A 57,671-nucleotide genomic window follows, 5' to 3' on the forward strand; every position below is an offset into this window, starting at 1 on the left:
TTCATCCTGATTCATTCCTGTACTTGCCGGCAGCGGACTACACTTGTGAGTCAACCCGACGCCGGAAAGGCCGAAAGGTGAATGTCCAGTGACTTTAAAAGAATAAAGGAAGAAACCATGAAACCATTTCTATTGAATGCGGTACTTGCCGGTTTGTTGGGGTCTGCCGTTGCAGCGCAAGCTGCCGACGTCTGGCAAAAAGTCGAAGTAACTCCGGGCCAATATCCGGTGAAAATCGGCGATACGCAAAAACTGGTGACGCCCAGTTGCGCATTCGGCCAACCTTATTCGTTTTACGTAAAACCGGGTAAGGCCGACAAAGTCTTGTTGTACATGAATGGCGGCGGTGCTTGCTGGAATTACCAGACTTGCAAGATCGTGCCGGGCCAACAGGCGAGTTACGTACCGTCGGCCGATGTGGCGAATGATCCGAATCAAATGGCCGGTTTGTTGGACGCCGAAGATCCGGAGAACCCTTATAAAAACTGGACCATGGTGTTTGTGTCTTATTGTACTGGCGACGTATTTTTAGGTTCCAAGGATACGGTTTACCAAAATCCGTTTAACCCCGACCCGACCGATGCGGTAGTCATTAAACACCGCGGCTTCGATAACTTTCTTTACGTGGTGGATTACTTTAAACGCCAGCGGAAAAATAAATTCAGCCCGTTGAACGCCGGCGGAGAAGAAATCGACAAGATCTTGGTCGCCGGCTCCAGCGCAGGTTCCTACGGTGCCGCGTTGAATTATCCTTGGGTCCAAAAATTGTTGGGCAAGGACGCTAAAGTCTCATTGCTCAGCGACGGCGGCATGGGTGTGATTACCGACGGCTTTTTGGCTTCCGGCGTATTCGGCCCCAGTTCGGGTTGGAACATCGATACCAACCTGCATCCGATATTCAAAACCTTGCCGGCTGCTCCGGCTACCGATTTCCTGCCGAAAGTCTACAGAACCCTGGCAGCGCAATATCCGAAGGAACGATTTGCTCAATACACTACGGCTTACGATGTGGTGCAAAAATTATTCTTGAACATCATGGAACAAAGCGACGGTGTGCCGGCCGACCAAGTCTCCGGTTTCGGGAGTTGGAGTTTTAGAATGAACACAATTGCCGCCGGTTTAAAAACGGCCTTGCCGAAAAACTACCGGGCTTACATCGATCCGGGGTGCAATCACACGATATTCCGGTTCGACGAATTTTATACATCGGCCTTGAACGGCATCCGGTTCGTGGATTGGGCCAAGGCGATAGTCACCAACGATGCCGCCGACTGGCAAAATCTGAGTTGCACGCCCGGTGTCGATTGCGGCGAGCAGAATTTAACCCAGGCCGGGGTGTTGACTTGCTTGGCTAGAAGTTTCGGCACCCCTTAATGGACAATTCATTGACTCTCTAGCCGATCCGACCTGAACTTGCGGCGACGACGGTCTGCAAACGACTGGTCGCTCGCCACTTAAACCGGGTGCCTGAATCGGTGGCGCATTCTCATGATGCCACCGATGAAAACCGCCTGGTGTAACTTTTTTTACGTTCTTTCGAGTAAAGTAATCCGGAAAACTAAGAACGAACTGAAGATGCGACTCCGGTTGCGTTCGCAGTTTAGTGACAGCGGCCGGCATTTATCTTTCCAATCCGATCAGAGCGTAACGATGAACATACTGCAAACTCGAGGTGGACGCAGTTTTATTGCTTCGCCGAAAACAACGCTGCGTTGGACGCTAGCGCCGACTATTAACCCGGCCCTGTTTATCTCTGGTTTTCGGTTTGGGCCGAGGCTGTCGAAACCCGCAGCGGAATACTCTTCGATCAACTCGAAGCGAATGGTATTTAATGGCCGATCTAATAAGGGCGGCGGCTCGTTAACGGCTACCAGATCTGCGATTTTCGGCCTGGTTTGCCTCGCCGCTGCCTTTCCGCTTGCTGGCCGCGCCGAATTTATCACTCACCCGCTCGACCAGGCACCGCCAGCGGAGCCGGCCGAAACCTCGGCAACGCCATCGTCTCAAACCCCGCCGCCGGTTCAACCCAGCCAGACCGATATTCAGGCGCAGTTCGGCGCAAAGAAATTGGGCACTTGCAGCATGACCTACAAATTGGAGGGATTTTCTCTGGCGTATAAGCAATACGACGGCAGTGGCGAAATAAGCTGCCGTAACGGCGAAAAGGCAAAAGTCTTGCTGTCGTCGAAAAGCATCGGTTTTACCATCGGCTATTCCAAGATCGAAGGCGAAGGCTATTTCACCGACGTCAAATACCTCAGCGAAATATACGGCGACTACATTTCTTTGGGTAATCACTTCGGTTTTAAGAACTCGATCGATCGGCAAGTGCTAACCCGTGGCGAGATATCGTTGGTGTTGATCGGTAAAGGTCAAGGTTTCGATATCGGTTTTACCATTGGCGATTTGTCGATCAAACCGAAATAAATTGCAAATTTACTTAAGAGACTCTCGTTGATGGAAACAGGGAATGGGTTAGTGTTGGCCGCGTCGCTGCTGGGGGCGTTGGTGGGTTACGCGCTGTGCGCGTGGCGAGCCGGCAAACGGCAGCGGAATTGGTTTAACCAAATTGAGCAGCAGCAACAGCAGATACAGCAGCAAGCAGTAAAACTGGCGGTGGCCGAAGAACGCCTGGTCTTATTGGCTCAACGCGAGTCGGATGTGCAAGAGTTGCAGCAACAATTATTGGTTCTGAAAACCGAAAACGCCGAGCTAAATACCCGCCAGCAGGAACAGCACAAACATAACGAAGAAAAAATCCGCTTGCTGCAGGACGCGGAAAATCAACTTAAAACCCAGTTCGAAAATCTGGCGCATCGAATCTTCGAGGAACGCGGCAAGCAATTCGTCGAGCATAACAAGACCAGTATCGAAACCCTGGTGGCGCCGCTAAAGCAGCAGCTCGGCGAGTTCAAACAGCGGGTGGAAAGCGTTTACGACAACGAAACCAAGGACCGCATCAGCCTGCGCGAGGAAATCGTTTCATTGCGCCGCGATACCCAGAAAATGAACCAGGAAGCGCTGAATCTGACCCGCGCTTTGAAAGGCGACCACAAGGCCCAAGGCAATTGGGGCGAGATGATTCTGGAAAAAGTGCTGGAGCAATCCGGCCTGCGCAAGGGCATCGAATACGAAACTCAAGGCGCGTTCCGCGACGAGGACAACCGGTTGTTCAAACCCGACGTGATCGTGCGCCTGCCGGATAACAAGGACGTGGTGATCGATTCCAAGGTGTCGTTAAATGCTTACGAGCGCTACTGCTCCAGCGACGACGATGCCGAACGCACCGAAGCCCTGAAGCAACACGTCGAAGCGGTGCGCGCCCATATCAAAGGTCTCAGCGGTAAGGACTACTCCAGCCTGAAAGGCCTGCGCTCGCTGGACTTCGTGCTGCTGTTCATGCCGATCGAAGCCGCCTTCATGGCCGCCTTTCAAGGCGACGAAAAACTGTTCAACGACGCCTTCGAACATAAAATCGTCGTCGTTACCCCAACCACGCTGTTGGCAACTTTGCGCACGATTCAAAACATCTGGCGCTACGAACAACAAAACGAGAACGCCCGGCTGATCGCCGACAAGGCCGGCGCCCTGTACGACAAAATCCGCGGCTTCGTCGAAGACATCGAAAAACTCGGCAACCAACTCAGCACCGTGCAAAAAACTTACGACGGCATCGTCAACAAACTCAGCAGCGGCCAGGGCAATCTGTTGCGCCAAGCCGGCGCGCTCGAAGAACTGGGCGTGAAGGTCAAAAAGAAACTGCCCAAGAGCCTGACCGAACAAATGGACGCCGGTGACGACGCATGAGTTTGGACTACGCCACGCTGGAGCTGCTGAAACAAAACCATCCGGCCTGGCGCTTGCTGCGCTCCGACCATGCCCCGCTGATCGCCGGTTTTCTAAACCGGGCCTTTGTCGTCCCCAACCAGCGTCTGATCGGTCAGGCCGATCTGGCCGAAGCGCTGGAAGACGAGCTGTTTGCCTTACGCGAACGGCTGGGTAACGATGCTTTTCCCAAGCCTGCACTGGACTACCTGAACGATTGGGCCGGCAACGACAAGGCTTGGTTGCGCAAGTTTTACCGGCAAGGTTCCGACGAGCCGTTTTTCGACCTGACGCCGGCCACCGAAAAAGCCATCGCCTGGCTGGGCAGCCTGACTGAACGCGCCTTCGTCGGCACCGAATCGCGTTTGTTGACTTTATTCGAATTGCTCAAACAAATCAGCGAAGGCAGCGAAACCGACCCGGAAACCCGCATCGCCGAACTGGAAAAACGCCGCGCCGAACTGGACGCCGAAATCGCCCGTATTCGCGCCGGCGATCTGACCCTGCTGGACGACACCGCGTTGAAGGACCGCTTCCAGCAATTCACCGCACTGGCCAGGGAACTGCTCGGCGACTTTCGCGAAGTCGAACATAATTTTCGCGGCCTGGACCGGCGGGTGCGCGAGCGCATTGCCTTATGGGAAGGCGGCAAGGGCGAATTACTGCAAGACATCATGGGCGAGCGCGACGCCATCGCCGACTCCGACCAAGGTCGGAGTTTCCGCGCCTTCTGGGATTTTCTGATGTCCAGCCGCCGCCAGGAGGAACTGTCGAGCCTGCTGGAAAAAGTTCTGGCCCTGCAACCGGTCGCCGAACTAAGGCCCGACGCCCGCTTGCGCCGGGTGCATTACGACTGGCTGGAAGCCGGCGAACACACCCAGCGCACCGTCGCCGAACTCAGCCGGCAACTGCGCCGTTTTCTCGACGACCAGGCCTGGTTGGAAAATCGCCGCATCATGGAAATCCTGCACGGCATCGAAGTCAAGGCCCTGGCCTTGCGCGACAACCAGCCGCCCGGCGAACTGTTGGTCATCGCCGAAGCCGCCGCCGACATCGAGCTGCCGATGGAGCGCCCGCTGCATACGCCCGCCGTCAAACCGCGCATCGAAAGCATCGTCCCGCAAACCGGCGACGAAGAGCTGGACGCCGCCGCGCTGTTCTCGCAAATCGTCATCGACAAAACCCAACTGGCCCGCCACATCCGCCACGCCCTGCAAGACAAAGCGCAAATCACCTTGGCCGAACTCTGCCGCACCCGCCCGCTGCAACACGGCCTGGCGGAACTGGTGGCCTACCTGCAACTCGGCGGCGACAGCTTCAAAACCACGGTCGATGAAGCCGCCGAAGACGTGATCGTCTGGCAAACGCTGGACGGCGAAGGGCGGGAATTGAGCCGGCAGGCGCGGTTGCCGAGGGTGATTTTCGTTAGGTGATGATTGGCGGTCGTCACTTTTTTGTTGCTGGCCCGGAATGTAAATAGACTAATAAATTTCAATATGTTACGTTAATGAGTAAATTTACTCAGTAACGTAACATGAAATATTCCCGTCCCCAGGAAGCCCTACTCAAAACCCGTCTCAGCGATTCTGTTCACTTCATCAATCTACTCGCAGGCCCAAGGCAGGTTGGCAAAACCACCATTATCCGCGACATCGTTTTTGCCGAGCCGACGCAAGGCTATTACGTGTCCGTGGACGACGAACCGAACCTATCTCTCTATGAAATGGCTGGTGCGGTTGCAGCTATCTCGCCACCTCAAAGAAAGGATAAAGCCTGGTTGGCATTTCATTGGCAGGAAGCCAGAAATCGCGCCGCTGCCTGGCTTAAAACCGCGCAAAGCGATGAAGCCTTTGTGTTTGCGATAGACGAAATCCAAAAAATCGAGGATTGGTCCAACATCGTTAAGGGCCTATGGGATGCCGACCGCGCAAACGGCGTACCCATGCATGTGGTATTACTGGGTTCCGCACCGTTGCTGATGCAAAAAGGCTTATCCGAAAGTCTGGCCGGGCGCTACGAAACCTTGCCCGTTAGCCATTGGGGCTTTGCTGAAATGCAGGAAGCCTTTGGGCTGACGCTGGAACAATACGTCTACTTTGGCGGCTATCCAGGTAGCGCCTGGCTGATTAAAGACGAAACCCGCTGGCGCCGTTACGTACGCGACAGTTTGATTCAGCCCAATATCGAAAAAGACATCCTGCAAATGGTGCGCATCAAAAATCCGATGCTGCTGAAACAGTTATTCGAACTGGGTTGCCATTATTCAGGGCAGGAACTGTCATTGACCAAGATGATAGAAGCCATCATCGAAGCCAAGCATACAGAAACGCTGGCCGATTACTTACATCTATTGACCGAAACCAAGTTATTGGCCGGCCTGCATAAATATGCCGGACAGGAGGTGCGCAAGCGTAATTCGGCCCCCAAACTGAATGTGTTCAATACCGCCTTGATGTCGGCCTTGCAGGATTACAGTTTCGCCGAAGCTCAGGCCGATAGAAGTTATTGGGGGCGCTTGGTGGAAAGCAGCGTAGGTGCACACCTACTCAATACTATCGACGAAGATACAAAACTTTACTACTGGCGCGAAGGCAACCAAGAGGTCGATTTCGTGTTGGCCAAAGGCAAAAAATTGACGGCGATAGAGGTCAAAAGCGCACCCAAGCCGGTGGTATCGGCAGGATTGAACGTGTTTGGAGAAAAGTACCCGCATGCCAAAAAAATATTGGTTGGCGCTGGCGGAGTGACGTTGGCGGAATTCCTGTCTCAACCCGCCGAAGATTGGCTGGAATAATTCATGCTGTATCGCGTCTCCCGAACCGTTACCGAAAAAGCTGCGGACGACAGTCCCGCAGAAAGCCGTACTATCGCCGATTACAGAGACCGGCCGGCCTATGTATTGCTCGGTGAGCCCGGTGCAGGCAAATCCACGCTGTTCGAGCACGAAGCGAAGCTTACCGGCGGCTATTACATTTCAGCCAGAGACTTTATCGATTTGGATAGTGAGGAATGGCGGGAGACAACCTTGTTCATCGACGGCCTGGACGAGGCCCGAGCCGGCAATGACCACGCGAGAACGCCCTTGGGTGCTATTAGAGGCAAACTCAATAAATTGGCTTGCAAACGGTTCCGCATCTCCTGCCGCGAAGCCGATTGGCTGGGAGGACTGGATAACAAGGATTTAGCGAAAGTCAGCCCGTCCCAAGAAATCACCCATTTATACTTAAATCCATTAAGTATCGGCGACGTGACTGCGATACTCGCCAACGATGACCGTGTCGGCGATGCGGATGGTTTTATCGACAAAACTCAACGCTTCGGCCTATCCGGTTTGCTGGACAACCCGCAAACCTTGGATATGTTGATCGATGCCGTCAAGGGTGGACGGGAATGGCCTAAGACCAAGCAAGAGATTTATCGGCTGGCGGTCGAACAATTAGCTGTGGAATTTAACGATGAACATCGGGTTGCCGAAAAATCCCCCGTTCTTATTCCAGCCTTGCTCGATATGGCGGGCACGCTGTGCGCGATTCAATTGCTCGCCAACCTATCGGGCTTCAGCGAAGGTTATCCACAACGGGGCCGCGTCAGCCTTGTTTCTCTCGATCTTCCCCCGGCGACCCAAGCTGCCTTAAAGACCCGTTTGTTCAGAAAGGTGGGAGACGAATACAGCTATGTGCATCGTAGCATCGCTGAATATCTGGCGGCTTATTTCATCGCCGGCAAGATCAAGCAAGGTTTGTTGGTCAATCGAGTATTGGCATTAACGACCGGTGTAGACGGCGGCATTGTTGCCGCGTTGCGCGGCTTGATGGCTTGGTTGGCGGTATTGTCGGAGCCGGCGCGCGACCGCTTGATCGAAATCGATCCCTTGGGAGTGGTGTTGTATGGGGATGTGCAGTTATTTTCTACGGCAAGCAAAGTAAAACTGTTGAATGCTTTGAAAGTAGAAGTCACAAAAACGAGCTATTCGCGCTACGAATGGGACGAGCGATCTTTCGCTGCCATCACGACTAGAGACATGGCCCCATATTTATTTGAATTATTCAATAACCCTTCGCGGGAACAACCGGAGCAAAGTGTCTTAGATTGTGTGTTAGATGGTTTATACCACGGTGAAGTGATCGAAGAACTGAAGCCCTCGTTGTTAGCTGCAATTAGAGATAGTTCTTACTGGGAAGGGATTCGAGTTCGTGCATTACAGGCGTTTATGCACCAATACCCGCAAGACTCGAGTAATTTGTTGGCCCTCGCCGAGGAGATTCGTCAAAACAAAATTGAAGACAACAAGCGGCTTCTGGGTTTATTGCTTTATAAATTATTTCCAGATTTTATTCCTGCCAGGGATATATTGCAATATCTAAAGCCAATTCGAAATCACAATTTAGTGTCGCACTATGATATTTTTTGGCGAAGTGAATTTAGCAAGCGCGTGGCCGATGAAGATTTGCCAATTGTTCTTGATAAATTAGCTGGGCTTGGTGTCAATTTACTTAAAATCTCACCCGTGCAAGACCTATTTTCAATGGCTGGTGAATTGCTGGTTAGGGGGGTAAACACACACGGGGTATTTATTCCAACAGAAAGATTATATAGCTGGCTATGTATTGGACAGCATGATTACCACTCTAAATTACGGAGTGAACATAAGAAGAAAATACGTGAATGGCTTGAAAAACAACCGACTATTTATTTGTCTCTTTTCGAGTTTGGTATTTTACAAATAGAAAAAGGTACTAACAATATATCCAGCGAGTGGTATAAAAAAATCCGATCTCGGTTTTACGACGCCACCCCGCCGAACACCTTTGGAGTCTGGTCTTTGGCAAAGGCTGAAAATTGCGACGATTTTAAAATCGGTTGCGAACTCGTTCGCCAGGCTTTTACAGCTTTGATAGACGAGAGAAGCTATCATGGTTTGTCACTGGAATATTTTCAAGGTTGGATAAGCCAGCACGATCAATTTTGTAATTTTTACGAATCGTTAATTCTTAATCCTATCGAAGATTGGCAATATGAGCATGCACAGTCTGAAAATCACTGGGAAAATGAGCAAAAAAAACAATTAAAAGAAAGACTAGATTTTTTTAAGAAGCATAAAACTGAAATAACGGAAGGCGGAGCCCATCCTCATGTTTTTCATAATCTTGCATCAGCTTACTTTGACCATTTTAGCGGTATCAATGGAAGCACCGGAGAACAACGTTTATCGGACTTTTTAAACAACGATACCGAACTCATACAGGCTGCAAAAATCGGTTTAAGAAAAATATTAGATAGAAGAGATTTGCCTGAGCTCGATGAGATATTTGCGCTCGCCTTGGAGGGCTGTGAACATTATATTCGTTTGCCTTTCTTGGTATGCATGGAAAAAATCTATCAAGAAACCCCTTCTATATTATTTAACTTAACACCTGATTTGATCAGTAAGGCTCTAGCCTTTTGGTATACCTACGGATGCGGAGATGAGCCGGCATGGGTTAAACCATTAAGTTTATTGAATGAAGAATTAACCGCTAAAGTTTTAATTGCCTATGTTGGTGCCATGTTGGCCGGAAAAAAACAACATATCCATGGACTCTATCAGTTGGCACATGACGAAGCCTATAAGGAAATTGTCAAACTGTCGGTAATTCCTGTATTCAATAAGTATCCGATCAGGGCTACGGCGCAGCAAAGTAGTCATTTAGAATGCTTGCTCAAAGCAGCTATTAATTGGTTAGATAAAAATGAGTTAATGGTACTAATCGATAAAAAACTGGCTTGTAAGGGTATGGATGTAGCCCAGCGCGTCTATTGGCTGATTACTGGGTTGATTATTCGACCGGAAAAATATCAGGATTTATTCAAAAAGGAGTTGTTCGGTAAGGCAACACGCATCAATCATTTATCCGCTTTTTTATGCCCAAGTTGGAAGATAAGAAACGAAACTTACGCATTACCCGCTTCGGCCGTCGGTTTATTGATTGAAATGTTTGGACCTCGTTGCTCGCCGCGTATGGAAACTGGTGCTCATTTTGTTGGTAGAGCCGAAAATGAACGAGATTATGTTCGGTATTCTTTAAATTTGCTTGCGAGCGATCCAAGCGAAAGCAGTACTGAGGTTCTCTACTCTTTATCGACGCAATCAAAATTGGCCGCTTGGCACTCACTAATCCGCGACGCCCACCAAACTCAACAAATCAGCCGCCGCGAAGCCTTATTCAAACATCCCGACGCTTCCCAAGTCATCGAAACGTTGAACAATCAAAAACCGGCTAATGTCGCCGATTTGGCCGTGCTGGTGTTGGATTGTTTGCAGCAATTGGCGGAAGAAATGCATGGAGGCAGTACTAACCGCTACCAAAATTTTTGGAATTTAAAGGGCAAGGAAGTGTTAAGCCCTAAAAAACCTTACTCCGAGGAAGACCCTAGGTACGAAGAGGTTGGTCGCAATTATTTGGTTGATCTCCTGAAACCGATGCTCACGAAATACGCTGTCGCCGTCGAACCGGAAGCATTGCAAGCTAATGAAAAACGCGCCGACATTAAATTGACCTTCATCCACGAGGGCCGATCGTATTTCCTACCCATCGAAATCAAGCTCGATTACCACCGCGAACTGTGGAAAACCATTCATCAACAATTAATACCGCGCTACACCATCTCCCCGGAAACCGAAGGACGGGGCCTGTATCTGGTGCTTTGGTTTAATTTCAAAAAGCTGCCAACGCATCCCCAAGGCCTGCCGCCGCCCAAGTCCGCCTCCGAACTGGAAGAAATGCTGGAGGCCACATTGACGCCGGCGGAACGAAAATTAATTGATGTCTTTGTTTTAGACGTTTCGGCGTATACCGGGCCAAGCCGGTAAAATGTCGGCAAAATTCGCAATTGAGAATTTCTTAAGGCAATCATGACTGATACGGACGACGAAACTTCACCCCAATACGACCTCTCGGCAGTCGTAATCCCGCTATTCAAAGGCGTGATCTATCAGGAATCTGACAGGGTCGTAGGATGATGGCATGGACTCCTCCCCTCCCCACGCGGTGTCATACTGCGCCAGAGAATTTAAACGGAGCGACGAGGAGTCCGAAATGAATAGTAACGTGGTGGGTCTGGATACGGCAAAAAGCATTTTTCATCTGTACAGCCAGGCGGCGAACGACAGGCCGGTGAAAAAGAAACTGAGACGGGCAGAGATGCTGAGCTATTTCGCCAACTTGCCGGTTAGTCTGATTGGCCTAGAAGCTTGTGGCGGCGCTCACTACTGGGCGCGGGAGCTGACCAAACTCGGTCATGAAGTCGTGCTGCTGAATGCCAAGTTTGTGAAGGCTTTTGTAGTCGGCAACAAGAACGACTTTAACGATGCCGAAGCCATTTTCACGGCGGTCACCCGGCCCAATAAACGTAAGGTAGCGGTGAAAGACGATGCTCAACAAGATATGCAGATGCTTCACCGCTTGCGCCAAGAACGGGTAGCCGAGCGCACCGCGCCGGCGAACCAGATGCGCGGTTTTCTGGCCGAGCGCGGCATCGTGCTGGCAACAGGCCTTAACAGCGTGCGCAAAGCCTTACCGCTGATTCTGGAAGACGCCGACAATGCACTGACGTCCACGGGCCGCGAATTGTTTGCCGAACAGTATCAGCGTCTGGTAGCCATCGACGCTGACATTAAGGCCCACGAGCAACGTATCAGCCGCTTATGCGAGCAAAATGCGCTGAGTAAACGATTTCGGGACGTGTGCCGGGTGTTGGGCCGATCACCGCCACCATCCTGGCTTCGGACATTGGCGACGGCAAGGGCTATTGAAATGGTCTAATAACCCCGGACACTTCTAAAGGCAGAATTTATACTGCTAGCAGAGGTGACCATGAGTAACGACAAAAAACACAATCGACCCAAATATAGCCTTGAGTTCAAGCAAGATGCTACGAAGCTGGTTTTGGAAAAAGGCTACAGTCAGCAGCAAGCGGCCGATCATCTGGGCATATCGCAAAGCGCCCTAGGACGCTGGGTACGAGCGGAACGCAAGCCTTCGGCGAACGAATCTACGCTAAAAAAATCTTGCCTGAATCTGGGGGATCATGACGAATTGATCCGATTGCGCCAGGAAAACGAACAACTGCGGATGGAGCGCGAGATATTAAAAAAGGCCGCCGTCTTCTTTGCGAAAGAAGCCGAATACCCACAGGGCACAAGTAAAGTACGGATTTATTCAGGCGCAACAGAAGACGTATCCCGTGACCGTGCTGTGTCGAGTGATGCAGGTGAGCACCAGTGCTTATTATGCTTGGTGTAACAGTCCGACAGACGAAGACAAAAAACATCAAGATCAACAGCTTGCCGATAGCGTGCGGCAGCTTTTTACCGACAACAAGCAGTGCTTTGGTTCGCGTCGTGTAGCGGATCGATTGCAGAAACAAGGTTTTGCCGTCGGCCGCTTCAAAACGGGGCGGATCATGCGCGATTTAAAATTACAGGTCCGCTATCCCAAACGATTTAAAGTGACCACGGACAGTAAACACAATGAGGCCATATCCCCGAATCGGCTGGATCGGCAATTCAAGGTCGCTCAGCCAAATCAAGTGTGGACCACGGATATTACCTATGTCTGGACGTTACAGGGCTGGCTTTATGTCGCGGTCGTTATCGATCTGTTCTCCCGGCAAGTGGTGGGCTGGGCGATTGACGACCACATACCCACAGGGCACAAGTGCGGACCTCGCTCTGTGTCAACGCATTACAAATGGCCTCCTGGCGCCGCAAACCGCCGCCGGGTCTGCTGCATCATTCGGATCGTGGCAGCCAGTATGCCAGTCGGGAATATCGCCAGCATTTAGCAGTGATGAAGATGGAACAGGGCATGAGCCGAAAAGGCAATTGCTGGGATAATTCGCCGACAGAACGCTTTTTCCGTAGCTTGAAACATGAACAGCTCAACTACGAAAAATTCAAAACCCAGGAAGCGGCGAAACTGAGCGTGATCGACTATTTGGCTTTTTACAACGGTCGTCGATCGCACTCAACATTGGGCTATCAATCCCCGATCGAATTCGAGCGGGACTTTTCGAAAAACGCTGCCTAAACAGGTGTCCGGTTTTTGTTGACCATTACATTTTGATGTGTCAACACCTTACCGGACACACGGTTAAGCAGCTTTTTGCTGCAATTCGTAGTCAGCGGGTGACAAATAGCCATTGGCTGAATGTAGTCGCTCGCGGTTATAAAACACTTCAATATATTCAAACACTGCCTGCCTAGCCTCAACCCGATTACGAAAGGTTTGATGATGAATCAGCTCTGTTTTCAAGGTATGAAAGAAGCTTTCCGATACGGCATTGTCCCAACAGTTGCCTTTTCGGCTCATACTCTGGCAAATGCCGTGTTGCTTCAATAGCGCCCGGTGGCTTTCCGAAGCATATTGGCTCCCTCGGTCGGTATGCCAGAGTAAGCCTTGTGCCGGTTTACGCTTCCAAATGGCCATCAATAGCGCATCATTCACCAGCTTGGTCCGCATATGTTCGGCCATTGACCAGCCAACGATTTGCCGGGAACACAAATCGATGACCACGGCTAAATACAACCAACCTTCCTGGGTATGGATGTAAGTGATGTCGCCCGCATAGACCTGATTCGGTCGCTGCACTGCAAATTGCCGATCCAAGTGGTTATCGGCCACCGGAAGATGATGCTTGGAGTTTGTCGTCGCTTTAAATTTCCGCTTTGTTTTATTTATGCCCTTGGGTACAAGCTAATTTGGCATCACGCATCAAGCGACCGATCCGGCGGCGACTGACCATTCGATCTTGTCGAAAAAGCACCTTTTTAAGTCGTCTAGTTCCGTAAGTCTCCCGACTCTTCTTAAAGGCTTCCACAATGATTTTCGTTAGGCTCTGGTCATCTTTTACTGTAGCGCTCGGCCGACGGTGCAGCCAAGCGTAATAGCTGCTTCTTGAAACGTTCATCAGTCGACAGAGCCTGTTGACGGCAAAATCGGCGGCATGTTGGCTAATCCAGGCGTACTTCACCGCTGCTCCTTGGCAAAGTACGCCGCGGCTTTTTTTAATAAATCGCGCTCCTCGGTCAAGCGGGCTACTTCTTTACGCAAGCGTTTTAATTCATCGTAAAGATGCTCGTCAGTGCGTTCAGGTTTATCAGTCGTTTTGGCTTTGCTGTATTTGGCAATCCAGGTGTGGAGCGTATTGACGTTGATTCCAAGCTCTTTGGCTACCTGAGCCACCGATTGATCGGATTCATTAGCTAATTTGACTGCCGACTCTCTAAATTCTGCCGTATAGGTATTGGGTTTTTCTCTGCTCATTTTGGATCACAATTTTTTTCGGATATTTTAAAAATTGTGTCCGGTTTAGTGTAGCCCCATCAGTAATTCCATGTAAACAGCAAGCGGACAGCGTACCCCAAGACCTTTTCGGGGTCGAGTGTTGATTTGATCGGCAATCGCATCGAGTTGTTGTTGGGTGTAGCCCGATAGATCGGTGCCCTTGGGCAAATACTGGCGTACCAAGCCATTCATGTTTTCGTTGGAGCCGCGTTGCCAAGGACTATGGGGATCGCAGAAGTAGACGGCAATGCCGGTATTGGCGGTCAATTGTTGATGTAACGCCATTTCACGGCCTTGGTCATAAGTCATGCTCAACCGCATCGGCTGGGCGATGCTGTTGAGCTTGTCGGTAAACGCTTGAAGAACGTTTGCCGCACTGGCGGGTTGCGGATGGGGTAGTTTAACCAGCATCAGCAAGCGACTGGTTCGTTCCACCAAGGTGCCGACGGCGCTCGCGTTACCTGAACCTTTGATGAGGTCGCCTTCCCAATGCCCTGGAAATTGGCGGTCTTCGATGCTGGGTGGGCGCAGGTGGATGCTGAGCCTATCGGGTATCTGGCCGCGACGGTCTTGGCCCTTGCTGCGGGGAACTCGTTTGTTTTTAGCCTGGCGTAGACAAGCGATCAGCTCGCGCTTTAACTCGCCGACCGGTTGCGCATAGATGCAGTTGTAAATGGTTTCGTGTGACACGCGATACTCATACCCAAAGGGCACAAGTGACCTTTGGGATAGAGCGCGGCCTGGGCCAGCGCAATTTGCTCGGGGGACCAGCGTTGTTTCAGGAAATGCCGAACAACGCCAAACAACACGCTATCGACATGCAGTTTCTGTTGAGGTCGTGATTGTCGCCGTCGCCGCAGACAGGCTTGCTGGGCTTCGCGGCTCGCGTAATGCTCGTTCGTACTGTTACGCCCAAGCTCTCGACTGATGGTGCTGGTGGGGCGTTGCAGAACCCGTGCTATCGCTCGGATACTGTAGTTTTGTTGCTTCAGACTGCTGATCGTCACTCGCTCTTCAGGCTGAAGCTGTTGATAGTGTTTTGAAGTGCTTCCCATGTGCATACCTTACTGGCTTTTTGGGTGTTGCACTTCACTTTTGAATCCGCCGAATATGGGGAGTGGGATTGTGCGGGAGTTGTTGGAGCTGAAAGGGATGGTTGGATGAGAACTGCTCAGATAAAGCAACTATTCCGGATCATTGGTGGAAAGCCCGCCCCAAAAGGCGACAACGCATTCTCAGATGAGGGTACGCCTTTTATTAAGATGAAGGATCTTGGAAGAGCCCACTTTTCTAATAATCTCATTGAGATCGAGCAACGAGTGACTGATGACGTAGCAAAGAAGGAAGGGCTGAATCTTATTCGTAGGGGAGCTATTTTATTGCCGCGTAGCGGCTCGGTTGCGCTCAACCATCGTGCGGTACTTGGTATTGACGCCTATATGGTTAGCCACATCTGCGCGTTAGAAGTGATCGATCAAAAGGAAGTTAGTAATCTCTATGCTTACTACTACTTGCGCTCAATCAAAATGGATCGCATCAGTAAGAAGACAACAGGACTTGATGCGATCACTTTTGAAGACCTGGGTAAGCTATCAATACCACTTCCGCATCTAGACGATCAAATCCGCATTGCCCATCTGCTCGGCAAAGTGGAAGGGCTGATCGCCCAGCGCAAACAACACCTACAACAACTCGACGACCTGCTCAAAAGTGTTTTTCTCGAGATGTTTGGTAAATACCTAAAGGATGAGCACAGTTACCAGCCAATTACAGACGCTTGCGATTTTATTGATTGTAGGGGGAAGACACCTCCAAGAATCGAAGTCGGGGTACCCTTGATTAGTGCTAAGTGTGTGCGACGGGGTTACTTTGATGTTGAACGGCTAGATTTTATATCGGAAGAAACTTATAAAAGCTGGATGACAAGGGGGTTCCCAAAAGCAAATGATGTTCTCTTTACTACTGAGGGAGCGACCTTCGGTTATACGTGCAGAATTCCTAGGGACTTCAAAAAATTTGCTGTTGGGCAAAGGATTATAACGTTGGTGTGCAAAAAAGGATTTCAGCCAGAAGTCTTGGAGTTTATTCTGAATGATTTCCACATCCAGAAAAAATTGAGTAGTCGGCTATCTGGTAGTGCGGCCTTAGGTATTCGTTCTGCCGAACTTGCAAAAGTTTTAATTCCGTTTCCTCCTTATGGGCTTCATGATCAGTTTGCGTCAATTGTCGAAAAAGTCGAAAGCCTAAAATCCCGCTACCAACAAAGCCTGACCGACCTGGAAAACCTTTACGGCGGATTGAGCCAGCAAGCCTTCAAGGGTGAATTGGATTTATCGCAGGTGCCGTTGCCACTGGATAACGAAGCAGAACGGTAAAAACCCTTTCGCGATTTTCGTGTCTTTCGTGGTTAAAAATCCTGTTTTCGTGGTCAACCATCGCAACTTCAACCGGCCGTATTGATATCAAACCCTATCGCCTGCCGGTGTTGTTCCCAGGTGTTATCCAGCAACAGGAAATAACCGAATAACTGATATTGGTATTCCGCCGGGTCGGTGGCCGAGTGAAACGGCACCAGCAAGGCGGTGGAGTAAATCAATTGGCCCAGGAACAAGCCCTCGGCAATTTCCACCAGCTCGTCCAGGCAAGTGCCGATCGGGGCCGGTCCGCCGATCAGCGGGTAGCGGTAATGGAACTGGAATACTTGCTTCGGCTTATCCGGGCCGTTGTTCATCGGCAAGATCGACGGCCTGTCGTCCACCCCCAAAAAGCTGTAGCCCTGCCTGACGAACGGCGAGGGGCCGGCATCGGCCAATTGCTGGATGGAGGGGAGCGGCGGGTGGTAGTTCATATCCAAGACCCGGAACAGGGCGTCGGTGGGCAGGATGCGCGAGTCCTGGATGTTATTGCCGAATACCCAATGCTCGGCGGCTTCCCGTTCCCAGAACGCCTTGTCGGTTTTCGACATACCCCGGTCCCAACTGCCGCTGCGCAGATGTTCGGCGTAAACGCCCGGCTGTTGCCAATAATGTTCGCGGTTTTTCTCAACCAGCGCATAATGCGGAAAGCTGGCCGGATGGGCTTTCAGCTCTGCGACCCGCTCCGGATAGCGCTGGGCCAGATCGTCGCTTTCGTCCAGCAGCATGCTCAATTTGCGACCGCCGATGCGTTCGAAAGACTTGCCGGCCCACGGGAAAATAAAGCGGCCGATATTGGCCCACACCGCATTCAGCAAATTCGGCGCGCGCGGATCGGTTTGCAGCTTGTCGGCCAGCGCGGCCGGAATCATGCTGTGTTCCTGCAAAGAGCGGGCGATGTTGGCGATAAAACTGTCGCCAAAACCCCAATGCAAATTCAGCGTGGCGCCGTGGTAGTAATCGAAGCCGCGGCATGGATCGTCAGCGCCATACCAACTGCGTGCTTCCGGCGCGTCGAAGCGGGTGTTGTAACCTTTACCCTGGCCCTGGAATACGCCGTCGACAATGCCGGGCGCAACGCCGGCGCGAAACAGCCGATTCAACACCTCAAAATGCCGCAGATGGTCGTCGAAACCGCTGGCCGCGGAAATTTTGCCCTGCTGGCGTTGCAACATCTGCAAAATGGATTCGCCCGGCTGTAGAAATTCGCGCACATCGCCATCGTCACTTTTTGGCGATGCTTCCAGGCAAAACGTAGTGAATTTAAGCTGCAACTCGGGATCGTCGCGCCAACCGGTCGCCCAATCCACACCATCGGCTACGGCGCCCGGTTGGGCCGGCCTGGGTTTATCGTAGCCCAGCTCCTTCCAGCCGCACTCGCCGGGCCGCGGCCGCAAATTGGGGAAGGCGGCGTCGGCGAAGGCTTCCCTGGCGCGAGCGGTATCTATCATCAAAAAGAAGCCGTTATTCTGGTAGCCGTAATCGACCGAGTCGTCGCCGGTGTACGCTTCGCCCAGTTCCCATTCCGGCGGATGGTCGCCGAATAGAGGCATCTGCAACGTACCCAAGCTGTAATGATGCGTGGCCATGACCAATTGGCCCAGATAGACGCCGTCCTCGATCTGCACCAGCTCGTCGATTAAGCGGGTCATCGGGAAGGCCGGATGCAAAGCGTGCCAACGGTAATTAAGCTGATAAACGGCTTTGCCGTTCATCTCTCCAACTACGGACTTGCCAGGCAGGGACAGGAAAATCCCGCCGGTTTTTACATACGGAATGGCTTTTTCCTTGGCCAGATTTTGCCCAAGCAATTGACTATCGAAGCCCTGCGCTTTGGTATCCAAAGGCCGATCCCGCAAATTCCAGAACTGGGTCAGCACCGGCATGCCCAAGCTTTGAATGAAATTGGGATCGTCCGGTTCGCGGAAAAAATTCCGGCCGATGCGCGTCGTTTCCGGGTCGTAATTGGATAGCGCCACCGGATCGTGGCCGCATTTGGCGGCAAACACGTCTTTGGATACCGGTTCGAAGGTCTTGCCCATCCATAAGCCGGTACTTGCGTAAGTTACATTCCACAACGTTGCCATCCATTCCAGATGCGCCAGCATCGAACGGTTTTCGCCGTGTTGCTTGGCGGCTTCCTTGAAATAATCGCTATCGCGGATGGACATCGACACGCCGATCATCGGCCCGTCCAGCGGCGTGCTGGTGCCGCACTTGAACAGGGTCAGCAGTTTGTCGTGGATAGCGTCCCATTCTTCGCGGCGCAGGTTGTCGCCCAAAATCTTGCGATAGCTGCCGAGCATAGGCAGCGCGCCGTTTTTCAGATCGGTGGCGACTATGGCGTCGAGCGCGGCAGCCAGCGCTTGCCGTTCGGGCTCGGACGCGGTTGGGAAATTGGCGACACTGAGATAGTTGTTCATGGTCCTTCCCCTGTGCTTGTTATCTTTTTGGCTTGGGCCGGAGCTAACAGCTCCGTTTAAAAGCCTTGTTGTTTTAAGTCTTTGACGATTTCCAGATACACGGCCGGGATATTGAAATGTGTCAATAGCAGGCCGCGGTAGTCCACCAAGTCGCCGTGCGACAGGCCGCGGTCGGGATTGCTGTCGCCAATCAAGCCGCGAAACCGGCCCCATTGGCAGGATCGCGTGGAGACCATGCCGTCGTTATCGCCTTCTATCCGTTTCAGCAACGCATGGGTGGCGGCAAACACCGGGTCGTCTATAGGCCGGCGCATTAAGGTGCCGTAGCTTTGGTAGTAAACGCCGGGCATATCCGGCACTTGCCGATTGAATTCCGCCAGATAATGACGCGTCAGTTGCCTGATGGCCATGCCGGCTTGCGGGCTTTTGTCGCCGGTGATTCTGGCCAGGATGTCCATCGCCCCGAATCCCAAGCGCTGCGCCAGGCGTTTGAAGAAATTGACGCTCAACAGGTTTTCGGTATCGGGAATGTCGCCGGCCACCAAATCCGCCACGGCCGAGCCGCGATGCGGCGTGCAAACCGTGGTCAGGCTGGCGACCTTATCGGCCATATCCAGTTTGGAAATCAGATAGCGCGCTTCCAGTCCGCCCTTGGAGTGGGCGATGAGATTGGCCTTGGCCGAACCGGTTTGGCTGAGTATCTGCTCGATATTCGGTTGCAACGCCATTGCACTGTTTTCGTGGCTGTTCCAGGCATCCAGTCCGCCTTGAAACACCCTGGCGCCGGCGGCTTCCAATGTTTTCGGAATCCGGCCCCAGGAATTCAGCATCAACATGTCGTCGCGGTAACCGATACCGTGCAACAGCACGATGGGGTATAAAGTCCGGCAGGGTAGATCGGCTGCGGTGTTGGGGTTCATGGCGACTCTCCCGCTTGCCGGCTTAGCCGGCGCAAATGCCGTACTTGGGCAAAATGTCGTGCAGCACGGTCAAGCGATGCAGTTGCAACGCGTCGTGAAACAGCTTCCAGTGACTACTCAAAAATGCCGGCGTGTATTTATGTACCCGCATGTCCCAACTGCTGCCCAGCGCTTTTTCCTTCCAGGAATTGGCGCCTTCGGCGGCATAACTAATCTCCGCCGTACCGAAGCTGAATTTCTCGCCTTTGAAGCCGTTCTTGACGATCTCCAGCCATTGCCGATGGCGGGCTTTGTCGTCCTTGACCTTTAACTCCAGAAAGATTTTTTCCAGCAACGTTTTGTCGGCGGCCGGCAATCCGTTCTGGGCTTTGCCCAGATACTGCTGCATCACTTTGCACATCGCGTCCGCAGCCGTGCAAAAATCCGTGGGATTATCGCGAACGATCCAAACACCGCGACCGTTCCGATACTGCCAATGCAAGAACGGCAGGTCCGGAAAATCCTTGGCCCGGCCATGGCCCAGCGGCGGAATCACATCGTCCAGGATATCCTCCAATACATGCTGCAGCTGTTTGCTGTACATGCCGGAGCTTTTCAACTCCCGTGCGTGTTCCACTTCGTTGATTTCGTGTATCACCCCGGCAAAACCCTGGTGCGACCAGGTGTCGGCATACACATGCAAGGCAATTCCTAAACGATGCAGACTGTACGGCTTGCCTTTATCGTCGACCGCCGCTTGCACCATGTCCTTGGCCGGCGGGCTGTCGGGCAGACAGACGATTTTTTGGATAAACGTACCACCCGGATCTTCGCCCGGACCCTTGCCGCCGTTGCCCGGCAGAAAATGGAATGGTAACCAGATCAGGTGGTTGTAATCGTTGTTCAAATTGCCGACGTCGGTGCTTTTATGCGACGAATGAATCCTGGCATAAAAGGCGTTGTTATCGAAATGCACGACGCCTTCGCTGACGGCGTCGTCCACGTATTGCGCCGAATAAGCAACGATGTCGGCGTCCTGGTGAGTGAAGCCGGCGGTGCGGGCGGCGACATAAGTCACGGCATGATGGAAATCGGTTTGCATGACGACTCTCCTTGAAATCAACAGGCCTGCAAGCTATCGACGCAGCGTTCGATCTCGGCATCGCTCATGAAGGCGGCGTACCGATAGTCGGTATCGATCCCAAAGCGCTGCAGCTTGTCCAGCCATAAGGGGTTATAAGGCAGGGCGCTGACCTGTTCGATCCGGTGCTCCCGCAAGAACCGGGCGATGCCGCGCAGATTCTCGTCGGTGGCGGTAATGTTGGGGATTAATGGAATACGGACTTTGACCGGAATCTCGGCGCACTCGGTCAGGCGCAACAAATTGTCCAGAATCGGCCGGTTGGAATGGCCGGTGTGGCGGATGCTGGCCGCTTCGTCGATCAGTTTTAAGTCGAAATAGACCAAATCCAGCCATGGCAGCAGCAGGCGGGTAAAACGGCCGAAATTGAACATGCCGTTGGTTTCGATGGCGGTATGAATACCGGCGGCTTTCAGTTTTTTAAAAAAATGGTGCAGAAAATTCATGTGCGTGGTGCATTCGCCGCCGGACGCCGTGACGCCGCCGCCGGTAGCGTCGAAAAACGGTTTATCGATGGCGACTCGATAAAACAGCTCGTCCACACTCAGCCATTGGCCCACCCGCTCCAAGGCATGCTGCGAACATACCGCCGCGCAACGTCCACATTGGTCGCAACGTTCTCGATCGAGCCGCAGTTGTTGGTCTTGCAGCGTTAAGGCTTTTAATCGGCAAGCTTTAAGACAAGGTCGCTCGCACTGGTCCGGCCGGCATAACTCGGCACGAAAGGACAGGGACGGCCCCGGCGATATGCCCTCGGGGTTTTGACACCAACTGCAACTCAGCGGACAGCCTTTGAAAAACACCGTGGTCCGGATACCCGGCCCGTCCTCACTGCTGTTGCGTTTGATATCGAAGATGAAAGCTTTGTGGTCCATCTCCGCTCTCCAATGCTAGGCTGCTTTGGGAATATCCAGGGATAACTGGATGTCCGTGGCGATTGCGCCCAATTTAAACAGATGGCCGACGTGGCCGGTCAGTTGCACCAGGTTTTCCAGCAGCAAGCCGACGATGTCGACCCCGCCACGGCCCAGCAGGCCGATGATGGATTGCACGTCTTTAAATTTCACTACCAGATCGACTTTACTGGGATCGTTCTCGATCCGGTCGGCCTGGTTTTCGTCCAGCACTTCGGTATCCACCAGCGCCAGCGAATTCAATGCCCGGCCGAAGGGTGTGTCGATGTACAGGGCATCGGGATTGGGACAGAATTTGAGCAACACGTTCATGTCATCACCGCGCCGGCTGGTGCGGATCAGAAACTTGCCCTGATAGTAGCGTTGGCCGCCAGGCGCCAGGGGATCAATGATGATGAAGTTTTCCTCGAAAAAGGCATTGGCCTTGGCCGCTTGCTCGGCATCCAGCTGGCAATCGCGCAACAAATAGCCAAACCCCAAACGCAGCGCGACAGCCATGCCGCCGGCCAACAAGCGGCCTTGGGCTTTATCCAAAACAGCCGGCAGTTCGCCGGCATCAATCGCGGCATTGGCACCCAACTTCAAGGTTTTTTGTAAATTCGGTAATAAACAGGGAAATCCGGCATGCATGACAGTTCTCCTATTAAAGCGCGGCGAGCGTATGCTGCTCGGCGCCGGTGTCCAGCCCGAAATTGGCGCGTTGAATAATCTCTTTGCGCATCTGCGGACTCAGCGTGACGAAATACGCCGAGTAGCCGGCCACGCGTATCATCAGATCCTTGAACGGCTCCAGGGCTTTATGCTCGGCCTCGCCGGCGCCGGATTCCCCGGCGGCGGTGGCGGCGCGGTCGGCGGCGACCAAGTCGTTGATCGACGACACGCACATTTGCACTAGCACGCCGTTTTGGTCGGCAAAGGCCTTCATGTAGCGCGAGAACAATTCGGTGTCCTCTTCGAAATGGCCGCGATCGCGAGTGGTCAAGCTCAGGTTGTAGGTGTAGCCGTTCTGTACCGTGTTGGCGTTGACCGACGTGACCGACAGCATATGATCCAGCAGATTGACCGGCTCGCCGTTGGCTTTGACCACGCCCGGACACGGCGTGATGCCGCTGGCAAACGACTCGCCACTACGCCGGCCGTTCGGTGTGGCCTTGGTCAACATCCCAAAACCGGCATGGTTGGTCATGCTCCAGTAACCGGGCAGATAGCGTCCGCCGCGATGGGTGCGGTATTGGGCAAATACCTCTTGCAACATTTCGGTCAGCAGGTGGGTGTATTTGACGGCGGTAGCGTTGTTGTAAATGCCGCCCGGGGTTTGATCGATGCCGGCGCCATACTTGGGTGATAGCCGTATCATCTGTTTGATTTGATTGAGACGGTCGGCGCTTAATGTCGGTAATGGCAAGGGCGCGTCTTCTGGGTGCAGCCAGTTTTGCACCCGCTCCCGCAATGACGCCCAGAAACTTTTGGGCTGCAAGCTGCCGGCGTCGAAATCGGCCTGCATCGCCGCCAACAATTCGCCGGCCGTGACTTTGCCGCCGAATACCAGGGTGTCCAGCACGCAAAACGAATCGATCACGTCGGCCAGCCCGATCACGGCAATCCCCGCCGAATTGTATTTAGCACCGCCGGCGGAGACATCGCGAAAACTGGCGCCGTCACTGTCAGGGGTATTGGTCGGGCCGGTAAACAAGCCGGACAAAAACGGCGACTGCCGGGATTGTTCGTAGAAACGCCCGAAGTAATTGTTGCATTGCACGACGTGGCGGGCCATTTCGTTTAATTGAAACCTAAAGGCCTCGATAAAGGCTGGCATGCTATCGATTTGGAGCAGCGGCTGCGTGGTGTAACGGGCGTCGCCGTAAAACAGGTTGGGCGATTTTGGCGCCACGCCGTCGCTGCGATGTTTGCCGCCGTATAAGGCCAGCTCCAACACCGCCGGCAACACCATCAAAGTCGAGCCGGTGTTGCCGTAATGTTTGTGCGCGGCGTTTTCTTCGATGCATCCGATGGAGGTGTAATCGTAGGCATCGGCCAAGGCTTCTTCCGCGCTGATTCCGGCGTGCGCCGCATAGTAACTGGCCATGGCCGGCACCACAGCGGCGTCGCCATGCAGCGCCGGCGTGGCTCGGGTCAGAATATTGACCTGGCAAATCCGTTTCAGATACGGGTCCATTACTTCAACGGGCAGCGAATTGCCTTGGGCGTCGCGGTGGTGCACATCGCGGTGGTAGCGGGCATGCACGTTCGGGTCGCGGATAGCCAGGATCTCGGTGGCCTTGAGGATGATGTAAGTCATGTCGTTGACCGCATCGACGACCTGGCCGTTTTCGTAGCGGGTGCCGCCCACGGTCAACGCCTGATTGGAGCCGCTGCCGGCAAACAGCGTTTCCGAGCCGGAGGTGGAGAGCGGTACATGATCGGAGCAATGCAGGAAAAAATGGCTGACCAGTTCCACCGCCCGCCGGGTGTAGGCGTCCTGCGCTTGAGGGTTATCCAGTTTTTGCCAATCGGCCAGATAGAATGGGTTGAGGATTTGGTCCAGGCGGCCGATGGAAAAACCGAAATTGGTGTTTTCCTGCAACAGCAGGTGGTAGCAAATCCAGACCGCGGCCAGCGCTTCGTGCAAGGTTTCGGCGGGCTGCGCCGGAATCTTCCGGCAGATTGTCGCCAGCACTTGATTGCCGGCTTGCTCGGCAGCCTCGGCCAAGTGCTGGGCGTAAAGTTTGGCGCCTGCGTACACCTCAATCACGCCCTGCAGAAACTCGACTTGCTGCGGCGTAGCGGCCGCGCCGCTGGCGATATCCTGTTTGGCGCGTTCGATCAAGCCATCGAAACCGTACTTCAACACCCGTTCGAAATCCGGCACGGTATGGGACACGCAGGTGGCCTTATCGGACAGGAAGAACGCCACCCGCTCCATCAATTCCTGGGCTTTCGGGGTTTCTCCGGCTTTTTTACGCAAGGGCGGATCAATCGACTCCGGATAATTGCCGCCGATCCGGTCGCGGTTCTCATAGGCGGCGCTATCGTAATCGCTGTAACGAGCCAGTTCCTGGATTGGCTTTTGTTCCAGCCAGAATGGGAATATTTCCCGGTTTAGTCGCTCGGCCACTTCCGGGCGAATCTCGAATGGATTTTGGGCGCGGGTGGTGACGGTTTTCAGTTCCGGCCAAATGCAATAGCCTATGGTATCGGCGTAAACCACCGGGCCGACGAAGCTGGTGGTAGTTTGGCCGGGCAGCAAGTCGTCGGCATGCACGATTGCGGTTTTGTTGACGAAGATGTGGCGTAGCGCTTGGGCGCGCCGGGTGTAAGGCGGCAAGGTTTGGCTTTCGGGCCGGCGCAGAAATTCGGTTAATAGGCGCGGCAATTCATCGCAGATTTCCGGCGTACCTGCCGGCGAAAACAGCTTTTCGCGCCAGGCGCTGACGACCGGGAATTGGGCCAGCGTGATGCTGCGGAGCGCCAAGTCCTTCAGGGTTTTAATTTTCCGGAAGTCTGGATTGGCGATGGGAAATAAATCGACTTTGCCGGACTCGGATGCCGGTCCTGCGGAACTCTTGCCGAGCTCTACCGAAATACCGCCGTCGGCTGCTGGATATGGAACAGACATGTTCACCCCCCTTTACCGCAGAGCGATCCCTCGAAAGCGTGTACCGGCAGCTTGCGGCGCGATTGCCAGCTCCCTGCCCCGGCTTTTTGTGATCTATGTCTAAATTATAGCCCAATCCTCACCAAACGTAAGGAAATATGTAGGGCGATCCCTTCAATTCCGCTGCATGAAAAACGCCTGGCGGGACCGCAATCGGCCCACGGCACAGCCACTACAGCCGGGCCGGTGCAAAAGCGTTTCATTTCTCCAATTAGCGGCTATGCTACTGCGAAATTAATGCCGGTTCGGGCGCGCTGCGCCGGGATTGGCAATCGATAATCGTCGGCCGGGAGGCGTTGAAATGTACCGATTTCTGAATGCAGTGTTGCGCGACCGGCTAGCGGGTTTTGCCGTGGCAATTGGGCTTGCGGTAGTTCTCGCACCGCTTGCCGCCGTCGCCGGCAGCCCGTTCTACCTGACCGCCGAACGCAGTTTCAGTAACAGCGAATCGCCCAGCATCCGCCTGGATTACACCGTCACCGACCAGCCGATGCTGATCCGGGTATTGAAAGCCGACAATCTGGAAAATTTTCTCGACGGCCAATTCAACGTCAGCCGCAGTTACGAGCAGCCGGTTAGCGAGCTCAATCCCGGCCATTATTTTGCAAAAGGATTGAACAACGCCGAATCGCCGCTGAAATTGCTGCGCGGCATGTTGGATGTGGAATTTCGCAAGTCCTTGAAAGACACGCCGTTCAGCGGTTCGGTACTGACCGTGACCGACAAGCCGTTGGCGGCCGTGCCGCAGCAAATCCTGGTCGCCCCGCCCAAGGGCTTTAAGGTGGTGAAAGAAACCTATCTGGACCTGTTGCGCAACGGCCAGCAAACCCACGACTTGGGCTGGTGGTTTAACGAGGACACCTGGAGCGAGCACCGCTACAAAGTTCGGCAGATCTCACTCGAGCCGTTGCCGGACGGCCTGTATCTGTTGCAGGCGGTGCAGGGCAAGACCGAGGCGCAGTGTCTGATTCAAGTCAGCAGCCTGGCGGTGCAGGTCAAGCAATCCAGCGAGCAATTGCTGGTGCGGGCGATGAACCGCGATTTGCAACCGCTGGCCAATGCCAAAGTCAGCGTCCGCGACGGCCGCGGCCGTTGGCAGAACTTGCCGGGGGTGACCGATGCCGCCGGCGAACTGCGCTTCAACAATCCCGACGGGGTGCTGGACGGCAAACTACTGGTGCGGGTCGACGCGCCGGCCGCCAACGCTAACGCAGCAGCGCGCACGGCGTTGACCGCGACCGATTTTCTGCCGACTCAGGCCAAGGACCATGCGGTATTCGTGATGACCGACCGGCCGATCTTCAAGCCCGGCGAAACCTTTTTCTACAAAGGCATCGTCCGCAATTTGCAGGACGGCCAGTTGCGGATTCCGGCCTTTCAATCCAAACAAACCGACGTGTCATTAGTCCGCGCCGACGGCAACGCCACCGGCTTGCAAGGCCACAGCCAATTGACCGACTTCGGCTCGTTTTCCGGCAGCTTCGATCTGGATCCCGGCCAGACACCCGGCCTTTACCGTTTGCTGGCCGAGATCGACCATAAAGCCTACGGCGGCGAATTTCGGGTGCGCGATTACATCAAACCGACCTTTTACCTGGAATGGCTGGAACGCAGCCCGACTGTGCAGGCCGGGCAACCGTTCAATCTGAAATTCCGCGCCAAGCGTTACAGCGGCGGTATCCCGCAGAACGTCAAATTCGAAGTGTTTTTGTACCGCAAAAAATTCGAGGCGCCGCAATTCGTGACGGAGGCCGGCGCCGGCTTGTCGGCCGGCAACGATTATTTCGGCCAGATTAAATCCGCCGCGCCGCTAACCCAGCCGCAGCGCCTGTTCAGTTCGATCGAAGCCCGCCAAGCCGCCGAAGCCAGCAATCCGTGGGAAACCGCCGCCAAATTGGCCGACAACGGCGACGGCAGTTTCGAATTTACCGTACCGGCCGAAGCCCAAACCGACGCCAAGTCGCCGAAACCGGAACAGGAATGGATTTATACATTAATGGTGCGCGCCCAGGATGCCGCCGGCGGCAGTGCGATTTTGACCGACAGCATTTACGCCACGCTGGCCGAAGCCCAGCCGGCGCTGAGGTTTAACAAAACCGTCGCGGCGGTCGGCGACCAGGATTTGCAGATTTTGCTGCAATCCAGTTACGCCGACGGCAAACCGGCAGCCAAAGCCGGCGGCGTGGTCGACGTGATGCTGGAACAGCCCGGCAGCGGCAAGCGCAGTCTGGTGAAACTGGATATTGCCACCGACGCCAACGGCCAGCAAAAACTCAGCATACCGGCGTTGAAAGAGTTCGGCCGCTTGACTGCCGTGGCCCGTCTGGAGACGTTGGACGGTCGCAGCATGAGCCATAGTTCCACTTCGCAACCGGCTACATTGATCGTCGCCGGCAACGGCGGCGAGGCGGTGGCCGACAATCCGGAACTGGAGCTGTACACGCCAACCACGATCCTCAGTCCCGGCGAGCAAGCCAAAGTGTTTGCCTTGCTGCCAAAAGCCTGGGGCAATAACGAGGCCGGCGCGATTTGGGAAACCGTGGCCGGCGCCAAATTGTTCGATAGCCGCAGCGCCCAGGCCCAAGGCCGCAGCCGCTGGTTCGAAGTGACTGCCAAACCCGAATACGGCACCGGCTTTTACCACACCGTCACGGTCCCGGTAGCCGGCGGCAAGTACAAGGAGCAGACGCTGGGTTTCCGCATCGTGCCCTGGGATAAGCGGCTGCAAATCGCCATCGAGCCGGCTCAAGCCGAAGCCGAACCGCTCAAACCCACCCAAATCAAATTGCAGGTCAAACGCGCCGACGGCAGCCCGGCGGCGAATACCGAGCTGGCGGTATCGATTGTTGATCGCGCCGTTTACGCGGTGCAAGCCGAATTCCGCCCCGGCATTTTCGACTTTTTCTATCCGCTGCAACGCAGCAATCTGTCGACCTACTATTCCGACGACTTGCAAGGCTACGGCTACGCCGACTTGCTGCGCAAACCCAATTTCGCGCTGAGTGCCTTGAAAAGCCAAAGCAAGCTGGCGAAAAAAGCCATGCGCGATACCGCCGGCTGGTTCCCGCACGTGGTCACCGACGCCAACGGCGCGGCGACGATCGACGTCGATATGCCGGCCAACGTCACCGAATGGCTGGTCACCGCCGTGGCCAGCGATAAGGACGGCCGCCTCGGCGAAACCACCGGCCAGTTCCGCACCAAAACCGACATCGCCGTGGATATGGTCGGCCCGCAATTTTTACGTAGCGGCGACGAGGTGGAATTGGCGGTTAAATTGACCAGCCATTGGCCCGGTCCGGTCAAAGTCTCCGGCAATTTGAGTTTGACCGACAATCTGCAAGGCCAGGATATCAACCTGACGCCGAGCGCCGACTTGGCCGCCAAAGCCGAGCAACTATGGCCGCTGCGTCTGACCGCCGGCCCGCAAGCCGGCAATGCCACCTTAAAAGCGGCGTTGACCGCGCCGAACACGGTCAAGGTCGGCGGTGCCGAGGAATTCGATTTGCCGATTCAGCCGGCGGCGATGGCGCAAGTCTATGCCGCCGAACGCCGCGACGGTCATTTGCATTTCGATATTCCGGAACAGGCCCAAGCCGCGCAACTGACGGTGCGGGTCAACTCCGGCCTGCTCGGCGCGGCCTTGCAGGCGGCGGCGATGCTGGTGCAATACCCGTACGGCTGCACCGAACAACTGGCGCACAGCACGGTGCCGAATCTGGTGTTGCTGGACCTGATCGAACGGGCCGGACTCAAGCCCGAGCAACTGGGGCCGCTGGAAAAACCCTTGCAGCGCGCCAAGCAGAATGCGGCGTTGGGCATCCGCAAACTGATCCAAAACCAAAAAGCCGACGGCGGCTTTGCGTTGTGGGCCAACGATCCGGAGCCCAGCGTGCCGGTGACGATGATCGCGATGCAGGCTTTGAAATACGCCGAGGAACTGAAGCTGGAAGGCACCACGTCGGCCTACAACAAGGGCGCGGAGTGGTTGGCCCAACAAGCCAATACCGAGCAAGTGCTGGACGGCTTTACGCTGGCCGCTTATTCGGCGGTGGGTTATATCTACCAGGCGCCGTGGGAGCGGCAAGCCGAGTTCGTCGAAAAAGTCGGCGCCGACCCGCAAGCCGGCGCCGAAGATTTGATTGCGGCGCTGCGCATCTTGGCGGCCTACAAAAACCAAAGCTGGCATGCCTTCAACCAGCAGCTGAAAAGCCAGCCCGATCTGGCCAAGCGCTTGGGCAAACGCCTGCAGCAGGCGCTGGAGGCGATCGATCTGGCCGCTTATCAGAGCCAACCCGGTCCATCCTACGACCGGCTCGGCTTCCGCTTCGGCTTGCCCAGCATAATATCCGCCGGGCTAGGCGCATTGCAGGCCGCCGGCGACTTGCCGCCGGCATTGGAAAGCAGACTGAAGCGGCTGTTGTTGCAGAGCCAGCAACACGGCTACTGGACTTCGACTTACGATACCGCCCAAGTCATCTTCAACACCCGCGAGTTATTGAGCAAGGAAGCCGCCGCCGCGCAAAGTCAAAAAGCCCGGACCTTGAAAGTCGCCAATGCATCCGCCGCGTTGGGCAGCTTGCAACCCATTCCCGGCGGCTATCTGGGCCGGTTCGACAAATTGCCGGCAGCCGCCGAACTGGCCGATCTGCATATCGCCGATCTCAGCGAAACCGATATCGCATCCGCCACCTTGCAAGTCGAACTGCCGTACCCGGCCGTCGTCGCCCGCGACAACGGCCTCAGCATCCAACGCAATTTCCGCCGGATTACCGCCGGCGGCAGCGAACCGGTCGATCTGAGCCAGACGCTGCACATCGGCGACGTCGTGGTCAGCGAAGTCAAAATCAAACGCAGCGCCGAACCCAGCCGCTTGCCGGCCGGCAGCGACTTCGTCGTGATCGAGGACGGCATCCCGTCGCTGGCGGAGGGCCAGGAAAACGACCAGACCTACCTGGCCGACGCCAAACTGCAAGCCGGCGACGACAGCTACTGGGCCGGCATCAAGGAAACCCAACGCTACCCGGACCGCATCGTCCGCGTCGCTAAATTGCAACCCAGCGCCGAATTGAAGCTATACCAAGTCTGGAAAGTCATGCGCCCAGGCAATGCCTCGATCCCGCCGGCCAGCGGGTTTGATATGTATAACGAGGCGGTCAGGGGAAATGGGGTGGCGGGGATGATGAGTGTTAAGTAGGGTGGGTACGCTAGTGCCCACGCGGTGAAGTTCCCAAAAAAATGGCGGACAACGCTTTTTTGCCTGCCATTAGGGGACATAGCCTCAATTAGGCGTGGGCACAAAAACCGTGCCCACCCTGACTATTTACCGATCTCCCAATATCCGATGAATTTCCGTTCGTTGCTCTCGCATTGATGAGGCGGCTTAGCAATTCTTATGTCCTTGACATTAAATGATTAACAAATATAGTGATGTGCAAGCTGATTATAGAGGCAAATGTGCCCGAATTTATGGCAAATATCCGGTTATCAAGGCAGATGTGCCCGGTTTGGCGGTTATCAGGGCAAAAGTGCCCGAAATGGCCGGCAATATCAACTTGTCGGGCAGATTTGCCTGATAATCAATAGTTAAATGCGGGCCAATCTCAAAAGGCTTAGAAAACAATAAAAGATGATTGCGAAGAAACGGCAAATAATAGCTGAAGAAATCATGAAAATATGCTATTACCTGGAGGGAAAAACCTTGCAGGTTAACATGCGTTCAACCAGACAAGGTTTTTCCCTCCAGGTTAAGCCATGATTTTCAGCGTCAGTCGAGTTTCTTTGCTTGAATCAGAATTGTTGTTTCGAAATGTCGCTACGGCATTTAACCAGTCGTTCAACCTGACCAAAACTCCGCTTCGCTCCATTTTGGCAGGTTAACTCTATTCGTTAAATGCGGGCCAATCTCAAAAGGCTTAGAAAACAATAAAAGATGATTGCGAAGAAACGGCAAATAATAGCTGAAGAAATCATGAAAATATGCTATTACCTGGAGGGAAAAACCTTGCAGGTTAACATGCGTTCAACCAGACAAGGTTTTTCCCTCCAGGTTAAGCCATGATTTTCAGCGTCAGTCGAGTTTCTTTGCTTGAATCAGAATTGTTGTTTCGAAATGTCGCTACGGCATTTAACCAGTCGTTCAACCTGACCAAAACTCCGCTTCGCTCCATTTTGGCAGGTTAACTCTATTCGTTAGATTACCTAATCCACAAAAAGGAGATGTTTATGGCGGCCAAATCCTGCTTTGTCATAATGGCAATTGGAGAGCAAATTGTTGACGATAAGACGGTCACATCTGCAAGCCTCAGAAGCAAGTACGACGATCTCATCAAGGAAGCCATTCTCAAAGCTCGTCCCTCGCTGGAGGTTATTCGAGCGGATGATGTTTCCCTACCAGGAACGATAACTACTGACATCATCACTCGTCTCATGCACTCGAACTATGTGGTCGCAGACGTCACGTTTCCGAACCCTAATGTCTTCTACGAGTTAGGTCTCAGGCACGCATGTCGTTCCGGGACTATCATTATCAAAGACAAAGCTGGGCCGCGCGTTCCTTTCGATATTGCGCATCTTCGTTATGTCGAATACGAAAATACGACGGCAGGTCTTAAAGCGTTATCATCACAATTGGCAGGTTACTTCGATCATTTTGATCGTGAGCCTACGAGGCCAGACAATCATTTCCAAGAACTGGCCAAGCTAACAGGCTATGCCTTTCCAGACTACAAAAAGGCCGAAGAAATGCCTCCTGAAATGCAGGCAATCATGGGGCTCATGGAGGCTCCCGAGCTACTGAATCTGATCATGCGTCAGCAGTCTGGTGAATCAATAGATCAAGGAGAGCTGGTCAGGTTAATGATCAGCAATCCCAAGGTTGTGCAGCCATTCATACAAGCCATGGTCAAGTCAGGAGAAATTTCTTTTTCTCAACCTTCGCCGCAAAAACGCGTGGGGCGTAAACGGTAATCTAACCCATCATTCAAGCGGGACGCCTAACGGCGCCCCTTAATTCAAACGTTAGCCATCAAGAGCCAAAAGGAAAATACACAATGTTTGGACTATTCAAGAAAAAGCCTGATCCATCGCTGATGTTTGCGGATGATAATTGGCAAGTGGCTCAGGGTGAGTATGATGGCAACCCCATCCTCGTCAGAATAAATGCAAATCTTCGTCCGTTTGTCGGTAAATCGGACCTCGTATTGAAAATTGGAATTGCAATTCCGTTAAATAATCCTCGCCTTGGTGAAATGCCCGATCCAGAAGAGAATAAAACAGTCAGTATTATTGAGGACAAAGCTTTAGATACGCTGAAATCAAAAGGTTCTGCTGTTCAAGCTTTGGCAATCACAACTGGCACGTTCAAAGAGTTTGTTTATTACACCAAACCTGAGATTGACGTTGCATCTTTCCATCAAGAATTAAAAATCGGAGCTCCTTCCCATGACGTGCAATGCATTGCTACCATTGAAAAAAATTGGGAAACCTACATGCAATGGGCTAATGGCTAACCAACGGGTAAACTTGACCGGCAAAAGCTACGCTCCTATCGTCGCTACGCTTTTGTCGTCAAGTTACCCTTATCGTTGAGCATCACTTAACTTTTACAGGATCACATAATAATATGGATTTGAAATTAACGAACAAGCTTGCGCTTGTTACTGGAAGTACCGCCGGAATCGGTTACGCCATTGCGGCAGTGCTCGCTGGAGAAGGTGCTAGGGTCATCGTCAATGGGCGTTCAAAAACCTCTGTTGATGCTGCCGTAACAGCAATTAGCTCTACTGTTGGTGGCACTATTCTCGGTTTCGTTGGTGACTTAAGCACTGCCGAAGCAGCAGAAGCACTAACTAAGCAATATCCCAATATAGAAATTCTGGTTAATAATCTCGGCATCTTCGAGCCTAAACCTTTCGAGGAAATTTCCGATGCTGACTGGATGCGATTCTTTGATGTCAATGTGATGAGCGGCATTCGCCTCTCGCGTTTATGCCTGCCCGCCATGAAAAGTGCAAACTGGGGGCGCATCATTTTCATTTCCAGCGAAAGTGGCGTTCAGATTCCAGCGGAGATGATCCACTATGGCGTAACCAAAACGGCACAGCTTGCAGTGTCGCGTGGCCTGGCCGAGGCAGTTGCGGGTACAGGCATCACCGTAAATAGCATTCTTCCAGGGCCTACCAAGTCACGCGGAGTGGGTGACTTCGTTGACGCTCTCGCTAAAGCTGAAGGCAAATCGTTCGATGAGTTTGAAAAAGAGTTTTTTGAGAAAGTACGGCCAACTTCGCTCATTAAGCGTTTCGCCTCTCCAGAGGAAGTGGCTGCTTTAGTGGTTTACATCGCTAGCCCTCTTGCTTCCGCCACAACAGGCGCGGCACTTCGCGTAGATGGCGGTGTGGTAAAAAGTGCATTCTGAGCTATTGGCACATAATGCCCAACATTACGCTCAAGCCGACCCGCTTCCGCTACGCTCCAGCGGTCGGCTTAGCTTTACGTTAACGGTCAGCGTGGACACAGTTTCAATTAAGTCATGTGACGATTCCACGACTCTCAGCTTTCGATTGTTGGGCCGGACAAACGACGCAATCGATTTTGTTGCATCGGTTACTGGAGCGCCGTTTGTTGGCGAGGTTCAGTCATCTACATATTTTTCGGGTCCGCCTAGCCTTTTGTTCCGAGAGATGGCTGAATCATGGAAAGGATGGAAAGGATGGAAAGGGGAAAAAGTATCGGAAAACAGGGTCAGGTCTAGCTTAGTAGCATTGCTTGCGCTGTATTCTGTTCATGACACGCATTAAATTGCCGGAAACGCCGTTCGGCTTGTTCAGGCCTACAGATTATCGGTCCGGGGCAAAACAAGGTCAGATCTAGCAATTAAGCTTCTTTGAAAGGTTTAGCTATATTTCTAGACCTAATGGAATGGTCCGCCCCACTTCACCAACCGGCTCATGTGGGCCAAGATAGTCATTTTAAAAATGACAGTTGAATTAGGGCAGATCATGAAAGAAACAAAAAATAAAGAGATCAAGGTATTAGGCATCGACTTGGCCAAGCAAAGCTTCCATGTATACGGTGTAGATGAAGCCGGCCGGAAGGTCATCAGCAAGAAGCTCAATCGCGCGCAACTGACCGCTTTTGTTGCTAACTTGGAGCCTTGTCTAATCGGGCTCGAAGCCTGCGGTGGTGCGCATCATTGGGTAAGAGTATTCACCCAATACGGTCATCAGGTGCGCATGATGGCACCTCAGTTCGTCAAACCGTATGTGAAATCGAACAAAAACGACGCGGTCGATGCGGAAGCCATCTGCGAGGCCGTGCAAAGACCGAACATGCGCTTCGTGCCGGTCAAACAGATCGAACAACAAGATATCCAAAGCCTCCATCGGGTTCGCAGCCAATTGGTCGGCAGACGAACCGCGCAAGCCAATCAGATTCGGGGCCTGTTGCTGGAGTATGGTTTGGTGATAGCCAAAGGAATTGGCCAGGTTAGAAAAGCGATACCCGTGATTCTCGAAGATGCCGATCAGACGTTAACGCCGCTGTTTCGGGAGTTGCTCAACGAGCTATACCAAGAGCTAATCCATTTGGATGAAAAAATCGCTTCGATTGAACGCAAACTGGCTGCGATCTGTACACAAAACGAAGATTGTCAGCGGTTATTGAGCATTCCGGGTATAGGCGTGTTAACGGCAACGGCGTTGATTGCCGCCATTGGCGACATCAAGGTATTCAAAAGCGGGCGCGAGTTAGCGGCCTGGTTAGGCCTAGTGCCGAAGCAATATTCCACCGGCGGCAAATCGACCCTGTTAGGCATTAGTAAGCGCGGCGACAGCTATCTACGTACGTTGCTGATTCACGGCGGACGTTCGGTCTCGCGAATAGCACACCGGCATCAGGATACGCGCAACCGTTGGATCTGTAGTATCAAGCAGCGACGCGGCGAGAACATTTCGAACGTGGCAGTCGCCAACAAGAATGCGCGAATTGCTTGGGCATTGTTGACCAACAAAGAAGGCTACCGGGCAGCCGCATGAGGGAACAAGCTATGAATTTATTTGAAGCACTCAAGCGGGGCGCCGCCCCGCGCCGTGCGGCTTACCCCGCCCTCGCCGGGAGGCAGGGTACGAAAGGCTTCGCACCCTGCACCAAGGGTAAAGCCGGTTTCGAGTGGATCAAGGACTACTCGGCGCGAGCGCCTGCGTTCCTCCTTGATCCATTCGAAACCGGCAAGAACAGCAAGTTATCAGTAACGACTATGTAAAGCAGGCAAAATAGGCAACCGTTTCAACGAATTGCGGAGATAAAGTTCAAGTGATGGCATAAAAGGTAACACCTGCATTCCATAGAACCTGACGGGGTCTAGGGCTCTTTAGAAGCCGAAGACCTGATGAGGTCGGAATGCGCGAAGTCCATCAGGGCCCGAGGTCGTTTAATCCTCAATTACAGGCCGGATATATGGGCGCAATATTTTCTTTATGTTACTGGTGAATTTTTTCTTGCAATACGGGGCGGACCATATATGACCCCTTTCTGCTCCTTTCTGCTACAGCCGCATCCCAGTCGCTAGTTACCAAAGTCGGCCGCTCGGCGTTATACATCTATACTTAACCGCCTTCCGACCTAAAGGGTGCCGGAGCGGTAAATGCGATTGAATTCAGACTTCAAGGGCGATTTTAACAATCGTCCATTGGCACTGGATGCAGGTGTCCGTCAGGCAAGCGGTTTTTCTGCATTACGACCGGCGCAGCAGCATGGGAACTAAGGCGAAGGCGTTTCGCGGCATTATTGAATACGGAAAAATATCATGAGTTTGAAAGGTTTGGCTTCAGCGTTTGCGCTAGTGTTATCGGTGGTCGCAACAGCTGTCGGGATTAGCATGCTGCAAAGCCATTTCGGCTGGTCGAATGCCACCATGTCTTGGCTTTTCTTAGGTATCGGTACGCTTGCCTCTGTGGTTTTGACGTACCAATTGAGGCATCTCGCGTTCGTCAATGCAATCCCGATCGACAAGAGCCGGCCGCTAAAACTAAAACCCTTGCATTACGTTGGCTTGGTCACGATGGCAGTGGGCGGGATATTGTCGGTAGTAAGCGTCACTGGCGTATTCGTGACGTTCCAGTATGCCGACAAATTCGTGCTACTGCTCGGCTTAGCGGTTTACATGGCCACTACCCCCGCGAACGGGCGGTCGATATTCCAAGCCAATCGGGCCGCGGACGTGTCCGCTAGGCTGAGATTGCTGGCTATCGCGGGTGCTTGCGTGTTGTTGCCGGCCATCGTCGGCTGCTTGGTCGACATCACATTGAGTACGATTCTACCCAGCGATTTGGGATTATCGGTCGGTATCGGTTACGGCGCGGTCCTGGCAATCGGCTTGGTGACTATGACCGAAATAACCCGCAACCGCGTCGGCACGCCTTACCAAGCCAATAAGCCATTCCAAAAGCTGCTGCAAAAAAGCTGGATTAGAATCCCGATTACCCTGGCAATGGGCCTTTATATCGGTGTCAGCGGAATTGGGCTTGGCGCGGCTTACGGTTACACCCATTTTTTCGGTGACGAGGTAAACAAGGTATTCAGAGTATCCGGCTGGCATTACGGCAGTTCGCGGAGTTGCGACAAACCGGAAATCGAAGGCCGACCGTTGCTGATTGGCAAAAAGGCGCTTTGCGTGCCAAAAGACGCCAGATTGAGTATGCCGGTTGGGACGGATCTGACAATAGCAGGCCGCGAATCGGTAATGGGTTTTAACGTCGATAAAATTAGTGCTTACCGGCCGCATATCGGTCCGGCGAACTAGCCACAAGGCTCTTTACCTTTGCATCCAAGGTCACTGAGCCATCGGGACGGAGCGGCAAACCGGCATTTCCGCTAGCACAAACGGAACACCGGTGGAAAAAATACGATTGAGTTATCAAGTTAGCGCTGCCGGCCCGATCCAGCGAACCGAGACTATACTTTGAAGCGCCTTAAGTTAAAGCCTAGTCTTGAGCCTTTCCGGCAACATTTTGAATTCGCCCTTCTGAGGAGTAAACGACTATGAGCAAATTCCGCGATGCCTTATTCGCAGGCATATTACTATCGAGCGCATTTTCCGGCGTTCAGGCTCACGACGCTGCAAATTGCGCTGCGCAAAGCCGACCCAAAATTGAGTTTGTCGAGATTCAATCGGAAAAGTTGGCTTTCAATCCGGGCGTTCCGGGTGGGGTGGTCAGTCAAGGCGCGTTAACCGTCAAAGCCAAGTTGTCGTTGCCGGGAAAGAGACACTGCCGCGGTAAGCACGCCGGTTTGCCGGCGGTGGTGATTTTACATGGCTCCGCCGGTGTGGATGCGCGCGGCGACTTCTATGCCAGCGAGCTGCAGCAGGCCGGTATTGCCACGCTGGAACTCGACATGTGGGAAGCCCGCGGCGTTGCCTCTGCCGCCAATCGTCCGGCCTTACCGATTCTGACCTATCCCGATGCCTTTGCCGCGCTGGAGTTTTTAAGCAACCAAGCCGAGATCGACCCGGAAAGAATCGGCGTATTGGGCTTTTCCTGGGGCGGCGTCATGACCCTGGCCAGCGCGACCGAACAGGTTACTCAACAATACGGCGGCGGTCGGCATTTCAAAGCCCACGTCGCCAACTATCCGTTATGTTACGGCTACAACAATCCGCGACTGCCTTATTTCAGTTTCGGTAGCCCGAACGGGAATCCGTTAACCGGCGCGCCGGTGCTGATCCAGATCGGCGAGTTGGACGAGTACGACGAAAGCGCCGCGCCTTGTCTGGCGTTGAAAGCAGGTCTTGCGGCCGACGAACAAGCGCTGGTGGATGTGCTTAGTTACCCAGATGCCACGCATGCTTGGGATCGATTAATGGTGCCGATTGCGATCACCGACAATTTTTCGCATTTGGGCCGGGGCGGTACGGTCAATATGATTCCGAATGTGGAGCAGGCCTATGACGCGCGCGAAAAAACGGTTCGTTTTTTTAAACGCAAGCTTTAGTCGAAGCTTGGGACTGCTTGTTTGCGGCCAGGCGAAGCGAACGGTGGGCGATGTTGCCCACCGTTTCCTAAGCCATTATTTCGGCCCCGGCAGCGAAATCATTCCGGTCGCCAGCGCGATCTCCCGTAAAAAGCACAGCAAGCCGCCGATCAAGGCCAGCATGGCGGCCACGAACAGAAACGAAACCACCGGAGACGGATCGACGGCGATTTCGGTACCGACGAACAGGGCGACGATGGACAGGCAGATCAACAAAGCGCATACGGTACACAAACTAATCGCCCAATGAATCCAGTGGGCGCGCCGGGCCAAAATCCGCATTTCCGGATAGTGTTCGTCGGCACCGTTTTCGAACAGCATATTCAAGGTTCTAAACCGATCCACCGCTCGTCCCAGGCGGCTGGTCAACACGCCGAGAATGCCGGCGACCCCGGTCAGCAGAAATACCGGTGCGACCGCCTGTTGAATCACGTGGGCCACGGTGGGGATGTTGGTTAGAGCGTCCATAATCGGCTTCCGGTTTGTAAGTTCTGAGGTTTAAAACCGCACTTCGCTAAATTTGGCTCCCGGCGTCAGTACCTCCAACTTGGCCAAGCGATTGGTTTCCACCCGCTCGGTATCGAGCTGCAAATATTCGCGTTTGTCTGCGGTCGTCACGGTGTCGACAGCTTTGCCTGCCACCACGCTGCCGTCTGTCAGTGTCAGTTTGACGCGGTAGCCGTAGATACAAGCAATTTCCAGGTAATCGTGCAGGTTGCAGGCGATGGGTTGGGTCATGGTTGTAGCGCCTGTTCGCGGAATTCGTTGATGTCGCGATTGTCGACCCGGTCGTAAATGTCCTCCACTTTCAGCGTTAGCCCGATCGAGGTAAACGTCACGTCGTCGCCGAGAAAGTAGTACTCGGACAGCCAGTGGTTGGCGCGGCGCAGGACTTGCACCGAAACGATGTCCGGTTCGATCAGCACGTATTCCTGCAACGACGGCAGGTTGATGTAGCGGATCAGTTTGGTGGTGGTGTCGGTTTTACGGGTGGAGCGGGACAAGACTTCGACAATGATGACCGGCGCCGTCGAAAATAGGTCGTTTCCGGACATTTTGCTGCAATCCACCAGTACGTCCGGGTAGACGTAATCCTTGCCGATCTGCAGTTTGATGTCGGCCATGAACGTCGCGCAGGGCGTACCTTTTAGATGACTTCTGAACTCGCCGAGAATGTTGGCCGCGATGCAATTGTGGTTATAACCGGCACCGGTCATCGCGCGGACCTGGCCGTCGATATACTCGCGCTTGACTTCGGCAGCCGCCTCGCTGACCAGATATTCGTCCTCCGTCAAATAAACATCGGATTGATCGGTGTGGAAAGCCATGATGCGCCCCGCCTAAAACTGTTCAAGGAAATAACCGAATGCCCGGCCGGCAGGCCGAGTGCCGGTATTGTTAGAGATCGGATTGGGAAATACAAGACGCGCCGAACCACGGCAAAGTTAACAAAGCCGGCGAAAAGACCTACTATCCAGGCTATTGCGACTGCCGGGCGGATATCTGCCATGAAAAACCACCACCGATTATTGCTCAGCCTCGGGTTGGGCGCCGCCGCCGGCCTGGCCTGCCACGGTTTTGCCGACCATGCCGGCTTGCAGGCATTCAACCGCTACCTATTGGAACCGGTCGGCCAGATTTTCCTGCGGCTGATCTTCATGATCGTGGTGCCGATGGTGATGAGCGGTTTGATGCTGGGCGTTTACCAGCTCAGCAGCCACCACGGTTTGGCGCGGGTTGCCCAGCGCACTTTGTTATTTACACTGATTGCCAGCTCGGCGTCGGTGGTGATCGGCGTGTCGCTAGTAAATCTGCTGCAGCCGGGCACCGGTCTGGATATTTCGCAACTGCTCGGCGACGAGGCCGGTGTGCACAAGATTCGCCAACACGTGGCGCAAGCCAAGCCGGTGGTGCAATCGTTGCTGGAGATCATCCCGAAAAACCCGTTCAACAGCGCCGTGCAGGCCCTGGACGGCGAAATGCTGTCGTTGATGTTTTTTTCGTTGGCGTTCGGCGCGGCGTTGGCGGCGACGAACGGCGGCAAACCGTCGCGTTGGCTGGAGTTGTTGGAAGAAACTTACGCCGCCTGCCTGCGGATAGTGGACGCGGCGATGCAATTCGCGCCGTGGGCGGTTTTTGCACTGGTGTTTCAATCCACCTTCAAATTCGGCCACCAGATTTTGTTCTCGCTGGGATTCTACGTGCTGGTGGTAGTCGCCGGCCTGCTGTTGCAACAAGGTCTGGTTTATAGCGCAATGTTAAGGCTATTCAGAGGTATCGCGCCCTGGCCATTTTTCCGGCAATGCCGCGACGTGTATTTGTATGCCTTCGCGACTGCGTCGTCCAACGCCACATTGCCGCGCTCATTGGAACTGGCGGAACGGGAATTGAAACTCAGCCCGGAAGTTTCGCGCTTTGTGCTGACGATAGGCTCCACCGCCAACCAGAACGGCACGGCGCTGTTCGAAGGCATTACCGTGTTGTTTCTGGCCCAGGTCTACGGCGTCGATCTATCGCTGACGCAACAGGTGCAGGTGGTATTGATGTCGATCCTGGCCGGCATCGGTACCGCCGGCGTGCCGGGCGGCTCGCTGCCTTTGATCATGATTCTGACCCAACAGGTCGGGATACCGGCCGAAGGCATGGGCCTGATTCTGGGGGTGGACCGCTTTCTGGACATGTGCCGCACCACCTTAAACGTCAGCGGCGATTTGGTCATCGCCGCGCTGGTCGATCAACCGCGGCAAAATTCAAGCTAATGCCGACCGGTTAAGGCAGCGACTCGGCCGGCGGCTGTTGGTTAAACGCCACGACGTCCTCGTTATCGACCTGCTCGTAAATGTCGGCCACGCTCAGGCTAAGATCCAGCGCTGCGAATTCGATCTGGTCGCCCAGATAGTAATAAAACGACTGCCAATGCTGGTTGCGGCGGAATACCTGAATCTCGCCTTTATCCTGCTCGACCAGCACGTATTCCTCCAGCGTCGGCAGGGTCTGGCAGCGCAGACGTTTGGCGGTCTGGTCGAATTTGCGCGTGGTTTTGGACAACACTTCCACGATCACGACCGGCGCGGTTTTGTAGTAGGCGTCCTGCTTGTCTTCGCCGCAAACCACCATCACGTCGGGGTAGAAGAAATCGTCGGCGATGCGCAGTTTCATATCGGACATGAAAGTCTTGCACGGCTTGCCTTTCAGGCCGTTTTTGAACAGATTGAAAATATTACCTTCCAGCAAGTTGTGGTTCTCACTGCCGCCGGTCATCGCATAGACTTCGCCGTCGATGAGCTGGTGGCGGAGCTCGGACTGGCGTTCGCCGGCCAGATAGTGTTCCGGGCTGATGCGGGTTTTGAGTTTGGCAAGGGCCATGGTCGTTCTCTGCTAAGTTGCGGATAGCAATAGTCTACTGCGCTAAGCACCGCCGAGAAAAGCGTGCGCCGGCGGCGTGTGAAATTCTACGCTTGCAGCGCTCTGGCTCGCCCTGTATCGTTCCGGCATCTATCTGTCTTTCGACCGCACATGTCCGATTCCGCCATCCATAAACTGATTCTCGTCGACGGTTCGTCGTTTCTGTTTCGCGCCTTTCACGCTGTACCGCCGCTGACCAACAGTAAAGGCGAACCGACCAACGCCATTTACGGCGTCTCCAACATGCTGCGCAAGCTGATCAACGACTACAACACGCCTTACTTCGCTGTGGTATTCGACGCGCCGGGCAAGACCTTCCGTCACGAGTTGTACGACCAATACAAGGCCCATCGGCCGCCGATGCCGGACGAATTGCGGGTGCAGATTCAACCGCTGCACGACTTGATCCGGTCTTTGGGGTTGCCGCTGATCATCGAACACGGGGTCGAGGCCGACGACGTGCTGGGCAGTCTGGCGCAAAACGCCGCCCGCCAGGGCTTAAATGTCATCATTTCCACCGGCGACAAGGACATGGCGCAATTGGTCAACGAGCAGATCATTCTGGAAAACTCGATGACCGGCGCGGTGATGGACATTGCCGGGGTGCAGGACAAATTCGGCGTCAAACCGGAACAAATCATCGATTATCTGGCTTTGATGGGCGATGCGGTGGACAACATCCCCGGCGTGCCCAAGGTCGGACCGAAAACCGCGGCCAAATGGCTGCAGGAATACGGCACGCTGGACAACCTGATCGCCAGCGCCGACCAAATCAAGGGCAAGATCGGCGACAACCTGCGCGAGGCCCTGGGCCAATTGCCGCTATCGCGGGAACTGACCACGATCAAATGCGACGTGGCCTTGCATTACAGCCTGGACGATCTGAAACGCAAGGAACCGGATATCACCGCGTTGAAGAGCCAGCTGGGTAGCCTGGGTTTCAGCAGTTGGTTGAAAACGCTGAACGGCGATGCTTCAGCGACGGCAGCCGAACCGACCGGACAAGCCGCAGCGCCGAAACCGGCGCCGGTCGCAAAAGATTACCAAACCATCCTCAGCCAAGCCGAATTCGATGCTTGGCTGGCCCGGCTGGAACAAGCCGAGTTGTTCGCGTTCGATACCGAAACCAGCAGCCTGAATTACAGCGAAGCCGAGATCGTCGGCGTTTCGTTTGCGATCGAAGCCGGCCAAGCCGCGTATTTACCGCTGGCGCACGATTATCCGGACGCGCCGGCGCAACTGGATCGGCAGAGCGTGCTGCAGGCCTTGAAACCGTTGCTGGAAAGCCCGGACCGCGCCAAACTCGGCCAAAACCTGAAATACGACGCCCACGTCCTGGCCAACCACGGCATCGCGTTGCGCGGTATCCGCCACGACACGATGCTGCAATCCTACGTGTTGAACAGTACCGCGACCAAACACAATATGGACGACCTGGCCAAGCACTACCTGGGCGTCGATACCATTCATTTCGAGGACGTTTGCGGCAAGGGCGCCAAGCAGATCGGTTTTGCCGAAGTGGCGATCGACCGCGCCACCGAATACGCCGCCGAAGACGCCGACATCACCTTGCGCCTGCATCAAACCCTGTCCGCCGAATTGCAGCAACGGCCCAGTTTGTGGGCCTTGTATAACGATATCGAGCTGCCGCTGGTCAAAGTGCTGGCCAAAATCGAGGAAAACGGCGTGCTGATCGACAGCGACATGCTGGCCCAGCAAAGCCAGGAATTGGCGGACCGGATGATAGGCCTGGAAATCCAGGCCCACGATCTGGCCGGCTCGGCTTTTAACCTGGGTTCGCCGAAGCAGATTCAGGAAATCCTGTACGACCGCTTGAATTTGCCGGTTTTGAAAAAAACCCCGAAAGGCCAGCCGTCGACCGATGAATCGGTATTGCAGGAATTGGCGGTGGATTTTGCGTTACCGCGGCTGATTCTGGAACACCGCGGCTTGAGTAAGTTGAAATCGACGTACACCGACAAACTGCCACAGCAGATCAACCGCAAAACCGGGCGGGTGCATACCTCCTACCACCAAGCGGTGGCTGCGACCGGGCGGTTGTCGTCGACCGACCCCAATCTGCAGAACATTCCGATCCGTAGCGAGGAAGGCCGCAAAATCCGCCAAGCCTTTATCGCCCCGTCCGGCTACAAAATCGTTGCGGCGGATTATTCGCAGATCGAATTGCGGATCATGGCGCATTTATCCGGCGACGCCGGTTTGCTGAAAGCCTTTGCCGCCGGCGAGGACGTGCACCGCGCCACGGCCGCCGAGGTGTTCGAAGTGGCGCCGGATCAGGTCACCCACGATTTGCGCCGCTCGGCCAAGGCGATCAACTTCGGCCTGATTTACGGCATGTCGGCCTTCGGCTTGGCGCAGCAATTGGGCTTGCCGCGCAATCAGGCCCAGTCCTATATCGACCTGTATTTCAGCCGTTACCCCGGCGTCAAGCACTACATGGACAGCACGCGGGAATTGGCCAAGCAGCAAGGCTATGTCGAAACCCTCTTCGGCCGCCGTCTGTATTTGCCGGACATCAACGCCCGCAACGCCGCGCAACGCCAGTACGCGGAACGCACCGCGATCAACGCGCCGATGCAGGGCAGCGCCGCCGACATCATCAAACGGGCGATGATCGCCTGCCACGACTGGATCGAAACCAGCGCCGCCGACCTGAAAATGATCATGCAGGTGCACGACGAACTGGTGTTCGAAGTGGCCGAGCCCATTCTCACGGACAGCATCGCCAAAATCACCGGCATCATGTCCGCTGCCGCCGAGTTGGCCGTGCCCTTGCTGGTGGAAGCCGGCACCGGCGCCAACTGGGACGAAGCGCATTAGGCCGGCAGGCATGAAGTTCAAGTTCTGGGGCGTCAGGGGCTCGATTGCCACGCCGGGGCCGAATACCGTGCGCTACGGCGGCAACACCACCTGCATCGAAATCACCAGCAGCGCCGGCGATCTGATCATTCTCGACGCCGGCACCGGTATCCATGCCCTGGCGCAAACGCTGCTGCACCGGCGCGATCTGACCGCGCATATTCTGATCACCCATACCCACTGGGACCATATCCAGGGCTTGCCGTTTTTCCTGCCGATGTTCCGAGCCGGTAACCGCATCAATATTTACGGCGGCCTGGAACCGGTAACCCATCAGGGCATCGAGCGGGCGATGCGGGTGCAGTTGCAGCACGCCTATTTCCCGATCAGCGAAGCGCAACTGAAGGCCGAGGTGCGTTACACCACGCTGAAAGCCGGGGAGCCGATCCGGATCGGCAGCGTCCGCGTCACGCCCACCGTGCTGAACCATCCGGTGTTCAACTTCGGTTACCGAATCGACGATGACGCCGGCGGTTCCTTGTTTTTCACCGGCGACTACGAGCCGCCGCTGAACCCTTATCCGGAACAGCACCCCGGTTACGAGGCGATGCAGGAATTGATCGATCAGAAGAACGAAGAAGTGATCGGAGCGATGGCCGGCGTCGACGCGCTGATCATCGACAGTTCCTACACCGACGCCGAATATGCCGACCGCCGTGGCTGGGGCCACGGCACCTACCGCTCGGCGCTGGAGATTGCCGCCGAAGCTCGGGTCAAACAACTGTTTTTGACTCACCACGAGCCGACCCGCAGCGACGCCGATCTGGATTCGATTTATGCCCGTCTGTTGCAAGCCGAGCGCTTAGGATTTCCGATCTGGTTGGCGCGGGAAGGCGACCAATATTCGTTGCCTTACCAGCCGGACCAGTCCGGCTAGGGTTCGGCAATCGAAATCAAGGCCGGGATTTATCGCGGATGGTCTGAATGATGCCGGTGGTCGAATGGCCTGCGATGAACGACAGTATCTTCACCTCGCCGCCCGCGGCCAGCACGCTGTCGTGGCCGGCGATGCTGGTGATGTCGCTATAGTCGCCGCCTTTGACCAGAATGTCGGGCAGTAACTGGTCGATGACGGCTTTAGGCGTGTCTTCCGCGAACGCCACTACCCAGTCCACGCATTCCAGCGCCGCCAGCATTTCCATCCGGTGTGCCAAATCGTTGACCGGGCGTTCCGGGCCTTTCAGACGCTTGACCGAATCGTCGCTGTTGACCAGCACCACCAGGCGGTCGCCCAGGGTTTTGGCTTGCTGCAAGTAACGGACGTGGCCGGGGTGGAGGATGTCGAAACAGCCGTTGGTGGCGACGATTTTTTCGCCGTTCTGTTTGGCGGCGGCGCGTTCCTTGAGCAGTTCCGGCAAGGTGCAGACGCCTTTGTGGCGCGCCCGCGGGCCTTGCAGCGCGGCGGCCAGTTCGTCGGTATCGACCGTGGCGGTACCCATTTTTCCGACCACGATGCCGGCACCGATGTTGGCCAGTTGGGTGGCTTCGGCCAGCGGTTTTTTTGCCGCCAGGCTGGCGGCCAGCACCGAAATCACGGTGTCGCCGGCGCCGGTGACGTCGAATACCTCGCGGGCATGGGTCGGCAAATGCAGCGGTTCGGCATCCTTGCAGAGCAGGCTCATGCCGTGCTCGCCGCGGGTGACCAGCAACGCATCCAGTGCGAGGGTATCGATCAGATTCAGGCCGCGTTCGACGATTTGCGCCTCGTTGCTGCAACGGCCGACCACGGCCTCGAATTCGCCCAGGTTCGGCGTGATCAAGGTCGCATTGCGGTAAATCGAAAAGTCGCTGCCTTTCGGATCGACCAGCACCGGCTTTTTCAGTTGCCGGGCCAGCGTAATAAATTGCTGCACTTGGTTTAAGGTGCCTTTGCCGTAATCGGACAGTACCGCCACCTGCGATTGCATCAGTTCGGCATGGTAAAGGTGCAGCAACGGCTCGCTGTCGATTTGCTGAAAGCCGTCTTCGAAATCGAGCCGGATCAGTTGTTGATGGCGGCTCATCACCCGCAGTTTGGTGATGGTCGGATAATTCGGTATTGCCTGGAACAGGCATAACACCCCGGCGTCCTTCAGTAATTTTTCCAGCGCGTTTGCCGCCTGATCTTCGCCGGTAAAACCCAGCACCGAGACTTTGGCGCCCAGGGCGGCAATGTTCAGCGCCACGTTGCCGGCGCCGCCGGCGCGGAATTCGTCCTGTTTGACATGCACTACCGGCACCGGCGCTTCCGGAGAAATACGCGAGGTCGGGCCGTGCCAGTAGCGGTCCAGCATCAGGTCGCCGACCACCAGCACCCGAGCGTTGGAATAGTTGGGTAATTGCATGGCTGTGTGAAGTTATCCGTGATTCGAAGGGTGCTATTATAGCCGCAACCCATTGCGATACAGGTGCGAAGCATGAGCGTGAAAATCTACCACAACCCGCGTTGCGGCAAATCCCGCGACACTTTGAAACTGTTGGAAGCCAACAATATTCAGCCCGAGATCGTCGAATATTTGAAAACCCCGCCGACCGCCGCCGAATTGCAGGATATTTTGCACAAGCTGGGGCTGAAACCGCGCGAGTTGATGCGTACCAAGGAACCCGAATACAAGGAAAACGGCTTGGACGACAAGTCCCTGAGCGACGCCGAGTTGATCGAAGCCATGGTCAGAATTCCGAAACTGATCGAGCGACCCATCGTATTGAAGGACGGCAAAGCCGCCGTCGGCCGTCCGCCCGAAGCTGTTTTGGGTATCCTGTGATGGCGAAAATCCTGGTCCTGTATTACAGCCGCGACGGCGGCACGGCGCGGATGGCGCAGCACATTGCCCGCGGCGTCGAGTCGGTGGCCGGAGCCGAAGCGCTGCTGCGCACGGTACCGGAAGTATCGGCGGTATCGGAAAAAGTCGCCGACAGCATTCCCGACAGCGGCGCGCCCTACGCATCGTTGAACGATCTGGAAAATTGCGACGGCCTGGCGCTGGGCAGCCCGACCCATTTCGGCAATATGGCGGCGGCGTTGAAGTATTTCCTGGATAGTTCGACGCCGCTGTGGTTTTCCGGCGCCTTGTCCGGCAAACCAGCCGGCGTGTTCACCTCAACCGGCAGCATGCACGGCGGCCACGAAACCACGCTGCTGTCGATGATGTTGCCGTTGATGCACCACGGCATGTTATTGCTGAGCCTGCCCTGCAACGAAATCGCGCTGCGGGAAACGGTCAGCGGCGGCACGCCTTACGGTCCCAGCCATTGCTCCGAAGCCGATGCCGAACTGACCGAGCACGAAAAGCGCTTGTGCTGGGTACTGGGTGAGCGTCTGGCGAGGGCGGCGCTGGCGTTGAAAGGCGCTTTCTAATTTGCCGGCCCGTTTCGATACTCGATTACTTTCGTCTGAAAACAAAAAATACCGGTTTTTTGTATCTCTGCAGAGTCGGCAAATTAGGGTTGACACGGTCCATAAATAGACTTATTTTTACATAAAGTTCAAATGAGTTGTATGGAGGGCTTATGTTATCGACCGCACAAGCAACATTACCGGCCGACAGTGCCGTCGTGGCGGGCGCCGCATTACGCACCTTTTTCAATATTGCCGACGTCTGGCGGCTAAATGCCGAGCAAGCCATGAAGTTGCTGGGGCTGGATTCGCGCAGCACCTATTTCAAATGGAAAAAAAGTCCGGAAAGCGCCAGCCTGAATCCGGACAAGCTGGAGCGGTTGTCTTACATTTTCGGTATCTATAAAGCCCTGCAAATTCTGCTGCCGCAAGCCGAAGCCGCCGACGCCTGGTTGCAGCAAGCCAATCAGGCCGCGCCGTTTTCCGGGCAAAGCGCGTTGCAGCGCATGTTGTCGGGCCGGGTCGCCGATTTATACGTGGTACGCCAATATCTGGACGCCCAGTGCGGTTGGGCATGAAATCGATCGCAACGGCGCGGATCGACTGGCGGCCGTGTTGGCGCTTGGTACCAAGCCGGTTTCCGCCGACCGGATTGTTCGACCGGGTGGCCGATCCGGCCGATCTGGAAGTGGTGTTCGCGATCGAAGCCTTGACCAACGACCGTCTGCGCGACGAGGCCGGCGAAATTCGGTTGGTGGCGGCGGCAGATAGAATCTCCGGCCCCGGTACCACGCCGATCATGGCCGCTTTCACCCATTTGAATCCGGAAGGCAGCCGCTTCTCCGACGGCAGTTTCGGCGTCTATTACGCGGCCAAGGATATCGATACCGCAATCGCCGAGACCGCTTTCCATCGCGCCCGCTTCTTGGCGGCGACCCGGCAAGCGCCAATCGAGATCGACATGCGTTCTTACGCCTCGGACCTGGACGCCGAACTGCACGACATCCGCGCTAAACAAACCGAACTGCCGGATATTTACGCTAGCGATACCGGGCATTACGCCGCGGCACAGGCCTTGGCCAAGCAACTGCGCGCTGACGGTTCGAATGGGATTGCCTATTCCAGCGTACGCAACGCCGGCGGCGAATGCGTCGCCGTGTTCAAACCGCGCTGGTTGTCTCCGGTGAAACAGGGGGCGCATTATTGTTACGTCTGGGACGGCAACCGGATCAGCGCCATGTATAAAAAAGAACTTTACCGCTCCGGCGTTTGACCCAATCAACCCGTATGCTCGATCTAACCGTTCCCAGCCCCGCCAACGATTTTCATAGCCGGCATATCGGCTTGGTATTGGACAGCTACCGGGAATTGCTCGGCACGCCGCTGCTGCAGCCGCGGCCAGGCCAGTCCTTGGGCGAGGCCGCCTTTCACGCCGAATTGGCGCTGCTGTCGCATACTGCCGATGCCGATCCGCTATTCAACTACGCCAACCGCCAAGCCCTGGCGCTGTTCGAATTCGAGTGGCAGGAGTTGGTCGGCCTGCCGTCGCGGTATTCGGCGGAACCGGTTAACCGCGCAGAACGCGAGCGCTTGTTGGCGCAAGTCTCCAGCCGCGGCTATATCGACGACTATTCCGGCGTGCGCATCGCCAAGTCCGGCAAGCGTTTTTTGATCGAGCATGCCGTGGTTTGGAATGTTTACGACCAGTGGCGACGCTATTACGGTCAGGCCGCTTGTTTTAGCGATTGGCGCTTGTTACCCTGACGCGCCTGCCTGAATTTCGAAAAACCTGCGGAGACTATTATGTTGAAAACCTTGCTCAAACATGGCGGCCGCATCGCGTGCGGTTTGACCATCGCCGCCGCTGCACCGGCGCTGGCCGACGAAGTCGGTTGCGTGACTACGGCCTGGAAGTTGATCGGCGCCAATCATAAAGTCTGCGTCGACGTATTCGAAGATCCGAAGATTCCGAACGTGATTTGCCATATCAGCCAGGCCAGAACCGGCGGCATCTCCGGCGGCTTGGGGCTGGCGGAAGACCCGTCGCAGTTTTCGCTGGCTTGCCGCCAGATCGGCCCGATTGCGTTGCCGGCCAAATTGCCCGACGAAGAAACCGTCTTTTCGGAAAGCACGTCGTTATTGTTCAAATCCACCAACATTACCCGGTTGTGGGACGCCAAACACAACACGCTGGTCTATCTGGCGATCAGCCGCAAGGTGATCGAAGGCGCGCCGGCCAACAGCGTATCGACCGTACCGGTCATGCCGTGGGGTAAGTAAGCCGAGGTTCAACCCGGCGGCGGGACCTCGACGGTTGGGTCGGCGCCCGGCTTGATCCATTTCAGCAATGCTTGGTAAAGAGTGGCCGGCAGAATCGGTTTGCCGATGAAATCATTCATGCCGGCTGCGGCGCACAGTTGCTGGTCGCCGGGCATGACGTTGGCGGTCATCGCAATGACCGGAATATCGCCGCAGCCCGCTATTTGCCTGAGCAGCCGGGTAGCCTGGTAACCGTCCATGACCGGCATCTGCACATCCATCAGTACGCAGTCGTAGCGGTTGTCTTGCAGTTTTTGCAACGCAATTTCGCCGTTCTCGGCGACATCGACCTGAATTTGCGCCTGTTCCAATAATTCGACCGCGACGATGCGGTTGATTTCGTTATCTTCCGCCAGCAATACCCGGCTACCGTATAGTGGCCGCAACAAGTCCGGATCGAAACCGTTGCGGTGGCGGCGCATCTGGAAATTGCGGATCGTGGCCAGATCGGTGACGCCGAGCAGCACATCGAAGGTAAATGTCGAACCGATCGTGGGCTGGCTGTCGACCCGGATGCTGCCTTGCATCTGTTCGATCAATTGCTTGGAAATAATCAGGCCCAAACCGGTGCCGCCGTAATTGCGGGTGACGCTGCTGTCGCCCTGACTGAAGGCCTGGAACAGCTTGTTTTGTTGCTCGGCGCTAATGCCGATACCGGTATCGCTGATGGCAAATTGCAGGCGTACCGTTGCCGCATCGCGCTCTAGTTCGGTGACGGCAACCCGGACTTCGCCGCGTTCGGTAAACTTGATTGCGTTCCCGACCAGATTGATGAAAATTTGCCGCAAACGCTGCGGGTCGCCGATCACGGCATGGTAGGCGTCGGTTTGTTCGGGCCGGATCAGGCGGATGCCTTTCTTGGCGCTGAGCTGCAACATGGTCGAGAACACGTGCTCCAGCGTCTCTTCCAATAAAAACGGAATCGTCTCCATCTGCATCTTGCCGGCTTCCATTTTGGAAAAGTCCAAAATGTCGTCGATCAGAGTCATCAGCGAATGGGCCGAAGATTCGACCCGCAGCAAGTACTCGCGCTGTTTAACGCTCAGTGCGCTGTTCAGACACAACTCGACCAGGCCGACGATCGCGTTCATCGGCGTGCGGATTTCGTGGCTCATATTCGCCAGGAACTGGCTTTTGGCCTGATTGGCCGATTCGGCGTCCAGCTTGGCGGCTTCCAGTTCCCGGGTACGGGTTTGGACCTGGATTTCCAGATCGGCTTCGTGGGCTTCGGTCTGGGCCAGCATGTTGTTGAAGGCCTCGGCCAGATCGCTGATTTCGTCGTTGCCGGCATAGGCCGAGCGCCGGCTGTAGTCCTGGTCCTGTTCGATCTGCCGGGCCGTTTCCGCCAGCTGTAGGATCGGCCGCAGAAACGAACGTTGCAGGCGTCGCACGTACAAGCCGACCACGCTCAATGCGATCAGGATAATGCTGGCGTTTAACACGGCGTTGAATAGCAGCGTGTGGTAGCTCTGTTTCAGACTGGCTTCCAGCGCGATATAACCGACCACCTGCTGGTTCTTGTGCAGAATGGGCTGGGTGATGGAGCGGGTTTTGGCGATTTGCTGCGGCCACCAGTCGTGCCAGGCCGAAGCCGGCTTGCGGTAACTGACCAGGATTTTGCCGGCGGTGTTCTGAATTTGGCCGGAAATGATGTCGGGGTCGTGTGCCAGTGCGTCCAGAATTTCTTGCGCGGTCTGGGCGTCGTCGAACAGCAGCGCGAAGCTGCTGTTTTGGCCGATCATGTTGGCAGTGAGCCGTAACTTGTAGCCGATGGCCTGCTGTAACGCCCCGTACTCGCGAATGGTCAGCGACACGGTCGCTACCATCAGACTCAGCATCACCATCAGGCGCAGAATATTGCCGAGCTTGCGGCTGATGGAGATTCGCGGTTGAGTCGAGGCTGTCATTCGATTAGTTCGGCCATCCGAAGCAATTTGGAGCTCAATTTTAAGTGGGCGGAATTTACCGGCGCTAAATTTACCACCAGTTTCAGTTTGTTGTCGCGCAAGCTGAATTGCACCATACCGCCGGCCGCGGCGAATCCTTCGCTGTCGCCGACCAGCAACACGTGCCTGGCCTGGGCTTGCGCGGCGACTTCCGCGGTCAGCAAGTCTTTTTCGGCCAGGAACAAAATGCTGCAGCTATCGATATCGGGACCGGGTTCGAGATCGACATGTACCGGCGCGCCGTCGATGGTTTGCCCTTCCAAAATCGGCAGAAATTTCCGTAACGGGCTGGAGCCGCGCAAACAGATGACGATGGGCCGGGCGTCCGGCCAGCGGGTCAATTCGGCGAAATGAAACAAATAGGCGGTTTTTAGTTGGTATTCGCGTTCGGCAGGACCTAATTCCGCCGCCTGGCCGCCCGTAACCGGCAGCCAAACGCAGAGGTTGAGTAGCATATATAGACAAAGGCGCATCGTCTTACTCAACCTAGAACCGCCAGGACAGTTGGGCAAAATAACCGCGTTGAATCTGGCTGGAGACCGGAATGTACACCACGTCGTTGAATTCCGGACGCTGCCCGTCCAGCAGATTTTGCCCGACCAGCGACAGTTCCAGATTCTTGGCCGGCCGCCAACCCAGCCGCAGATCCAGCGAAATGTAGTCCGGAATCCGGACTTGGTTGACGCTGATGCGGTCCACGTAACGCGCCCAGGCGTCCAGTTCGATATCGTCGGTCAGGTCCAGCATCGAGCGTAGCGACAAACTATGCTGCGGATTGACTTTTTCCTCGGCCAAGGGGTCCAGAAACCAGGGCTGCCGGCTGTCGGCGTCGTTGTCGAAGCGGATGCCGGTATAGGAGGCTTGCAGGCGCCACTCGTGGCTGACCCGGTAGTTGGCGGCCAGTTCCAGGCCGTAACTTTTCATTTGCCGGTAGTTGCCGACGCTGAGGTCGAGAATCGGCAGCGGAAAACCCGGCGCTTGAGCATTGGCGGTAAAACCGCTGGCCTTGACGCCTTGAATCCGGTCGTAAATGTTGTAAAACACGGTGCTGTCCAGATCCAGCCGGCTGTTGACTTGCCAGCGCCAGCCCAGCTCGTAAGCCACCACGTTTTCGGTGCGCATGTCCTGATTGGCGTCGGCCAGAAAAAATAAGGACTGTTGGCCGGGGACCGGCAAAAATAGCCGAATACTTTGCTGGGCGCGGTTGGGTAATGCCACGGCCCGGGAGACTCCGGCCCACAGCCGATGGTTTTTGTGCGGGGTCCAGATCAGCCGGGCGTTGGGTTCGGTTTCCCAACCGGTGTAAGTGAAGTGTTCGACCCGGTTACCCAGCGTCAATTGCAGATTGTCCAGCAGATCGATGTTGTCCTGGGCAAACAGGCCGATATTGTGCTGGGTAAAGCGGTCCGGCTCGAAACCCAGCGTCAGCGTATTGTCGAAACGGTCGTCGATGATCTGGTAATTCAGGCCCCACAGCAAATGGTGGTTGCCGAACAGAGGCTGGCTATGCTGAATGTCCAGGTTGTAATGCGAGCGGCTCATCCGGTTGGTGGCCATTTGCCAGTCGGTCTGGGTAAAAGCCATGTTCACCCGCAGTTCCCGCTCGCCGTCGAACTGGTGGGTCCAGTTGCCTTGCAGGCTGCCGGATACACCGTCCTTGCCGAAGTCGTCCTGGCGCCAGTAAGGCGGCGTAGCCGACGACACCCCGGTCAAAAAACCGTGCAGCCGGTAGCGGGTGGCGGTGGCTTCCAGCATCAGTTGATCGCGTTCGGTCAATTGGCTGTCCAGGCGGAAATTGGCGGTTTCGGCGTTGCCGGTATCGTGGGTATTGTGCAGGCCGGCCATATCCACGCTGGCGTCGCGCACCAGCGCATTGATGGAGCCGCGCAGATAAGTCGAATCGGACAGCTTTTGCCCGTAACGGACGCCGCCGAAGCCGCGCTCCTCGGTGCCGCCCCCGGCGGTCAGCAAGCCGCCCTCGGTGTCGGCCGCCGAGCGGGTGACGATATTGATCGCGCCGTTCACCGCATTCGCGCCCCACAGGCTGCCGCTGGGGCCGCGCAGCACTTCGATCCGCTCGATGTTTTGCAACAGCGGAATATGCTGGCCCCAGTAAACGCCGCTGATCAGCGGATCGTAAATGCTGCGGCCGTCTATCATGACCTGCAGTTTGTTGGCGTAGAGATCGTTGAAGCCGCGGGCGCTAACGCCCCAATTCCAGCTGTTGACGCGGGCCACGGCCATACCCGGCGCCATCCGCAACAGTTCCGGCAGGCTGGTGGCGCCGGAACGGCGAATATCTTCGGCGCTGATCACAAACGCCGCGGCTGGCGTGTCTTTGACGGTTTGCGCTTGGCGGGCCAGACCGGATACTTTCAGTTCGGTCAGTTCGTCCCAACTCAAGGACAGCAATTCGCTGGTGCTGTCCAGTGCGTCCGCGTCGTCGTCGGCGGCCATCGCCAGTTGCGCCGATAGCAGCGTCAGGCACAGGCCGGCGAATTGGCGAATCAGGCGAGTTGAGGCCATGGAATGGGATGAAGGCAAAAGTTGTCCCGCATTATAAGTGAGTCGCGGCCACAGGCAACGCGACTATGGTACGAACGACGTCGGACTATCCGGTCAAAACAGCGCCGAAATCGCCGCGCATTCGTCGGCGTCCAGCGTAAACTCGAAAATCGCCAAATCCTCGGCCATATGCGCTGCGGAGCAGGTCCCGGTCAGCGGAACGACACCGTGTTGGCGCAGATAACGGAAAAATATTTGCGCCGGCGTCCGGCCGCGTGCGCCGGCTGCAGCGGTTACTGCCGGATGCGCCAGCACCCGCGGGTTGGCAGTCAAGGTCCAAAAACTTTGGTAGACGATCTGCCGCTGCCGGCAGAAAGCGCGAATTTGTTTGTCGTAGCCGGTGTCGGCATAGAACCGGTTTTGCACCACGGCCGGCTTGATTTCGGCGGTTTGGTACAAATATTCGAACAGAGCAAAATCGTAGCAATTGCTGATGCCCAACTGCTTCACCTTGCCGGCCCCGGCCAGGGTTTCCATGGCTTGCCAGACCTCCAGCAACTGCTTGCGGTCGGCCAGCGGCGAGTGCAACACCAGGCCGTCCAGATAATCGGTCTGCAGATTGCGTTGCGAAACCGCGAACGATTGCGCGACTTGGTCCGCCAGACCGGCGCTCGGGTCGTACGGAATTCGTAGCGGATCGTGGCCGTTCAACGGCGTGAATTTGGTTTGCAAGTAAAGCTCGGCGCGGGTAAGCCCTGATTTAGCGCAGGCGGCGGCAATGCCTGCCCCGACGCCGGCTTCGTCGTAGTGCTTGGGCTGGCAGGCCGTGTCGATGCCGCGAAACCCAGCGGCAATCGCTTGCTCGACCAGTTCGGCCGTGCGTTCCTGTTTCCAGGCCGTGCCGTAAATGATGCCCGGCATGCGCACGCCGGCGGCGGAAACTACAAAAGCGTGGTCTGGCATGAGCGGCTCCCGAAAAAAGCTTGATCTTCGGCGATCGGCGTCGGGCCGTCAATTGCCGGCGTATTCGACGCCAAAACCGCGCCCATGCTAGGTAAAGAACTGCCGCCAGATGTGTTCAGACCAGGCCAGCGATGATGTCAGTTTTTGGGGGATGAAATGATGCAATCGACCCGTTGCGGCCAATCACTCAACCTGATTCAATGGCAGCAATCTCTTAGTCACTAGCGGTGTTCACTGTCACCTATGATATCCAGAAAGGAAAATCACACGGTGACTAGCATTTGTCGTGTAGAAGTGTGTTAGCTGTAAAATAAGCGCCTAGCAAAAAGTTAACGTGTATTGCGAGCCAAACCCGTGACCAATTTCGTCAATGGCTTGCTCAAGTTCATCCGGCGTAAATGTCTTGAATGGCAGCCATTCATATTTCATTTTATGCCACAGCAATTCAATCCGGTTCAGCTCGGGACTGTAGGGTGGCAGGAAATAAAATCGCATCCCTTTTTCTTCCAACAAATCCCAATAAGGTTTCAGTTTCTTGGCAGTATGAATGGATGCATTATCCAAAATCACTACCAAGGGTTTGCTGACGCGGTCGATCAACGCCATCAGAAAGCCAAAGAACCATAGACCATTTACGCTTTGCCACAGTTTAGCCAGTATTAATCGGCCGGATGACAGCATGGCACCGATCACATTCAAGCGTAGTGCACGCTTAGCAGTAATGGCATGGACTTCTCCGCTTTTTGTCCAAGCTGAACGATTCGGTGGTTGTGGCGCAAACCCCGCTTCGTCCACATAGGCCAATTCAATTTCACCAGCTTGAGCTTGCTTAATCAGTTCAGCGATGTCTTGTCGGGCCTGCTCGAAGCGCTCGGGATCGCGCTTTTTTTTAAACTGTAACGAGTGCGTTTCCACACATAGCCCATGCGTTTTAACTCGTTCCGCAAGGTGCCAGCACTAATCGTTACTCCGCACTCCGTCGTTAGACGACTAACCAATACCCGGCAGTTCAAAGGTTCCGCATCGATCCATTCCTTGAGTTGGCTTCGATGCGCGTCAGTCAACTTGCTCGGCGCACCACTACGCGGTTGATCCGGTAAGCTGTTTAGTCCGTTTCTCCACCACTTTCGTCGCCGCTCGCGGACTGCTTCCGGCTTCACCCCCTGATGCTCTGCAATAGCAACGACTGTTTGACCCTCGGATAACATCAAAATGGTTTCCGCACGCTCCCGTTCTCGCCAATCACTCCCTTTCTTGATGATTAGCTGTAGTTGCTCTCGTTCGCTTTCTCTCAATTCTATGGGCCTTACCCGCATTCCGTCGCCACCACCGTATCTAAAACCCTGCTATTTTACTGCATGCCTATTTGTTGTTAAGCGCTTATAGAGATTATGCTACATGAAAATTTACAGCCATATTGATAATTAAAAAAATTCATTGGGACGCAGCGGGATTTTACTGAAATCAAGCCATCATTAAGACTCAAAAACGTCGCCATTCCGCCCCTCAATGTTCGCCGGTCTCGCTTTAAAAATCACGTAATGGATTATTTGAAATAAAATCAAGAGGTACCTAATGCTAAAAGATGAATCCTATATTACCAAACCGTCATCAGCTACAAAGGCATTTGACGATCTATTGGATAATCTATGTAATTGCAGGGTCGTTATTCCTTTTTCCGGGATAATTCAAAAAATTTGCGAAGAGCAATT

The 57,671-nt window shown here is 54.9% G+C and carries 46 protein-coding genes and 4 pseudogenes (1 of these 50 only partly in view); 31 read left to right on the top strand and 19 right to left on the bottom strand.

The genetic code is table 11. The features are described from left to right. Window positions 1-117 precede the first annotated feature (117 nt). The 11 genes and pseudogenes from ACH518_RS04800 (at window position 118) to ACH518_RS04850 (ending at window position 12,893) form a co-directional block, all read left to right on the top strand. Entirely contained in the window at window positions 118-1,374 is a 1,257-nt protein-coding gene (locus tag ACH518_RS04800; protein WP_445372068.1) for a pectin acetylesterase-family hydrolase, read from the top strand. Window positions 1,375-2,082: 708 nt separating this feature from the next. Next, the gene (locus ACH518_RS04805; protein WP_140913243.1) at window positions 2,083-2,427 is read left to right on the top strand and encodes a hypothetical protein; all 345 of its coding nucleotides are present in this window, start codon (window positions 2,083-2,085) and stop codon (window positions 2,425-2,427) included. Window positions 2,428-2,457: 30 nt separating this feature from the next. Further along, on the top strand, window positions 2,458-3,807 hold the full coding sequence (locus ACH518_RS04810; RefSeq protein WP_278210036.1) for a DNA recombination protein RmuC: 1,350 nt from the start codon (window positions 2,458-2,460) through the stop codon (window positions 3,805-3,807). Further along, window positions 3,804-5,258 (top strand): DUF3375 domain-containing protein, encoded by a 1,455-nt coding sequence (locus ACH518_RS04815; RefSeq protein ID WP_445372069.1) that lies wholly within the window; start codon window positions 3,804-3,806, stop codon window positions 5,256-5,258. The genes ACH518_RS04810 and ACH518_RS04815 overlap by 4 nt, the downstream gene beginning before the upstream one ends. Window positions 5,259-5,359: 101 nt before the next feature. Further along, on the top strand, window positions 5,360-6,619 hold the full coding sequence (locus tag ACH518_RS04820; RefSeq protein WP_445372070.1) for an ATP-binding protein: 1,260 nt from the start codon (window positions 5,360-5,362) through the stop codon (window positions 6,617-6,619). Window positions 6,620-6,622: 3 nt separating this feature from the next. Further along, window positions 6,623-10,675, top strand: coding sequence for an NACHT domain-containing protein (locus ACH518_RS04825; protein ID WP_445372071.1), 4,053 nt, complete (start codon window positions 6,623-6,625; stop codon window positions 10,673-10,675). 226 nt (window positions 10,676-10,901) lie between these two features. Next, window positions 10,902-11,627 carry an IS110 family transposase gene (locus tag ACH518_RS04830; RefSeq protein ID WP_445372072.1) on the top strand — a complete coding sequence of 242 codons (726 nt, stop codon included), beginning with the start codon at window positions 10,902-10,904 and terminating at the stop codon, window positions 11,625-11,627. Between the two features lie 51 nt (window positions 11,628-11,678). Continuing rightward, entirely contained in the window at window positions 11,679-12,107 is a 429-nt protein-coding gene (locus tag ACH518_RS04835) for a transposase (protein WP_445372073.1), read from the top strand. Next, window positions 12,022-12,489 (top strand): annotated as a pseudogene (locus ACH518_RS04840) (IS3 family transposase); the annotation flags it as partial. The gene ACH518_RS04835 and the pseudogene ACH518_RS04840, both read left to right, overlap by 86 nt. 65 nt (window positions 12,490-12,554) lie before the next feature. Beyond that, window positions 12,555-12,632 (top strand): annotated as a pseudogene (locus tag ACH518_RS04845) (hypothetical protein); the annotation flags it as partial. A 21-nt stretch (window positions 12,633-12,653) separates the two neighbouring features. Further along, window positions 12,654-12,893 carry an integrase core domain-containing protein gene (locus tag ACH518_RS04850; protein ID WP_445372968.1) on the top strand — a complete coding sequence of 80 codons (240 nt, stop codon included), beginning with the start codon at window positions 12,654-12,656 and terminating at the stop codon, window positions 12,891-12,893. A gap of 63 nt (window positions 12,894-12,956) precedes the next feature. On the opposite strand, the pseudogene ACH518_RS04855 reads toward ACH518_RS04850, so the two are convergent. Together ACH518_RS04855 and ACH518_RS04860 are read right to left on the bottom strand one after the other, a co-directional pair. Next, a pseudogene (locus ACH518_RS04855) lies at window positions 12,957-14,129 on the bottom strand (IS3 family transposase). A gap of 45 nt (window positions 14,130-14,174) precedes the next feature. Next, a pseudogene (locus ACH518_RS04860) lies at window positions 14,175-15,205 on the bottom strand (IS30 family transposase). On the opposite strand from ACH518_RS04860, the gene ACH518_RS04865 reads away from it, so the two are divergent. Further along, entirely contained in the window at window positions 15,206-16,525 is a 1,320-nt protein-coding gene (locus tag ACH518_RS04865) for a restriction endonuclease subunit S (protein WP_445372074.1), read from the top strand. 68 nt (window positions 16,526-16,593) lie between these two features. Here ACH518_RS04865 and ACH518_RS04870 read toward each other — a convergent pair whose 3' ends face one another. The 6 genes from ACH518_RS04870 to ACH518_RS04895 are packed head-to-tail and all read right to left on the bottom strand — an operon-like array spanning window position 16,594 to window position 25,557. Beyond that, entirely contained in the window at window positions 16,594-18,987 is a 2,394-nt protein-coding gene (locus ACH518_RS04870) for a hypothetical protein (RefSeq protein ID WP_445372075.1), read from the bottom strand. Between the two features lie 56 nt (window positions 18,988-19,043). Then, the gene (locus tag ACH518_RS04875) at window positions 19,044-19,907 is read right to left on the bottom strand and encodes an esterase/lipase family protein (protein WP_445372076.1); all 864 of its coding nucleotides are present in this window, start codon (window positions 19,905-19,907) and stop codon (window positions 19,044-19,046) included. Between the two features lie 22 nt (window positions 19,908-19,929). Next, window positions 19,930-20,988 (bottom strand): DUF6765 family protein, encoded by a 1,059-nt coding sequence (locus ACH518_RS04880; protein ID WP_445372077.1) that lies wholly within the window; start codon window positions 20,986-20,988, stop codon window positions 19,930-19,932. A gap of 17 nt (window positions 20,989-21,005) precedes the next feature. Then, complete coding sequence (locus tag ACH518_RS04885; RefSeq protein ID WP_445372078.1) at window positions 21,006-21,902, bottom strand: glycyl-radical enzyme activating protein; 897 nt, start codon at window positions 21,900-21,902, stop codon at window positions 21,006-21,008. A 15-nt stretch (window positions 21,903-21,917) separates the two neighbouring features. Then, window positions 21,918-22,571, bottom strand: a complete 654-nt coding sequence (locus tag ACH518_RS04890) for a hypothetical protein (RefSeq protein ID WP_445372079.1) — start codon at window positions 22,569-22,571, stop codon at window positions 21,918-21,920. A 13-nt stretch (window positions 22,572-22,584) separates the two neighbouring features. Further along, on the bottom strand, window positions 22,585-25,557 hold the full coding sequence (locus tag ACH518_RS04895; protein WP_445372080.1) for a pyruvate formate lyase family protein: 2,973 nt from the start codon (window positions 25,555-25,557) through the stop codon (window positions 22,585-22,587). A 340-nt stretch (window positions 25,558-25,897) separates the two neighbouring features. Here ACH518_RS04895 and ACH518_RS04900 point away from each other — a divergent pair, with 340 nt between their 5' ends. From ACH518_RS04900 to ACH518_RS04940, 9 genes are all read left to right on the top strand, one after another. Beyond that, the gene (locus ACH518_RS04900; protein ID WP_445372081.1) at window positions 25,898-30,793 is read left to right on the top strand and encodes an MG2 domain-containing protein; all 4,896 of its coding nucleotides are present in this window, start codon (window positions 25,898-25,900) and stop codon (window positions 30,791-30,793) included. A 214-nt stretch (window positions 30,794-31,007) separates the two neighbouring features. After that, a complete protein-coding gene (locus ACH518_RS04905) occupies window positions 31,008-31,172 on the top strand; it encodes a hypothetical protein (RefSeq protein ID WP_445372082.1) in 165 nt (54 codons plus the stop codon). A gap of 649 nt (window positions 31,173-31,821) precedes the next feature. After that, entirely contained in the window at window positions 31,822-32,565 is a 744-nt protein-coding gene (locus ACH518_RS04910) for a hypothetical protein (RefSeq protein WP_445372083.1), read from the top strand. A gap of 83 nt (window positions 32,566-32,648) precedes the next feature. After that, on the top strand, window positions 32,649-33,107 hold the full coding sequence (locus tag ACH518_RS04915; RefSeq protein WP_445372084.1) for a DUF695 domain-containing protein: 459 nt from the start codon (window positions 32,649-32,651) through the stop codon (window positions 33,105-33,107). A gap of 113 nt (window positions 33,108-33,220) precedes the next feature. After that, window positions 33,221-34,012, top strand: a complete 792-nt coding sequence (locus ACH518_RS04920) for an SDR family NAD(P)-dependent oxidoreductase (protein WP_445372085.1) — start codon at window positions 33,221-33,223, stop codon at window positions 34,010-34,012. A 583-nt stretch (window positions 34,013-34,595) separates the two neighbouring features. Next, window positions 34,596-35,630 carry an IS110 family transposase gene (locus ACH518_RS04925; protein ID WP_445372086.1) on the top strand — a complete coding sequence of 345 codons (1,035 nt, stop codon included), beginning with the start codon at window positions 34,596-34,598 and terminating at the stop codon, window positions 35,628-35,630. A gap of 11 nt (window positions 35,631-35,641) precedes the next feature. Beyond that, the gene (locus tag ACH518_RS04930; RefSeq protein WP_445372087.1) at window positions 35,642-35,857 is read left to right on the top strand and encodes a hypothetical protein; all 216 of its coding nucleotides are present in this window, start codon (window positions 35,642-35,644) and stop codon (window positions 35,855-35,857) included. A gap of 543 nt (window positions 35,858-36,400) precedes the next feature. Beyond that, window positions 36,401-37,396: a hypothetical protein gene (locus ACH518_RS04935; RefSeq protein WP_445372088.1), complete on the top strand. Its 996-nt coding sequence runs from the start codon at window positions 36,401-36,403 to the stop codon at window positions 37,394-37,396. 239 nt (window positions 37,397-37,635) lie between these two features. Then, window positions 37,636-38,586 carry a dienelactone hydrolase family protein gene (locus ACH518_RS04940; RefSeq protein ID WP_445372089.1) on the top strand — a complete coding sequence of 317 codons (951 nt, stop codon included), beginning with the start codon at window positions 37,636-37,638 and terminating at the stop codon, window positions 38,584-38,586. Window positions 38,587-38,661: 75 nt separating this feature from the next. On the opposite strand, the gene ACH518_RS04945 is transcribed toward ACH518_RS04940, so the two are convergent. From ACH518_RS04945 to ACH518_RS04955, 3 genes are read right to left on the bottom strand one after another with little or no spacing between them, the layout of a single operon-like run. Next, window positions 38,662-39,093 carry a DUF2721 domain-containing protein gene (locus tag ACH518_RS04945; RefSeq protein WP_445372090.1) on the bottom strand — a complete coding sequence of 144 codons (432 nt, stop codon included), beginning with the start codon at window positions 39,091-39,093 and terminating at the stop codon, window positions 38,662-38,664. A 30-nt stretch (window positions 39,094-39,123) separates the two neighbouring features. After that, the gene (locus ACH518_RS04950) at window positions 39,124-39,363 is read right to left on the bottom strand and encodes a Rho-binding antiterminator (protein WP_445372091.1); all 240 of its coding nucleotides are present in this window, start codon (window positions 39,361-39,363) and stop codon (window positions 39,124-39,126) included. After that, complete coding sequence (locus tag ACH518_RS04955) at window positions 39,360-39,953, bottom strand: Uma2 family endonuclease (protein ID WP_445372092.1); 594 nt, start codon at window positions 39,951-39,953, stop codon at window positions 39,360-39,362. The genes ACH518_RS04950 and ACH518_RS04955 overlap by 4 nt, the downstream gene beginning before the upstream one ends. Before the next feature lie 180 nt (window positions 39,954-40,133). Between ACH518_RS04955 and ACH518_RS04960 the strand changes: the two genes are divergently transcribed. Further along, window positions 40,134-41,384, top strand: a complete 1,251-nt coding sequence (locus ACH518_RS04960) for a dicarboxylate/amino acid:cation symporter (RefSeq protein ID WP_445372093.1) — start codon at window positions 40,134-40,136, stop codon at window positions 41,382-41,384. Window positions 41,385-41,394: 10 nt separating this feature from the next. On the opposite strand, the gene ACH518_RS04965 is transcribed toward ACH518_RS04960, so the two are convergent. After that, the gene (locus ACH518_RS04965; RefSeq protein WP_445372094.1) at window positions 41,395-41,991 is read right to left on the bottom strand and encodes a Uma2 family endonuclease; all 597 of its coding nucleotides are present in this window, start codon (window positions 41,989-41,991) and stop codon (window positions 41,395-41,397) included. 150 nt (window positions 41,992-42,141) lie between these two features. On the opposite strand from ACH518_RS04965, the gene polA reads away from it, so the two are divergent. After that, window positions 42,142-44,871, top strand: coding sequence for a DNA polymerase I (gene polA, locus ACH518_RS04970; RefSeq protein WP_445372095.1), 2,730 nt, complete (start codon window positions 42,142-42,144; stop codon window positions 44,869-44,871). A 10-nt stretch (window positions 44,872-44,881) separates the two neighbouring features. After that, window positions 44,882-45,787 carry an MBL fold metallo-hydrolase gene (locus ACH518_RS04975; protein ID WP_445372096.1) on the top strand — a complete coding sequence of 302 codons (906 nt, stop codon included), beginning with the start codon at window positions 44,882-44,884 and terminating at the stop codon, window positions 45,785-45,787. A gap of 16 nt (window positions 45,788-45,803) precedes the next feature. On the opposite strand, the gene hldE is transcribed toward ACH518_RS04975, so the two are convergent. Further along, window positions 45,804-47,234 (bottom strand): bifunctional D-glycero-beta-D-manno-heptose-7-phosphate kinase/D-glycero-beta-D-manno-heptose 1-phosphate adenylyltransferase HldE, encoded by a 1,431-nt coding sequence (gene hldE / locus ACH518_RS04980; RefSeq protein WP_278209973.1) that lies wholly within the window; start codon window positions 47,232-47,234, stop codon window positions 45,804-45,806. Between the two features lie 72 nt (window positions 47,235-47,306). Here hldE and arsC point away from each other — a divergent pair, with 72 nt between their 5' ends. The 6 genes from arsC (at window position 47,307) to ACH518_RS05010 (ending at window position 50,506) form a co-directional block, all read left to right on the top strand. Then, entirely contained in the window at window positions 47,307-47,654 is a 348-nt protein-coding gene (gene arsC, locus ACH518_RS04985) for an arsenate reductase (glutaredoxin) (RefSeq protein ID WP_140913210.1), read from the top strand. Continuing rightward, a complete protein-coding gene (wrbA, locus tag ACH518_RS04990; RefSeq protein WP_445372097.1) occupies window positions 47,654-48,247 on the top strand; it encodes an NAD(P)H:quinone oxidoreductase in 594 nt (197 codons plus the stop codon). The genes arsC and wrbA overlap by 1 nt, the downstream gene beginning before the upstream one ends. A 152-nt stretch (window positions 48,248-48,399) precedes the next feature. Further along, window positions 48,400-48,804 (top strand): MbcA/ParS/Xre antitoxin family protein, encoded by a 405-nt coding sequence (locus tag ACH518_RS04995; RefSeq protein ID WP_445372098.1) that lies wholly within the window; start codon window positions 48,400-48,402, stop codon window positions 48,802-48,804. Next, window positions 48,801-49,499, top strand: coding sequence for an RES family NAD+ phosphorylase (locus ACH518_RS05000; RefSeq protein WP_445372099.1), 699 nt, complete (start codon window positions 48,801-48,803; stop codon window positions 49,497-49,499). Before ACH518_RS04995 ends, ACH518_RS05000 begins: the two co-directional genes overlap by 4 nt. A gap of 14 nt (window positions 49,500-49,513) precedes the next feature. Then, window positions 49,514-49,990 (top strand): MEKHLA domain-containing protein, encoded by a 477-nt coding sequence (locus ACH518_RS05005; RefSeq protein WP_445372100.1) that lies wholly within the window; start codon window positions 49,514-49,516, stop codon window positions 49,988-49,990. 39 nt (window positions 49,991-50,029) lie between these two features. Next, entirely contained in the window at window positions 50,030-50,506 is a 477-nt protein-coding gene (locus tag ACH518_RS05010) for a CreA family protein (protein WP_140913204.1), read from the top strand. An 8-nt stretch (window positions 50,507-50,514) separates the two neighbouring features. On the opposite strand, the gene ACH518_RS05015 is transcribed toward ACH518_RS05010, so the two are convergent. The 6 genes from ACH518_RS05015 to ACH518_RS05040 all read right to left on the bottom strand — a co-directional run bounded on the left by ACH518_RS05015 (window position 50,515) and on the right by ACH518_RS05040 (window position 57,275). Continuing rightward, window positions 50,515-52,452 carry an ATP-binding protein gene (locus ACH518_RS05015; RefSeq protein ID WP_278209966.1) on the bottom strand — a complete coding sequence of 646 codons (1,938 nt, stop codon included), beginning with the start codon at window positions 52,450-52,452 and terminating at the stop codon, window positions 50,515-50,517. Further along, window positions 52,449-52,964: a YfiR family protein gene (locus ACH518_RS05020; protein WP_445372101.1), complete on the bottom strand. Its 516-nt coding sequence runs from the start codon at window positions 52,962-52,964 to the stop codon at window positions 52,449-52,451. Before ACH518_RS05020 ends, ACH518_RS05015 begins: the two co-directional genes overlap by 4 nt. Before the next feature lie 13 nt (window positions 52,965-52,977). Continuing rightward, on the bottom strand, window positions 52,978-55,017 hold the full coding sequence (locus tag ACH518_RS05025; RefSeq protein ID WP_445372102.1) for a TonB-dependent receptor plug domain-containing protein: 2,040 nt from the start codon (window positions 55,015-55,017) through the stop codon (window positions 52,978-52,980). A 93-nt stretch (window positions 55,018-55,110) separates the two neighbouring features. Further along, window positions 55,111-55,959, bottom strand: coding sequence for an aldo/keto reductase family protein (locus ACH518_RS05030; protein WP_445372103.1), 849 nt, complete (start codon window positions 55,957-55,959; stop codon window positions 55,111-55,113). 318 nt (window positions 55,960-56,277) lie between these two features. Further along, complete coding sequence (locus ACH518_RS05035; protein ID WP_445370166.1) at window positions 56,278-56,874, bottom strand: IS630 family transposase; 597 nt, start codon at window positions 56,872-56,874, stop codon at window positions 56,278-56,280. Then, window positions 56,793-57,275, bottom strand: coding sequence for a helix-turn-helix domain-containing protein (locus ACH518_RS05040; protein ID WP_445370167.1), 483 nt, complete (start codon window positions 57,273-57,275; stop codon window positions 56,793-56,795). Before ACH518_RS05040 ends, ACH518_RS05035 begins: the two co-directional genes overlap by 82 nt. 259 nt (window positions 57,276-57,534) lie before the next feature. Between ACH518_RS05040 and ACH518_RS05045 the strand changes: the two genes are divergently transcribed. Continuing rightward, window positions 57,535-57,671, top strand: the start of a protein-coding gene (locus ACH518_RS05045; protein WP_445372104.1) for a hypothetical protein. 1,948 nt of this gene lie beyond the right edge of the window; 137 of the gene's 2,085 nt are visible here — the first part of the coding sequence; the start codon lies at window positions 57,535-57,537; the stop codon falls past the right edge of the window.

Source organism: Methylomonas sp. HW2-6, assembly GCF_052474525.1.

Coding starts and splice junctions, on each gene's coding strand:
- ACH518_RS04800 (WP_445372068.1), top strand. CDS start 118: ATGAAACCATTTCTATTGAATGCGGTACTTGCCGGTTTGTTGGGGTCT.
- ACH518_RS04805 (WP_140913243.1), top strand. CDS start 2,083: ATGACCTACAAATTGGAGGGATTTTCTCTGGCGTATAAGCAATACGAC.
- ACH518_RS04810 (WP_278210036.1), top strand. CDS start 2,458: ATGGAAACAGGGAATGGGTTAGTGTTGGCCGCGTCGCTGCTGGGGGCG.
- ACH518_RS04815 (WP_445372069.1), top strand. CDS start 3,804: ATGAGTTTGGACTACGCCACGCTGGAGCTGCTGAAACAAAACCATCCG.
- ACH518_RS04820 (WP_445372070.1), top strand. CDS start 5,360: ATGAAATATTCCCGTCCCCAGGAAGCCCTACTCAAAACCCGTCTCAGC.
- ACH518_RS04825 (WP_445372071.1), top strand. CDS start 6,623: ATGCTGTATCGCGTCTCCCGAACCGTTACCGAAAAAGCTGCGGACGAC.
- ACH518_RS04830 (WP_445372072.1), top strand. CDS start 10,902: ATGAATAGTAACGTGGTGGGTCTGGATACGGCAAAAAGCATTTTTCAT.
- ACH518_RS04835 (WP_445372073.1), top strand. CDS start 11,679: ATGAGTAACGACAAAAAACACAATCGACCCAAATATAGCCTTGAGTTC.
- ACH518_RS04850 (WP_445372968.1), top strand. CDS start 12,654: ATGAAGATGGAACAGGGCATGAGCCGAAAAGGCAATTGCTGGGATAAT.
- ACH518_RS04870 (WP_445372075.1), bottom strand. CDS start 18,987: ATGAACAACTATCTCAGTGTCGCCAATTTCCCAACCGCGTCCGAGCCC.
- ACH518_RS04875 (WP_445372076.1), bottom strand. CDS start 19,907: ATGAACCCCAACACCGCAGCCGATCTACCCTGCCGGACTTTATACCCC.
- ACH518_RS04880 (WP_445372077.1), bottom strand. CDS start 20,988: ATGCAAACCGATTTCCATCATGCCGTGACTTATGTCGCCGCCCGCACC.
- ACH518_RS04885 (WP_445372078.1), bottom strand. CDS start 21,902: ATGGACCACAAAGCTTTCATCTTCGATATCAAACGCAACAGCAGTGAG.
- ACH518_RS04890 (WP_445372079.1), bottom strand. CDS start 22,571: ATGCATGCCGGATTTCCCTGTTTATTACCGAATTTACAAAAAACCTTG.
- ACH518_RS04895 (WP_445372080.1), bottom strand. CDS start 25,557: ATGTCTGTTCCATATCCAGCAGCCGACGGCGGTATTTCGGTAGAGCTC.
- ACH518_RS04900 (WP_445372081.1), top strand. CDS start 25,898: ATGTACCGATTTCTGAATGCAGTGTTGCGCGACCGGCTAGCGGGTTTT.
- ACH518_RS04905 (WP_445372082.1), top strand. CDS start 31,008: ATGATTAACAAATATAGTGATGTGCAAGCTGATTATAGAGGCAAATGT.
- ACH518_RS04910 (WP_445372083.1), top strand. CDS start 31,822: ATGGCGGCCAAATCCTGCTTTGTCATAATGGCAATTGGAGAGCAAATT.
- ACH518_RS04915 (WP_445372084.1), top strand. CDS start 32,649: ATGTTTGGACTATTCAAGAAAAAGCCTGATCCATCGCTGATGTTTGCG.
- ACH518_RS04920 (WP_445372085.1), top strand. CDS start 33,221: ATGGATTTGAAATTAACGAACAAGCTTGCGCTTGTTACTGGAAGTACC.
- ACH518_RS04925 (WP_445372086.1), top strand. CDS start 34,596: ATGAAAGAAACAAAAAATAAAGAGATCAAGGTATTAGGCATCGACTTG.
- ACH518_RS04930 (WP_445372087.1), top strand. CDS start 35,642: ATGAATTTATTTGAAGCACTCAAGCGGGGCGCCGCCCCGCGCCGTGCG.
- ACH518_RS04935 (WP_445372088.1), top strand. CDS start 36,401: ATGAGTTTGAAAGGTTTGGCTTCAGCGTTTGCGCTAGTGTTATCGGTG.
- ACH518_RS04940 (WP_445372089.1), top strand. CDS start 37,636: ATGAGCAAATTCCGCGATGCCTTATTCGCAGGCATATTACTATCGAGC.
- ACH518_RS04945 (WP_445372090.1), bottom strand. CDS start 39,093: ATGGACGCTCTAACCAACATCCCCACCGTGGCCCACGTGATTCAACAG.
- ACH518_RS04950 (WP_445372091.1), bottom strand. CDS start 39,363: ATGACCCAACCCATCGCCTGCAACCTGCACGATTACCTGGAAATTGCT.
- ACH518_RS04955 (WP_445372092.1), bottom strand. CDS start 39,953: ATGGCTTTCCACACCGATCAATCCGATGTTTATTTGACGGAGGACGAA.
- ACH518_RS04960 (WP_445372093.1), top strand. CDS start 40,134: ATGAAAAACCACCACCGATTATTGCTCAGCCTCGGGTTGGGCGCCGCC.
- ACH518_RS04965 (WP_445372094.1), bottom strand. CDS start 41,991: ATGGCCCTTGCCAAACTCAAAACCCGCATCAGCCCGGAACACTATCTG.
- polA (WP_445372095.1), top strand. CDS start 42,142: ATGTCCGATTCCGCCATCCATAAACTGATTCTCGTCGACGGTTCGTCG.
- ACH518_RS04975 (WP_445372096.1), top strand. CDS start 44,882: ATGAAGTTCAAGTTCTGGGGCGTCAGGGGCTCGATTGCCACGCCGGGG.
- hldE (WP_278209973.1), bottom strand. CDS start 47,234: ATGCAATTACCCAACTATTCCAACGCTCGGGTGCTGGTGGTCGGCGAC.
- arsC (WP_140913210.1), top strand. CDS start 47,307: ATGAGCGTGAAAATCTACCACAACCCGCGTTGCGGCAAATCCCGCGAC.
- wrbA (WP_445372097.1), top strand. CDS start 47,654: ATGGCGAAAATCCTGGTCCTGTATTACAGCCGCGACGGCGGCACGGCG.
- ACH518_RS04995 (WP_445372098.1), top strand. CDS start 48,400: ATGTTATCGACCGCACAAGCAACATTACCGGCCGACAGTGCCGTCGTG.
- ACH518_RS05000 (WP_445372099.1), top strand. CDS start 48,801: ATGAAATCGATCGCAACGGCGCGGATCGACTGGCGGCCGTGTTGGCGC.
- ACH518_RS05005 (WP_445372100.1), top strand. CDS start 49,514: ATGCTCGATCTAACCGTTCCCAGCCCCGCCAACGATTTTCATAGCCGG.
- ACH518_RS05010 (WP_140913204.1), top strand. CDS start 50,030: ATGTTGAAAACCTTGCTCAAACATGGCGGCCGCATCGCGTGCGGTTTG.
- ACH518_RS05015 (WP_278209966.1), bottom strand. CDS start 52,452: ATGACAGCCTCGACTCAACCGCGAATCTCCATCAGCCGCAAGCTCGGC.
- ACH518_RS05020 (WP_445372101.1), bottom strand. CDS start 52,964: ATGCGCCTTTGTCTATATATGCTACTCAACCTCTGCGTTTGGCTGCCG.
- ACH518_RS05025 (WP_445372102.1), bottom strand. CDS start 55,017: ATGGCCTCAACTCGCCTGATTCGCCAATTCGCCGGCCTGTGCCTGACG.
- ACH518_RS05030 (WP_445372103.1), bottom strand. CDS start 55,959: ATGCCAGACCACGCTTTTGTAGTTTCCGCCGCCGGCGTGCGCATGCCG.
- ACH518_RS05040 (WP_445370167.1), bottom strand. CDS start 57,275: ATGCGGGTAAGGCCCATAGAATTGAGAGAAAGCGAACGAGAGCAACTA.